This is a genomic window from Cytobacillus sp. NJ13, assembly GCA_030348385.1.
GTDB lineage: Bacteria > Bacillota > Bacilli > Bacillales > Cytobacillaceae > Cytobacillus.
The window spans coordinates 1094956-1152626 of the sequence record JAUCFP010000006.1 but is presented as its reverse complement, the minus strand read 5'-3'; the positions used below and the strand labels follow the sequence as shown (position 1 = coordinate 1152626).

The window sequence follows — 57671 nt, the reverse complement described above, 5'->3', positions numbered from 1 at the left end:
ACGAATCTATTGTCTAACTCCTCGCTGGGGCCAAGGAAAAAGCGGATTTTAGTGGGCATTACCGGGGCAAGCGGATCATTGTATGCTTATACATTGATCCGCGCTCTTCATCAATTAGAGATCGAAACGCATTTAATTGCTACGGAGATGGGAGAAAAAGTAATGCAGTTTGAATGCGGGGTCAAGATGGACGAGCTGAAGGAGTATGCCACTACCCACAGCAACCGGAATCTTTTCGCTGCGGTTGCCAGCGGATCCTTTAAGACAGACGGGATGGTTATCGTGCCATGTTCAATGAATACATTGGGAGCTATTGCGAATGGGGTCGGCGATACGCTATTAAGCAGGGCTGCCAGTGTTGTCTTGAAGGAGAATAGAAAGTTCATTATTGTTCCTCGGGAAGCACCATTTAATTTGATTCATCTGCGCAATATGACTCTTCTTGCTGAGAGTGGAGCATGTATAATGCCTGCATCACCAGGCTTTTATCATAAGCCGACGGAAATATGGGAACTGGCCAACTTTATGGTGGCAAGGATCTTGGACATGCTGGATATTGACCATGAGCTGCTGGATAGATGGGGGGAAAAGGCATGAACCCTGTAACTATGAGGGCATTGCTGGATAGATGGGAAAGCAGGGGACTTCTTCATCGGGTGAAAAAAGAGGTAGATCCGATGCACGAGCTGGGGGCTGTGATTAATGCCAAAAATGGAAGAGAGCCTTTTTTATTTGAAAAAATTAAAGGCTATCATTCTTCCATGGCTGCCGGTTTGGGAGGTGACAGAGAGCTGATGGCTGACAGCATGGGAATCCATTCTGCCGAACTTATTCCTAAAATCATCGACTCAATTGTTAACCCTATTCCCACCACGTTAAGGCAAACGGGCCCTGTTCAGGAGAATCTGGTGACCGGGGAATTCGATCTTGCAGACTTGTTTCCTATCCCAACTTATCACGCGGAAGACTCAGGTGCTTATTATGTTTCAGGAATATTGGTGGTTAAAGATTTATCGGGGAAAAAAAGATATACCTCCATTCGAAGAATGCAATATCTTGGCGGGAATCGAACGAATATTCTCATAACCTCCCCAGAGCTGATGGAGCAATATGCCCATTATGAAAGCATTGGCGAACCGATGGAAGTGGCTGTTATGTTTGGCGTGGTTCCAGCAGTTGTATTAAGTTCTCAGATTAGTACACATTTGTATCATACCGACAAATTGGATGTAGCAGGTGCACTGCTCGGCCAGTCCCTTGATGTTGTTCAATGCAAAACGGTCGATCTGGAAGTACTGGCTGAGGCGGAAATCGTTTTGGAAGGCAGAATGCTGCCATATGAAAGAGAACTGGAAGGGCCGTTTGGCGAACTGGCAGGTTATTATGGCACCAGAACGCCTCAGCCGGTTGTAGAGTTTTCAGCCGTTACTTACCGTGATAATGCTATCTCACAGACTATTTTTCCATCAAGCTATGAAGAAAGGCTGCCAATGGCGCTTGTAAGGGAAGCTACACTTTTAAGCACCGTCCGGCAAGTGGTTCCAAATATAAAAGCTGTACATATCCCAATGGGTGGGGTGGCTCGCTATCATGCAGTAATTCAAATTGAGAAGAAGCATGATGGTGACGGCAAACAGGCAGCACTTGCAGCTTTTGCAAGCGATAAGGATTTAAAGCATGTGGTTGTCGTAAATGATGACGTCGATATTTTTGATTCAGATGATGTTGAATGGGCCATAGCTACAAGAGTCCAGGCAGGTGATGACATATTTATCGTACAAGGTGCAAAGGGATCGCCGCTCGAGTCTTCCCATCATCTAAAAGGAGTCAGTGATAAGATGGGCATCGACGCAACCTATCCTCTTGGAAAAGAAGAATTATTTAAAAGGACTTCAATACCCATTGAAGTAAATCTCGAAGACTATCTTTAAGCTTCTGCAGTAGAGGAGGTCAAAAATGAAGGCAATTGGCTTGATTGAAACAAGGGGTTTGACAGCGGCTATTGAAGCGCTGGACTCAATGGTAAAAGCGGCAAATGTCAGTTTAGTTGATTTAAAGAGAGTGGGATCCGGCCTTGTCACCGTCATTATCGAGGGCGATGTCGCAGCAGTGGCTGCAGCTGTTGAGGTTGGGAAGACTGCATACACCATGACTGGAGGAGAACTGGTTTCGGCTAATGTTATTCCCCGCCCGCATTCAGAACTTCGCAAAATTCTTTAATGGAGGTGCATAATGTGTGTCTGACTTTATTAAAAGTGTTGTAGAAGAAGTGATGAAGCCTTACGGCAAGTCAAAAATAAACCCTATTAATGGAGTTTCCAATCAGTCCCCTCCAGGCAGGCAGCAGGGAACGAAGAAGAGTATACCGGGTATTAGCAGGCCTAACTACCAGAAGGAAAAAATGAATAAAAGAATATCAATTAATCATGCAGACCCGGTCAAGACTGCTGATCCACATCCTAACCTTAGAAGGCAAACAGCTTCTCATTCTTCACCCAAGCCTTCAGCTAAGGAAAAAATTGCACAGCTTCAAACCCTATCCCTGGTACAGGGGAAACAGCCGGTTTCTTCTAAGGCTGACTTTGCTGATATAAAACCTGACCGAAACGCAAGAGAAAGCCAGCTTATCGGACAAACGCCGGATGGTGTGAAAGTCTGGCTGTTCTCAGACCTTCAATCTGCTCTGGAAAGCTCTTTTCAGCGGGAATTAAAAACAGCCTCAATCGGTGTAATCACTTCAGAAAAATGCACTCCCGGGCAGTTATTTCTGCTGAATGACCTTTTAAGGGAGTTTCCTTCTTTAAGATATTGCCTGACATGGGACAAAAACAGCGGGCAATCCTTTTCGCTGGAGCTATATGAAGATGATCATAGAACACTATTAAACGCTTTGAAGAGCTTCTTTAAAAAATTTTCCCAAAAATCCTTTAAAACTACTCAAATCTATAGAGAAAAATCCCCCAGTCCATGGCTTACAAAACAACTGGGGCTGAACACTTCAACCGGCTGTGTCGCTGTCATTGAAGGAATCGATTATTATACGGGTATTTTGATCCTTGACCGTTACATGAAAAAAAGTACTTCTGAACAATTCAATTTTTTAATAGAGAAGAAATATTTGCTGCTTCACGGACACTATGATGAGGTATCACGCATCTCTGATCAGATTCATAAGGAATTTGACAGAATGAAATAGTTGTCAGCCAGCATCGCGGTCACAGATCAGCACTATTCGTCCCGCAAGCATCTTATAGGTACGGAGAGAAGATTTGTCTATTTAACAGGAGGAGGATTCTTCAGTTGCAAGCATTAGGTTTGATTGAAACCGTTGGTTATTCAACAGCAGTTTCTGCTGCAGATGCAGCCGTAAAAGCAGCAGACGTAGAAATTGTAGGAATTGAAAAAGTAATAGGAGTGGAGGGCTATCTTGGCGTTACAATCCATCTCAACGGGGATGTAGCGGCTGTGAAGTCTGCAGTCGATGCTGGTGTGAATGCTGCAGAGAGAATTGGAAAAGTAATTTCTGCTCATGTCATCCCGCGTGCGCACAGTGAAGTAGCGGGGAAGCTGCTTCCACATTTTAAGCTGGAAGAGGTGCATCCTGGTAATGATGCTGAGGGGGATGAAAAACTAGAAGCGGATTCGAAAAGAAAAAAGCAAGCGAAAGAAAGCATTAACCTTAATGATAATGATACAGATAAACCATCAATTTAATAAATTTAAGGAGGAAACACACAATGGGTGAAGCATTGGGATTAATCGAGACAAAAGGTCTTGTAGGCGCAGTAGAGGCAGCGGATGCAATGGTTAAAGCCGCTAATGTGGAGATCTGCGGATATGAAAAAGTGGGATTTGGTCTTGTAACGGTTATGGTCAGGGGAGATGTCGGAGCGGTTAAAGCTGCCACTGATGCAGGAGCGGAAGCGGCCAGCAGAGTTGGAGAACTCATTTCAGTACATGTCATTCCTAGGCCGCACAGCGAAGTTGAAAGAGCTCTATTATCAAAAAATATCGGTGAATAAGCATGAGCATCAAAAAGCAGAGTGTTATGGCAAAAAACACTCTGCAGGAGCTTTACCTGCGAAATGACAGCTGCAAAGACAGAAAACCTCACATCCTGGCTCTATTAACCTCTCATATGATAGGAATGGAAACAGGATTTTCTTACTTGAAAAAGTTATCCAAGGAAGATATTACACTAAGGATGGCTGCTGAGAAAGGAATGCTTAAACAATTTCCGCTGCAGGAGTTAGTTCTTCTGACTGGAAATGACGATTGGATCTCTCCTGCAGCGGTTCATGCCCAGCCAATTGATCATTTCGATGAAATCTTTTTGCCTATTCTATCTTTTTCTTTAATAACAGACATATTGTCCCTTAACGAAAAAAGACCATTGGTGCAGATCATCCTTAAGGGCTTATTAAAAGGAAAACGGGTCACGGCTTTAAAGGCTGGAGGAGATCCTTTCAGCCAATATTGGAAACTGAAAGGTATGGATAAAGGCCCTGACTTGTTAAAAAGAAAGCTCAGTCAGCAGATGGCAGAGCTGAAGATGCTTGGAATCAGATTAATAGATTTCAATGAACAAGCAGACTTTGCTGTTCAGCATGTGAAGAAAACGGTTATTACCGATGAATCAGTACGGTTTGCCCACTTGAGTAAGCTTGATCAACTAGCTGTTCCAAAAGGGGCTATCATTACCCCCCTTGCAAGAGATACAGCAAAGGAACTGAAGATCGAAATCATTTTACATTAAGGAGAAGATCTTTATGCAAATGGGAATAGTGGTTGGCCGTGTAACTGCCACAAGAAAAGATGATAATCTGGTGGGCACCAAATTATTAATTACCCAGCCTATAGGATTGGACGGCACGCTGTTGCCGAACCCCATTATTACCGTTGATACTGTTGGTGCCGGAATAGGAGAGAAGGTCATATATGTGACTGGAAGCATGGCATCAAGAGCCGTCCAAAACAAAGATGCTCCTATAGATGCTGCCATTATCGGAATTATTGACAGTGTAGAAGGGGAGACAGGGGGTTAATAAATGGATGCAAAAGACATAAAAAAGGCAGTGCAATACCGCAAGCTTATTGACGTGCTGCTTGATTCCAGCCATTTTGCTGATGTAGTCCTAAAAGGCGGATACTTCATCAATGTCATCACCCGGGAGATCTATGAAGCAGACATTGCGATGAAAGGCGAATATATTTTAATGGCAGGAGATGCAAAAGACTTAATCGGGCCAAAAACGATAGTGGAAAACATTCAGGGGAAATTCGTATGTCCAGGGTTTATTGATTCTCATATGCATTTTGAAAGTGCCATGCTGACTTGCACGGAATTCTCCAAGCTTTCCATTCCGACTGGAACCACCACGATGATTGGAGATCCGCATGAAATTGGAAATGTTCTGGGTGTTCACGGGATGCAGGCGATGATTGAAGAAGCAAAGACACTTCCAAACCGGATCCTTTTCACGGTTCCCTGTTCGGTGCCTGATGCTCCCGGACTTGAAACCTCCGGATTTGATGTGACTTCCAAGGATATGAAAGAGCTATTGGCTGACCCACATGTGCAGGGAATTGGAGAGATCCAAAGCTTCAGCAATATCAGACCGGTATATGAGCATGCCCCGGAATTAATTGACGACCTTGTTGCCGCGGTTTCGTATGCAAACAGCATAGGAAAAACGGTTGAAGGGAACGCACCAGGATTGTTTGGCAAAGACCTTGCCGCCCATATTATCAGTGGCGGGAACCATGTGTCCTGCCATGAGACTACGACGAAAGAAGAAACAGTCGAAAAGCTGCGCAATGGTGTAAGTGTGTTCATGCGTGAAGGCTCTTCCCAAAGAAATATGACGGACTGTATCCGTGCCATAACAGAGGATGGACTCGATTCCCGCCGTGCAATCCTTGTATCAGACGATATGGTGCCTGCTGATCTGTTAAATTACGGACATATGAATGATATTGTCCGCAGAACTATTGCTGTAGGCATTGATCCTGTGGAAGCCATCCAAATGGCGACCATAAATCCGGCTGCCCATTTTGGCTTTAAAGATGTGGGGGTAATTGCACCAGGCAAACGGGCAGATGTTGTCGTGATCAGCGATTTGAACAATATGACCATTGACCAGGTATATCTTGCAGGGAAAAAATCAGCTGAAAAAGGCGAATTAACCATAGATATTGCTCCTTACATATATCCGGAAAGTGTGAAAAAGTCAGTGAAGAGAAAACCTGTAACACTTAAGGAGCTGGCTATTGAAGCTTCAGGCAGGCGTGCAAAAGTAAGGGCAATTGAAGCTATACCTTTTCAGAACTTAACTGGCGGAAGCGAGTTCACTCTGAATGTCAAAGACGGCATTGTGCAGCCTTGCCTTAAGCAGGATGTTCTGCCGCTTCTGGTTGTTGAACGCCACGGCAGAACAGGAAAAATCGGCAAGACTTTCCTGCATGGCTTTGATTTGAAAAGCGGAGCCATTGCAGAAAGCGTTGCCCATGATACACACAATATCATCGTAACAGGGACAAACTACGAAGATATGGTAACTGCGGTGAACCGTGTAATTGCAATGGATGGCGGAATAGCCATGATAAAGGATAGCAAAGTAGTCGGTGACCTGCCTTTGAGGATTGGCGGTTTAATGACAGACGAATTAACCGGAAAAGAAATGAGTGAAAAGGTAGACGAATTGTCACAGCTAGCCAAAGATGTTCTTGGCTGCGGCATGGAAGTTCCATTTATGCATTTATCATTCTGGTCACTGGTAACAAGCCCTAAGTGGAAAATTACAGATATGGGCCTAATCGATGTAGATAAGTTTGAGGTCATTCCGACCATAATTAATTGACCTTAAAAGCGGCGTTCCCTGCCGCTTTTCATATAGTAAAAGAATTAGCAGGCAAGGAGGAATACCATGGGAGTTAAATTAGTCGATTTAACGCAGGAAATTTATCAGGGAATGCCTGTTTTTCCCCTTCATCAAAAAACAATGATCTTCCCGAATATCTCTCACGAAGAAAGTGAAAAACAAGTTGGATTTATGTTTGCAACCAATAATCTATTAATCAATGAACATGGCCCTACCCATAGCGATGCAACCTATGAATATGATCCAAACGGCAAATACATCGATGAAATGCCGCTTGAATTTTTTTATGGGCCCGCAGTTTGCCTTGATGTGTCCCACATCCAGCCTGATCGATATATTACAGACCGTGATCTCGAGGCGGCATTGCGGAAATCACAGCAATTTATTGAAAAAGGAGATATCGTTTTCCTCTATACCGGCCACTATAATCGGTCTTATGGTACAGACAAATGGCTCACCACCTATACGGGCCTGAATTATCAAGCAGCAAAATGGCTGGCTGAAAAAGGTGCGGTCAATATAGGGATCGATGCCCCGGCCATTGATCATCCGGATGATCCCAAGTATTCCGGGCACCTCATTTGCCGGGAATATGGGATAACCAATACGGAAAATCTCTGTAATCTCGATCAGATCGCAGGAATGCGATTTCTATATTTCGGACTGCCGCTCAGGATTAGAAAAGGAACGGGATCTCCAGTACGTGCTGTAGCCGTTTTCATTGAATAACAAAGGTTGGTGATCAAATGAAAGAGGTTTTTAACAGGGGGAGGATCAGAGACGAAATTATTATCCCCCCTTATGAAGGAAGAAGCGCCCTGATTCACAAAGGAGAAGAGCTCATTATTATTGATATGGAAGGAAAACAGGTGGGGGATTTTGTCTGTTTTAACTATGAAGATCCCAATGAACATGTTTCACCTGTTCATATGCGTGCCTCATTAAGCAGCATTCGGCTTAAAACGGGAGATTGGCTTTACAGCAACCGCCGCCGCCCGCTGATGCAGCTAGTGGAAGACACTGTTGGAAAACATGATTTCTTCTTTCCTGCTTGTGATTATTACCGCTATAAAGTTGATTTTGGCAAGGAGAATCACCCCAATTGCCATGATAATATTGCGGCTGCCTTGAAAAAGTATAATATTCACCCTTCTGTCATTCCAGATCCCATCAATATATTTATGAATAATGTCCTTGATGATGCTGGTGATTATGTCATTAGCGAGCCTATGTCCAAGCCTGGTGATTATATAAGGCTGAAAGCATTGTGCGATGTTGTCATTGCCTGTACAACCTGTTCCCAGGACATGGCACCGGTTAATGGGTTTAAAGTGACCCCTATTAAAATGCAAATTGTGGAGGCGGATTAATGGATGACATTCAGTTTCTTCAGCAGCTGCTTCAAATCGACAGCTCTAATCCGCCCGGAAACGAACATTTAGTGACTGAAGCTTTTATTAACAGATGCAAACAAAATGGTCTGCCGTTTAAAGTGACAATACTTGATGAGACTCGAAGCAATTTTGAAGTTACGCTTCCGGGCAAAGGCGGTAAACAGCTAGTCTTATGCGGCCATATGGATACCGTTTCTCCTGGAATGGGAGAATGGATTTACTCTCCATTTTCAGGAGAAATCGCAGATGGACGCATATATGGCAGAGGAGCTTCTGATATGAAAAGCGGCCTTGCAGCGATGTTCCTGGCTTTGGAAGAGTTGTATCTAACGAGTACTGTACCCCCTGCTGGCGTAACTTTTTTGGCAACAGCCGGGGAGGAAGTCGACAGCTGCGGGGCAAGGGCTTTTTTAAAAGAAAATGACTGCAGAAAAATCGATGCACTTATCATTGCCGAACCGACAAATGAAAAAATTGTGATTGGCCATAAGGGAGCCCTATGGCTTGAAATAACAGCATATGGAAAAACCTCTCACGGTTCGATGCCGGAACAAGGAATAAATGCAGTAGATCACATGCTTAAAATAGTCCGGCTATTGGATGAATTGAAAATTGAATGGAAGACAGATAATAAGCCCCTCGGACAAAGCAGTCTGGCTGTTACCATGATTGAAGGAGGAGTGCAGACCAATGTCATCCCAGATAAATGCAGCATCAGAGCAGATATAAGAACCGTCCCTCCTCAATCCCACACCAGTTTTATAAACATGCTGAAATCCAAACTTGATCTGCTGATGGATCAGGGAGAAATTTATAAATACAGTGTTGAAACCATCCTGGACCGACCATCTATTTTAACGGATCCTGCTGAGGACATTATTCAAATAGCGCAAATTATCAAGGGCGAATCGCCAGCAAACCATTACGGGGTGTCCTACTATACAGATGGTGCCGTTCTTAATCCAAGGAGTGAAATTCCTACATTGATTTACGGGCCGGGAGACGAAAAGCTTGCCCATCAGCCAAATGAGTGGGTTAGTCTGGCGGCTTATCAGCGCTCCATTCAATTTTACAGGCAGCTTATCATGACATATGGAAAACTGGAGCCGTCAGAAGCAAGGCCAATGCGAGGGGGAGGAAGAAATTGAGCAGTATTCTGATAAAAAACGCTGAAATTATTACAATGAATACAGCTGAAGAAATCATTTTCGGTGATTTATATATTGTAGATGACCGCATTGCCGAAATTGGACAGAACTTAACACATAAAGCGGATAAAGTAATCGATGCCAGCGGAAAGACGATCATTCCGGGATTTATTCAGACACATATCCATCTGTGCCAGACATTATTCCGAGGGCAGGCTGATGATTTGGAGCTTCTTGATTGGCTAAAGCAGAAGATCTGGCCGCTGGAGGCTTCGCATGATGAAGAATCCATCTATTATTCTGCCATGCTGGGGATTGGTGAATTGCTGCAAAGCGGAACAACAACTGTGGTGGACATGGAAACGGTCAATCATACCGAATATGCATTTCAGGCCATTGACGAGAGCGGCATCAGGGCACTTGCCGGAAAGGTCATGATGGATAAGGGGGATGAAGTTCCAGTTCTATTAAGGGAAAATACCTTAAAGTCCATTCAGCAAAGTGTAGATCTGCTTGAAAAATGGCATAACCGCGATAATGGACGAATACAATATGCCTTCTGTCCCCGTTTTGTCGTTTCGTGCACAGAGAAATTGCTGACAAGTGTCAGGGACCTTTCTGCACAATACAATGTAAGAGTCCATACGCACGCATCGGAAAATGCCAATGAAATTCTGCTTGTTGAAAGAGAGTTTGGCATGCGGAATGTAGTCTACCTGGACAGTATTGGGCTTGCCAATGAAAGGCTGATTCTTGCGCATTGTGTTTGGCTTGATGAAGAAGAAAGAAGGATCATCAAAAAACGCGGTGTAAAGGTCAGCCATTGTCCGGGATCCAATTTAAAGCTGGCATCAGGTGTAGCAGAAATTCCTTCTTTATTGGATCAGCAGGCTTATGTCAGTCTGGGTGCTGATGGGGCTCCCTGCAATAACAATCTGGATATGTTCAATGAAATGAGACTGGCTGCAATTATTCAGAAGCCGGTGCATGGTCCAACAGCAATGAATGCGAGAAGCGTCTTCAGAATGGCGACGATCGGCGGAGCTAAAGCAGTTGGAATGGAACAGGAAATCGGCAGTCTGGAGCCAGGCAAGAAAGCAGACCTTGCCATCCTGAATCTGAATGACTTTCATGTGTATCCATCCTTTGAAATCGACACAATTAGCAGGATTGTCTATTCAGCGACTCGTGCAGACGTAGAAACAACCATTGTAAACGGGAAAATCGTCATGGAAAATAGGAAGCTGAAAACGGTTGATAAAGAAATGGTTCTAAGAGAAGCGAACATCAGCATAAAGAGGCTGCTTAAAAGATTAGAGACAGCCGTTTATTAATCCTCTAATCCGGCTGAAGGCAAATCAGCCTTTTTTTTTATGGTAAAATATAGTAAAGGGGTGTGGTGATGTGAAAGCCAGCATTTTGGATCATGAAAATCTAGTGCGGGCATCCGAGTTTATTGCAGGAATGAACTCTTTGCCCCAGTGTCATATAGGGTATTTGGGGACCAGTCAAAATGATATTCTTCATAGTCTGGAAGGAATGAATAGTGATGCCGAATCAGCTGCATTTATTGTCTGGAAGGATGGTGCGATTGCAGGTTTTCTGGGAGCAGATGCTGATCTTAATAAAGGGACAGCAGAATTATGGGGTCCTTTTGTTCAGGATTTTGAATTTATGAGACTTTTATGGGAAAAAGCACTTCATTACTTTGAAGGAAAGCTGCATTCTTACTTTCTGTTTGCGGATACAGTCAACCATACTGCTGCCGAGTTTGCTTCAAGAAACGGATTCAAGCTGCAATCTGCTCAGACATACATGGAACTGAAAGGAAATCCCAGTAATGATTTACAAGATGTCAGTTTTTTGCCGCCTCACTGCCATAGCGAGTTTATCCATTTGCATGATACCGTGTTTCCCCATACATATTATTCAGGAAAAGAGATTATCGGAAGATTGGATGATGATCACAAAGTTTATATATCTGGTGATGCGGATGGATTAAATGGCTATTTATATGCAGAATACAATCGTGAAGAAAAAGAAGGAAGCATTGAATTCATTGGTGTGAACTTCAGTAAACGCAAGAAGGAAATTGGACGGAAACTGCTTGACATGGCGGTTCATGACCTTTTTGTGAATGATGGAGCCGAAACCATTAAGCTTTGTGTGGGAACAACAAATGGGAAAGCCCTGTCTCTTTATAAAAAAGCAGGATTTAAAGTGAAAAGGGCATTGAGTTTTTATAAGCTGAATATTTGGGAATAAGAGCAATAAGTTAGTGTGCGATTACGATTTTAGGTAGAATATAATTAATCAGAAAAATTGGAGGGAACAAAATGACTATTGAAAATCCAAGCAGGGACGAAATCGGTGTACTATTAAAAAAGTCAAAGCGGATTGCGGTTGTGGGGTTAAGCGGAAATCCTGAACGCACATCCTATATGGTATCAGAGGCGATGCAAAAAGCCGGCTATGAAATCATCCCGGTTAATCCGGCTGTTGATGAGGTACTTGGTGTCAAGGCTGTAGCAAGTCTTAAAGAGATCGAGGGGCATGTAGATATCGTCAATGTATTCAGGCGCTCTGAGTTTCTTCCGGAAATTGCGCGGGAGTTTGCTGAAATGGATGCTGATATTTTCTGGGCTCAGCTTGGAGTGGCAAACCAGGAAGCATATGATTTTCTAAAAGAAAAAGGCTGCACTGTCATCATGGACCGCTGCATTAAAGTTGAACATGCACTAACGAAGTAAACTCAGCATGAGGTCTGCTTATGATCTCATGTTTTTTATTTTTTATAGAATCCCTATAAATAAAGGGTTTGTGTAAGGGAAATAATCAGGATAAATCTTTTAAATCCCAAGATCTTATTTGCCAAAACGAAATAAATAGATAAAATAAAGCATAGACCATCCTAAATTATATGGTAAAATATGAATACAGAACACCTGTTCTGTATGTGTAATATCAAAGGAAAATGGGCTTAAAAGCCGAATTCTCATACGGGTGTTCTTAGTGCCGAGATTTTGGCGGCAAGTGTTTTTGCAGGAAATGAAAGGGGTATGTTCGTGGCAAGAAATCAGGAAGCTTTTGACTACAATGATGATGCCATACAGGTACTCGAAGGGCTTGAAGCTGTTAGAAAACGCCCTGGGATGTACATTGGAAGTACGGATGCAAGGGGTTTGCACCATCTTGTATATGAGATTGTCGATAACGCTGTCGATGAAGCGCTGGCAGGTTACGGGGATCATATCATTGTCAGAATACATAAAGATAATTCAATTAGTGTTCAAGATAAAGGACGCGGTATGCCTACAGGTATGCACAGAATGGGCAAGCCGACTCCGGAAGTCATTTTGACTGTCCTTCATGCAGGGGGAAAGTTTGGCCAGGGAGGCTATAAGACAAGCGGCGGGCTGCATGGTGTTGGTGCATCCGTAGTCAACGCCCTCTCCGAGTGGCTTGTTGTTAAAATTAAACGTGATGGCTTTGTGTATGAACAGCGTTTCGAGCTGGGCGGAAAGCCGGTTACAACGCTTGAAAAGGTGGGCAAAACAAATCAATCAGGGACTACCATCCACTTTAAGCCAGATCCGTCGATTTTTTCGACTACCACGTATAATTACGAAACACTCTGCGAGCGGCTTCGTGAGTCTGCATTCCTTCTAAAAGGTATGAAAATAGAAATCATAGATGAACGCAATGACTTTCATGACGTTTTTCACTATGAAAATGGCATAGAAGCATTTGTTGAATACTTAAATGAAGAAAAGGATATTCTTCACCCTGTAGTAAGCTTTGAAGGCGAGAGCAATGGTATTGAAGTGGACTTTGCTTTTCAATTCAATGATGGATACTCAGAAAATGTCCTTTCATTCGTCAACAACGTCCGCACAAAAGATGGAGGTACGCATGAAGCTGGATCCAAAACAGCGATGACAAGGGCTTTTAATGAATATGCCCGAAAAGTGAATCTTCTGAAGGAGAAAGATAAAAACCTGGATGGAGCAGATCTGCGGGAAGGATTCACGGCTATCGTCTCTGTTCGTGTCCCGGAAGAGCTTTTACAGTTTGAGGGCCAGACGAAAGGCAAACTGGGGACCAGTGAAGCACGTTCGTCTGTTGATTCTGTTGTTTCCGAGCATTTGTCTTATTTCCTTGAAGAAAACCCTGAGACAAGCTCTCTGTTAATCAAAAAGGCGATTAAAGCTTTCCAGGCAAGGGAAGCTGCCCGCAAAGCACGTGAAGAAGCAAGGAGCGGGAAGAAGCGGAAAAAATCTGAAGCAATGCTTTCTGGAAAACTTACCCCAGCACAATCACGGAACCCGCAAAGAAACGAATTATATCTGGTTGAGGGCGATTCTGCCGGGGGGTCTGCCAAGCAGGGCAGGGACAGGCGCTTCCAGGCTGTACTCCCGCTTAGAGGTAAAGTAATCAACACAGAAAAAGCAAAGCTCCAGGATATCTTTAAAAATGAAGAAATCAATACAATTATCCATGCAGTCGGGGCAGGCGTTGGCGCAGATTTTAATCTGGACGACGTCAACTACGATAAAGTAATCATCATGACAGATGCCGATACGGATGGAGCGCATATCCAAGTGCTTTTGCTCACTTTCTTTTACAGGTATATGAAACCGCTGCTTGAAGCGGGCAAGGTATTTATTGCGCTGCCCCCCTTGTATAAAGTCAGTAAAGGTTCAGGCAAAAAAGAAGTGATTGAGTATGCATGGAGTGATGATGATCTTCAGGATACCATTAAAAAAGTAGGTAAGGGCTATATGCTCCAGCGCTATAAAGGGCTTGGAGAAATGAATGCCGATCAGCTCTGGGAGACGACTATGGATCCAGAGTCGCGCACACTGATCCGCGTAAAGATTGATGATGCAGCAAGAGCTGAACGCCGTGTGACCACATTGATGGGCGATAAGGTTGAACCTCGCCGCAAATGGATTGAATCCAATGTAGCGTTCGGACTTGAAGAAGATGGAAGCATACTTGAAAATGAGAATATTTCAGTACTAGAGGAGGATGGTGTTGAATCATGAGTTCTGCTGAAAAATTCCGGGACCTTCCTCTTGAAGATGTATTAGGCGACCGCTTTGGGCGTTATAGCAAATATATTATTCAGGATCGTGCGCTTCCCGATGCACGTGATGGGTTAAAGCCCGTTCAAAGACGGATCCTTTATGCCATGCATGTAGAAGGCAACACACACGAAAAGGGATTTAGAAAATCTGCTAAAACAGTCGGAAATGTAATCGGCAATTATCATCCGCATGGCGATACTTCTGTATATGACGCCATGGTTCGGATGAGCCAGGACTGGAAGGTTCGAAACCTTCTTGTTGAAATGCACGGTAATAATGGAAGCATCGATGGAGATCCTCCAGCAGCCATGCGTTATACAGAGGCGCGATTATCGGCCCTTTCTTCCGAATTGCTGAGAGATATTGAGAAAAGAACCGTTGAATTCATCCCAAACTTTGACGATACGTCCAATGAGCCAACCGTTTTGCCGGCTGTATATCCGAATTTGCTTGTCAATGGTTCAACAGGTATTTCAGCTGGTTATGCAACTGATATTCCGCCGCATCATTTAAATGAGATTATTGATGGTGTTATTTTACGGATGGATAAGCCCGACTGTTCTATCGATGATCTGATGGAGCATATTAAAGGGCCGGACTTCCCTACTGGAGGCATCATCCAGGGAATCGATGGAATTAAAAAAGCTTATGAAACAGGAAGAGGCAAAATCATTGTCCGCGGAAAGGCCGAATTCGAAGATTTGCGCGGAGGAAAAAAGCAAATTGTCGTTACTGAAATTCCTTATGAAGTGAATAAAGCAAATCTGGTAAAGAAGATTGATGAATTCCGCCTGGACCGAAAAGTCGAAGGAATTGCCGAAGTCCGTGATGAAACGGATCGGACGGGCCTTCGTATTGTGATAGAGTTAAAAAAGGATGCGGATCCTGAAGGCGTCCTTCATTATCTTTATAAAAACAGTGATTTGCAGATCCCTTATAACTTCAATATGGTTGCCATCCACAATCGTCACCCGAAATTAATGGGATTAAGAGAGCTGCTGGATGCTTATATCGGCCATCGTAAAGATGTTGTTACACGCAGATCTCAGTTTGAGCTGCAAAAGGCCGAGGCGCGTCAGCATATCGTTGAAGGCCTGATGAAGGCCCTTTCCATCCTGGATGAAGTGATTGCTGCGATCCGGGCTTCTAAAGATAAACGGGATGCAAAAGATAATCTGATTGCGAAGTTTGAGTTCACTGAACCTCAGGCTGAAGCAATTGTTTCCCTCCAGCTATATCGCTTAACCAATACAGACATTACTGCCTTAAGAGCAGAAGCTGAGGAGCTTGCTAAGCTGATCGGCGAGCTTAAAGCTATTTTAGAAAGTGAGAAGAAGCTATTCTCTGTTATAAAAAAAGAGCTAAGAGATGTCAAAAAACGTTTTGCCGATGAACGCCGGACCAGAATTGAAGCGGAGATCGAGGAAATCAAGATCAATCTTGAAGTTCTGGTAGCCAGTGAAGATGTTATTGTAACGGTAACAAAGGAAGGCTATGTCAAGCGCACAAGCCAAAGATCGTTTGCCGCCTCAAACGGACAGGATTTTGGCATGAAGGATTCAGACAGGCTGATTGCAAAGCTTGATATGAATACGACCGATGTTCTCCTTGTATTTACGAATAAAGGAAACTATTTATACTGTCCAGTACATCAGCTGCCGGATATCCGCTGGAAAGACCTTGGACAGCATATTGCCAATATCATACCGATCGACCGGAATGAATCAATAGTCCGGGCTATTCCAGTTAAAGATTTTGAAACAGAAGAATACCTGCTCTTTATGACGAAAAATGGAATGGTAAAGAAAACGGAGCTAAAAGCTTATAAGGCCCAAAGGTATTCTAAGCCGCTTGTTGCAGTTAATGTAAAAGGCGATGATGAAGTTGTCGACGTTTATTTAACAGATGGCACCAAGGAAATATTCCTTGCCACCCATCAGGGATTCGGCCTCTGGTTCCATGAAGAGGAAGTAAGTATTGTTGGTGCCCGGGCTGCCGGTGTTAAAGGCATTAACCTGAAAGACGGCGATTTTGTTGCAGGTGCTCAGCTTATTGAGGATCAGAAAGAGCAGGCTGTCGTGATTGTTACACAGCGAGGTTCCATTAAAAAAATGAAGCTGAGCGAATTTGAACGGACTTCCCGTGCCAAGCGCGGTGTAGTGATGCTTCGTGAATTGAAATCAAACCCTCATCGTATTGTTGGGTGTGTGATTGTTCGCTGCAAAGATGATTTATACATTGAAAGTGAAAAAGGCCATATAGAAGCAGTTAATGCTTCATCCATCCGCTTTAATGACAGATATTCCAATGGATCTTTCATCATTGACGAATCCGAAAGCGGCAAAGCAAAATGCATCTGGAAGGCTGAAGTCCAGGAAGAAGATGACAGCCAGGTGACTGAATAAGATTATAAAACCCCTGTGAATGCAGGGGTTTTTTGTCTGCTTAGAATTATGTTTAAGGGATAGCAGATCATGCTTTTAATGGCTCTCGATTTTTTTTAGAGGGACTGGATCGAAAAAGGTCTCACAAATAATAATTCGGAAAAATATTATTCTTTTGAAAGTTAAAGTGTATAAAAAATTTATTCAAACCACAATGAAAACGATTAAAAGTATTTGGCTGCGATTGGAACAACCGATTATTTTTCGCTTAATATCAAGGTTTTTAATGATTATTATCGAGAGGGAATGAATATTCGACTTGTCTATTAAAAATTCTTTTGATAGATTATAAGGAGTGTGTTGTTTTTGTGAAATAACAATAGAATGGATTAGGGGGAATAGTATGGGTTTATTGGAATCAATCGTAGGCTTTCTGAATGATCTTTTATGGACTTACATTTTGATTGCCGCATTAATCATTTTAGGATTATATTTCAGCTTTAAAAGCCGGTTTGTCCAATTAAGATATTTTGGTGAAATGTTCAGAATATTAGGCGATAAAGCGATGATATCTGCAGAAGGAAAGAGAGGGATATCATCATTTCAGGCTTTTACTATTAGTGCAGCTTCCCGTGTAGGTACTGGTAACATAGCCGGTGTAGCAACTGCCATAGCTGCAGGTGGACCTGGTGCAGTTTTCTGGATGTGGCTTATTGCATTCATTGGCGGGGCTTCCAGCTTCATTGAAAGTACTCTGGCTCAGATTTATAAAGTGAAAGATAAGGATGGTTTCCGCGGAGGCCCGGCCTACTATATGGAAAAAGGGCTAAATAAACGCTGGATGGGAATAATTTTTGCAATCATTATTACATTCTGTTTTGGTCTGGTTTTTAACTCTGTTCAATCAAACACCATCTCTTTAGCTTTTAATGAAGCGTTTGGTGCGAGCCGTCTAACCATCGGACTTGTGCTTGCGGCATTAACAGCGATCATCATTTTCGGCGGTGTTAAACGAATTGCATATGTATCTCAAGTCGTTGTGCCGATTATGGCGGTTATATACTTGGGTGTTGCCATTGTAATTGTCATGATGAACATTACAGAAATCCCTAATCTGATTGGCAGTATAATTAAAGGAGCTTTCGGGCTGGATCAGGCTGCTGGCGGAGCAATGGGTGCTGCAGTGATGATGGGGATTAAAAGGGGTCTCTTCTCAAACGAAGCAGGAATGGGAAGCGTGCCAAATGCGGCTGCTACAGCTTCAGTATCCCATCCTGTAAAACAAGGATTGATTCAAACCCTTGGGGTATTTGTAGATACGATATTAATCTGTTCTGCTACAGCCTTTATTATTCTGCTATCAGGTGAATATGCTAATTCTGACCTTACTGGCATTGAATTGACACAGGCAGCTCTTAGCACACATGTTGGGTCATGGGCACCAATATTTATAGCTGTTGCTATTTTCTTATTTGCGTTCACATCTGTTATCGGAAATTATTATTATGGTGAAACAAATATTGAATTTATTAAAGAAAGCAGCACTGCGTTATTTATTTATCGCATTGCCGTACTGGGAATGGTTATTTTCGGATCTGTAGTTGATTTAGCGATTGTTTGGAGCCTCGCCGATTTATTCATGGGCATAATGGCCATCATTAACTTTATTGCAATTGTATTGCTCGCTAAAATTGCCTTTGCAGCTCTGAAGGACTATAAGGCACAGAGAAAAGAAGGAAAAGATCCTGTGTTTTATGCTGACTCTATTCCAGGCCTAAAAGGGATTGAATCATGGGAAACCAAGGAAAATGCATTAAAGAAGAAGGCAGTTAAATAATTTATTTCTGCAAAACCTCTTATCCTTAGGGTAGGAGGTTTTTTTATGTATTTTTACATGTTATTTCCATATACGGGCAAGCTAGTAAAAAAGCAGGGAGGATACGTAAATGAAAAAAGAATTGCTTTTTGCGTTTGCGGCTTTCTTTTTTATGTCTCTATCCGCCATAACAGGTGTATATGCTGGTGAGGAAGAACAAAAAGCTGTAGCGGTGTCAAAAGATAAAGTGGATGTAACCGGTGATAATAAGCCGGATACCGTCTATCTTAAAGGTGTTTATTATGAGGAAGGCGCATCATTTTTAAAGGAAATATCACTCGAAATCAAGGCTTCAGACGGTAATACATATAAAGCGGAGCTTGCAGGAGGCTATGAACCTCAAATACAGTTTGAGGATTTAAATCATGATTCCATTAAAGATATGTTTATAAGTATTCCAACAGGGGGAAGCGGCGGCCTGTCGAATTTTTATTTATATACCTTAAAGGACTTTACGTTGACAGACCTGACTGTTCCAGATCCTTTAGTGATCAATAGCCAATTTGAAAATGGCTACAAAGCCAATATTAGCATTCAGGACACCAAACAATCATATACATTTGATTTAAGGGACCGGAGCGAGGAATATGAACGGCTTGGTCTGTATTTAAACGGAAAACTAAGTGAACCCTCCGAACTAATGGTAAATCCTTATAGCACGCTGAAGATTGTCCCTGTTGAAGGGCGAAATGGATTATTGGGAGTTCAGAGAATAAGCGGTGCTTATAATGCAGATACAATCGCATTTGTAGAATCTTTCTGGCTGTATGAAGAAGGGAAATGGATGTTAAAAGACACCAAAGTAATGAAAATGAATTCCCGCAAGCGATAAAGAAATGGGCATTTGTCACGTTTCTTTCAGCGCCCCATATACTGGACATAAGGAAATTTGTATATGGGGGCGCTTATTATGAGTAATTTTAATCCATCTAAGCTGTCGGTTAAATATTTGCCTCCTGCGACGGAATTCAGACCCGTAGACAGCAGGAAATATACGCTTACACACTCAGATGCAACAGGAGAATTATTTTTGGCGATAGGCGGATGCTATGATTTTAAAGCAGTCAATCCTAAGTTCCGTGATGAAGTATTTGCTGAATGGATTCCCCAAATGGGGCAGTATGTACTGAGCGGAAGGGTGTATATCAGCGGCGGAGAATTCGATCAGCAATACGCAAAAATAAGGTTTCTTATCTTCCAAAAAGAATTGGATTTGGCGCTGACAGCGATGGTTTATGGAGACAGATCTTTTTATACCAATTATCCCTGGCTGCTTGATTCGCCAATCTTTATATATTTTGAATCCGTTTACCCGGAGTTCAGCAAACTGCTTTATTACGGGACTCCGAGAAAATATTTAAGTGCAGCATTGCAGCCGGTATGAAATCGACATCCAGGAACGTATGTTCGTTTTATGAAAAATGGCTCAAAACACAGCAATGAATCTTAAAAGAAGCTGTATATAATCATATAAGCAAAGGAGCGATTATAATGAAGAAAGAACAGGAGAAAGCAATTGGATTAAGCTATGAATCGGATGGAAAGATGGGAGAAAAAACCAAAAACAATAATAAGGATAATAAAGAACAAGATGATATGTTTTTTAATACTACACAAGATAGTGAATAAATTAATGGATTTTGAACAAATGGTTGTATATAAAGATGTTATGTAAACTAGGTACAAAAAGTTTCAGGTAAGAGGGATTGTGGAATATCTGCGAAATATCGATTTATTTAAGCATTAACAGGACCATCGGAATATTTAACCATAGCTTAAGCAGAATCGAATTAGTCAATAATAATTAAACTGAAAATGATTCGTACAAAATTTCTTGGTTTGCAGATTAAATCATTTGCGTGATATTAGACTGTAAATTTTCTTGTTGTCTCAATATCTTAAGTATACTTTGATAATGAGACAACAATTTCTTTATATCTTATTACTTCCTATAATATATATTATGTTAACTAGAAAAAATCTTTAATGTACGTTACCTCCCTGTTGTCCAATGGGCCCAGTATGTAATAGAGCAGCGTCAAAAAAGAACCTGCTCTATATTCTTTTTGTATTGTACATTCGTACTGCAGAAGTATCATTAATATCATTGCCGTAGTAGCTGCCCATTTTTTCTTTTGTTAACTCTTCCAGTTTTTTGGTTGCTTTTCGAAATTCCAAATCTGACAATTGCCCCGTAGCGTATAGCGAGCATAATATAGCAAATCCTATTGCAGTTGTATCAACTTTCACTTCTATATTCATATCAACATCCGAATTTCCGCTATGACCAACAGAATTTCTGATTTCATTGTCAGTTTTTATTATACTTTTATCATTAATAAATCCGTACTTTTCCAGCCTGTCTTTTCTTGTATTCTTCATTTTTATCACCTTCCTATTAATAGGTGGGATATAGAATATCCCACCACTCCTTAAAAGTCTACTTCAACATCAGTATTCTGATCTTGATCTTGATCATTTTCCTGATCCTGGTCAGCTCTTACACGCGCATTACTCCTGCTGTTCAAGCGAATATCTACCCTGGAATTTCCGGAGTTCATGATTTTTGCACGTGCTATATTAGTATTCTTATCAGTATTTCGAACATCTGCTTCTGCATCTGCATCTGCATCAGCTCTATTATTTACATCGTTCTCGATGTCGTTATCTACATTGACATCACTGTTACCGTTGTTCCTGCAAGAACCTCTATAGTAACTTTGGTTTCCAAATCTGTCTTGCTTTCTTCTGCTCATTTCGTTCCCTCCCTTCGGTTTCATAATTTCAATTTATTCATTATTGTACATGGTGTATAGACTTTTTGCCGAGTGTAATCGCCCTTTTTAGACTGAGGTACTGTTTCATTAATTATAATTTCCAAGACTGTGCCAGCATTATTATTAGGCACGGTGATTTAACTGTAAGGTAAGAGCGAATTTAATTGTACTCCGTTTAAGGAATTGGCTTAAACAGGGTCAAGTTTTATCGAGTGTATGGATATGATAATAAACATGGCTGTCAGTATTCTGTTGGTGGATACAGACAGCCAATGTGGATGGCTATGTTCAATATGAGACTCTAATAAGCCCCTTTCAATGAGAGGGGCTTATATGCTTTCTTCAGTTATTTCTTTTACTGCAGCATCATTTAAATAGGCACTATTACCAATATTTCTAGCAATAAATTTTTCTTTTAGCCTTTTAATAATCTTGTACCCTATAACAAAAAGACACACTATTTTATATGCATGTCTCATTTTCACTCATAACTGAGCATATATAACTCTTTTTTCTTGCAAAATACAGGCAACATAAGTTTGTTACTTGAGGTTATTAAATCTTCATATTTAATGAGTATTAATCATAAATAATATTCGCTGTTATTTTATGATGCATTTCATAAAGTATATTTTTGTCCATAATCAATACATTAATTACAAAAAAATAAGCATACTGATAGTAAAGTTTCTGCTGGTATAATAAGCAAAAATTTGGAGTTAAGTTAGGGAATGATGAAAAAGAGGATTTGATAAATATCACTATTATGATTATCTGCTAAAAGATTATATTTCTAATTGGCTGCAGCGTTAAGCAGTAACTTTTCCTGGCTTCAAAATTTCTATCTAATTGCACCAATTTGCTCTTTTGATTGATTTATGGGAATGAAATATGGTGTGATGGCTGGTCTAAAAATTAATTAACCTTGCGGCCCTCTCCTCTATTACTTCCTTTTTTGACTCATTATAACTTCAAGCATTATTTCACTGCCTTTTGAAAAGGAATAAAGAAAATAATAGATAATAAAATCCTATTTAAAAATACACTTATTAAAAGTGTATTAGGACAATTGATCACTAATAATTCTCTTTAGTTGATCTAAATTCATTGCAGGTCATCATAAATCCCCTTTTTTTGTATAGCAATCGGGAATTCGAATGATGCCGCCATATTTTTTTACTTGCATAAAGTTAATATAAACTATATTTCAAAGCGTAGGTGAAAGTTGTTGTTTCGTTTGCTTCCTTGTATAGTTATTTCTATTCTTTTAATTGGTTGCGCCAGCACTAGTAATAATTCAAATGAACAGGATAAGAAAGCAACTGCTATTCAAACAGAGAGTCAGTCTTCACCTAAAGTTATACTTCTTGTTATTGATTCGATGATGGATGAGCCGTTAAAAAAAGCTATCCAAGAGAAGAAAGCTCCTGCTTTGGCCTTCTTTTTAAAACACGGACAATATAGTAAAGATTTAGTAAGTTCCTATCCAACCATGTCGGTTACAATCGACAGTTCTTTAATAACTGGTGCATACCCGGATAAGAGTAAGATTCCAGGACTTGTTTGGTTTAACAATGATAAGAAGCGAATCATCACTTATGGAAATGGTTTTTTTGAAATCATGAAGATTGGGGTTTCCCAATTTGCTGAAAGTATCATGCATCAATATAATAATGTAGACCTCAGTCCAAATGTAAGCACCATCCATGAGGATCTCGACACGATTAAAAAGGAATCAGCATCCATTAACGCATTTATTTATCGGGGAAATTATCATCATACCCTTAATGTACCAAAGGTAATAACAAAAGTGAGTAATTTACCTGAGAAATATGAAACCGCTGGGCCAAAAATGCTGTCTTTAGGTACATTTATTCACCAGGACAAAAAGAATAATCATATTGTGAATCGTTTAGGACTTAATGATGCCTTCGCGGTTCAAGAATTAAAATATCTTTTGGAAAAAAATATTATTCCTGATTTTACAATCCTGTATATTTCAGGAAATGACTTCACTGTACACAGGAAAGGGCCAAATACTATAAAAGGAATTGAAAAACTTGATAAGTATCTTCAGGAGGTCTTGAATATTTTTCCGAAATGGGAAGATGCCCTTAACAATTATATTTGGGTTATCATTGGAGACAGTAATCAGTCACCTGTCATTGAACCGAAAAAAGAAGCTTTAATCGATTTAAAAGAAATCCTTTCTAAAAATAGAATTTTAAAGCTTGGTAAACCTCCTGCAAAAAACGATGAAATTGTCATTACTGCAAATGAACGTATGGCATATGTCTATAAAATTAACGAACGTGTTACATTAGAAAATATTGCCAAAAAATTGAAAACAGATCACCGGATTGCCTGGATTGCCTGGAAGGAAAAAGAAATAATCCATGTGATATCCGGAGATCATGAGGAATCCTTTAATTTTAATTCAGGCGGAACCTATCGTGATATTTATAATCAAGCCTGGTCTATAAAAGGAAATACCTCCATTCTCGATTTAACCTTAAAGAACAAGAATATTCATTATGGGGATTATCCTGATGGATTAGCAAGGTTATATGGAGCTATACATTCTCAGGAAGGTGAATTTCTTGTTGTTGACGCAAAACCCGGATATGAATTCATTGGAGAAAGTTCACCTGAACATTCCGGCGGCGGCGCCCATGGCTCCATGCATAAAGATGATTCACTAGTCCCCATCATTGTTACAGGAGCCGATAAAAGTATCGATCAGCTGCGGATTGTGGATTTGAAAAAATGGATACTGGATTTTTGGAATTATTGAAAAAACATAAACCTTCGCTCAGCAAATACCTGAGCGAAGGTTTATGTTTTGTTATAAATCACCAGCTATTATAGTCCTAGGTTTTTCCAATAATTCAGCATGGTTTTAGGATTGCATTTTTGCTGACATATTCTTATAAAAATGATTCATTAACCTCCAAGAATTCCGCCGTTTTATAAGCTGTTTGCGGATCAGCCCTTTCCAAGCAAGTACGCAATTGCCGCAGCTTCCGTCATAGCATGGGAAAATGAAGTGAATTTTACTGATTTAACATTATCTTTGAATATAGATTCTTCCAAAAAGGGCTTAATTTACCGGTATGTCCAAGCAATTTTTTTAAACCGACATATTTTAGAATTAGATAAATGGAAAGGAGGATGATAGATATGTTAAAAAATAAAAAAGACTGGTGTGACAGCTGCCCAGATAACCAAGAGGAAACATTAACTTTCAAAAATTGTTCCCCAGTAACAGGTTCAGATAATCCTGCTAATCCGAACACAATTTTATTCATAGATGATGAGATTACTGCTGTAGTTGCTTTTTCCCTTGAAAATAATGGGGATAATAACATCCTATTAACTGTAAACTTCAGTGATGGCAGTATGGCTTTCCAAACTACTGTAGAAGATGGTTCTTCGTTTTTTGGCGCTTTCCCTAATGTTGCATCAATCACAATTCAAAATAATGCCGGATTACCAATAAGTGGTTGTTTCAAATACGAAGTCACTTATACTTTCGACATATAAGTAAGAAAATGCCCGGCTGTTGGACAATCGTCCTTCAGCCGGGTTTTCTTTATTTTAAATCAAATCTATCTGACCTCGGCTTTGTTCCTTTTCTTGTCAAAACTTTTCATTGACCTCCCAAGATTCCACCGTTTTATAAGCCGTTTGCGGATCATAACCTTTTCCAAGCAAGTAGGCAATTGCTGCAACTTCCGTCATAGCATGGGAAACTGAAGTAAATTTTGCTTCTGATAAGCCATAATTAACAAATGGTTTTACCATCATTAAGGTCTCGTTTTTTATATCTCTGTACGGAATATAATACCCATAATTCATATTTTGATAATAGTGCATTTGTTTAACTGCCTCCCCATTTTTTACTTGATGTTATTTTATGATTGGTTTCAAAAAATGTTTTTGTCCAGGTGAATACATTTCTTTACAAAAAATAAGCATACTGAAATTAAGACAGACGGGAATGGATAAATTAGGGATATAATTAAGGAGCAAATTTGATGCGCAGATGGTGGATTGTAATAGCCTATGTTATTTTATTGATAATTGGAATTACCAATAAAGAATATTTATTAGAATGGCTGCGAACCAGTGACCCATCATGGCTTCCTGCGATGTTTTTATTTTCTGTTCTGATTGCATCTATACCATTCTTGCCATTTACTCTATTTGCAGGATTAATGGGAGTGAAATTTGGTGCTATGGTTGGTCTGCTGATAAATTGGTTTGGCATTCTTTTTACTTCGTTACTTTACTTTTTTTTATCAAGATACTATTTCAGGAATTATTTTACTGCCTACTTGGGAAAGTATAAAGCAATTAATAAATTTCAGTACCTGTTTGAAAAAAATGCATTTATGGCTATTTTGTTTGGGCGAATGATTGTTATTATCCCTCCACAGGTGTTTAATATCTATTGTGGAATAGCAGATATTCCATTTAGGCATTTTTTTATAGCTACTGCAATAGGAATGCTGCCTCCTATGTTTATGCTTGCATACAGCGGGGAGCAATTGTTTTTATCACTTCATAATTTATTGCTGGGAGTGTTCTGGTACCTTCTATTTCTACTCTGTCTGTTTTTATGTTATAAATTATGGTCCAATAACAAGCTAGAGCAATCAAAAAAATGATCTGCTCCAATGCTTTTTCGACATCTGAACATGTTATTGAAATGGGATGACAGCATAAAAAAGCCCACAAAATACGTGGGCTGCTATCCGTTATTTGTTGTTTGTCTGGTTCTTATTCGATGTTAATTCCTCCGCAAACTCAGTTAACCCCGCCGTATTTGGCTTCTGGAAATTTGTCATTTGGGCTGAATTATTGAATTTGTTGTTTATCTGGTTCTTATTCGATGTTAATTCCTCTGCAAACTCAGTTAACCCCGCCATATTTGGCTTCTGGAAATTTGTTATTTGGGCTGTATTATTCATTAAGTTTTGCAGCGGGCGAGCCATATTTCTGCCGCGATTTCTAGAAAAGCCATATGCAGCTGCACTTAAACCCAGGCTAATTAAAGACCCCCATAACATTCCTCTATTTCTTTTTCTCTTTCTGCCAAACATATTTAAAAATGGCTGCATTCTGCCTGCATTAAAAATCGCATTTATCCAGTTATTCAAGTTAAAGCACTCCCCTTTAAGTAATAAGAAGGAAACATACTTCCCTTCCATATATAATTTTTACTTTTAGGGTTTCGAATATGCTGGCAAAATGTTTGAAGGCATTGTAAATCATATTTGCGAATATCCTTTTATTTTATTGTGATAAAAAAGAATGTTCTTCCATTCATAAATAGTCCTGGTTAATTAACTCGTAAAAAACCTTGCCTATTGCTATGGCAAGGTTAAAAAGCTCCATTAGGATATTTCATGAAAAGTGATTTCAGGGCGGCTGCCAATACGGATATTGACCCCTGTCTGGCCTAGTCCTTCACTTATATAAAACGGTTTCCCGCCATGATAATGAAGACCTTTAACCATTTTCATTCTGACAAGCTTACCCATTTTTATCAGATGATATGGCTTTGGCCAATGAATCTGTCCACCGTGAAAATGCCCCGATAATAAATAATCAAAAGGTACGTTTTCCATTTCTAAAACAACATTGGGATCATGTGTCAAAACTAAATTGTAACCTTCAGGAATTCCATTATAGGCCTTGTTAACATCACTGTGTTTGGTGCTGAAATTATCAATTCCAATGATGTTAAGGTTTTCCCCATTAACCTGAATCGTTACATGCTCATTTTGAAGTGTTTTACAGCCATTTTCTTCTAGAATGTTTTTCAATGTTTCAAAGTTATGGCCTTTTAAAACATAATCATGATTACCAAAGACGGCATACATGCCATGCTTTGGATTTGTCTTGTTCAGTGCATGGAGATAGCCCGCTAGTTTAGGAATACTTCGTTTGCGGTCAAGAAAATCGCCTGTAAGAGCAATTAGGTCCACTGGCTGTTTTGAGATCATCGCAAATAATTCATCAGGACTGACAGATATATTTTCGAGGTGCATATCAGATATATGAAGAATTTTTATGTTATCTCCCGAAACTGAGATATTAGGACGGGAAACAGAAATTGAATTTATAGTTACGTTCTTTGTGTTCTTATTGGCTTTGTAGATAATATTACAGAAAACGGCGAACAAGATTAAGGTGAAAAATAATGCCATATTCATATCCCCTCCCTCTTTCAAAGTATAAGGGGATTGAGGGGACAGTCCTAGTGGGAGTTAGAGGAAACAGTCTGCATCTTTTATTTATATTTATTAATCAGGTTTTCCTTAGACATCAATAAGTAAACAGTGCGATGCTTTTTTATATTTGCAGCCGAAATTTTTGAACACGATAAAAAATATATAGGCAATTGAAATGTTTTTTTAAACCAGCAGTACAGTTTATTTTTTGGAAGTATACATTCAAATCCAAGCGTGCTAAATCCCTTGTTTATAAGGGTGATGCCTATAACCCCTTTTATTTTCGTTCCTTCCGGATGGTTGAGGATAAATGCGGTTAAAAGCGGCATAGAATCTTTTACACGTTTATAAATAGCTCTTCCTTTTAATAATTCATTTTTCATGTAGTTAAATTCATTTAACAGCCTAACATTGTGGAGATGAATTTTAAGTAAAAGATCATTTTTCCTAATGATAACACCGTCAGATAATTCAATGTCATTTCCTTTATATTTTGTTAGCCTTACACGAAAAACTCCTCCTTTTTCCGGATCTGCAGTGAGATGCTGTAACCGGGTAAAAGGATAATAAAGAGGATCCATGAATACCCATATTGATAATAAAATATTACGAAACATGATTTTTTAGGTCTTCTCCTTTCCTAAGCTCTAATAAATAGGATGTTAATCTAATGGTAATTTTAATTATGGAAATGAACGGATGTATTCCCTTTTTTAATATGGCAGCTTGCAGTCGGGTCATGCCAAGATGAAATCCGGACCGCCCTGTATTTAACCTTACTGAAATTGGTATGAAGTTTATTACATAAGCTTTAAATAAAAAGTAATAATACATTGTGTAGTTACATTCTCATTTGAAAGAAGGAATTAAAGATGACAGTTGGAACTCAAGTAAAGCAAGCTCTTGTTGGCTTGAAAAGCGCACAGGCCAGCTTTGAAACGTTTGCACTCGCTACAGAAAACCAAAATGCTAAACAGCTGTATCAGAATGCTGCACAGCAAACACAATCAATTATAGACAGCCTTGAACCAAGACTTCAGGAGATTCAGCAAGAGGAACCTCAATATAATCAGTAGACATTAAGGCTGGCATATGCCAGCCCTATTATAATTTAAATTTTATCTTGAATGGTGTGATCCCTATGACAATTGCTTCGAATGTAAACCAATGTCTTGCAGCAATTCGTTCTATAGAAGCACAGTTATCAAACCTGGCCTTAACCTCAATGGATGAAGAAGCAAAGCGCCTTTTTCATGAATCCATGCTCGAGATTAGCGAGATAAAAACGGATCTTGAAAACCGGAAAAAGGTTATAGAGTTTGAGGAACCCCAATATAAACCAAATTAAATGAACTTGGAGATGAAAATATGCCTGAATGGCTTCTTATTGGTGCGCGTTCTATTTTATTCGCAGGTGTTTTATTTGCTATAACCAAACTGATAGGAAAAAAACAAATATCAGAGCTTTCCTTTTTTGAATATGTATCAGGTATTACAATCGGAAGTATAGCCGGTGAAATTATAATGGGGCTGGATAACCACTGGGCCAGCGGAATCTTTTCTATTTTGATCTTTGGTCTTGTTACATTATTTGCCGATATTCTTTCGCTTAAGAGTAAAAGCTTCCGTGATTTCTTTGAAGGAAAAGGAACAATCTTTATTAAAGATGGGAAAATATTAGAAGATAATTTAAAAAAAGAAAGATACTCAATTGATGATTTATCCTCCCTGCTTCGCCAAAAAAATGTCTTTAAAACAGCAGATGTGGAGTTTGCTGTTTTAGAGCCGCGCGGAGATCTAAGCATCATGCTTAAGAAAGAAAACCAGCCGCTTACCCCAAAGGATCTTCAATTGAATTTACCTCAGGAAAAAGAGCCGCAGACGGTTATTATGGATGGGAAAATTCTAAACGATCCCCTTGCTGAGTCAGGGAAAACAAGAAAATGGCTTGACATGGAGATAGAAAAACTGGGTTTGACAATTGATAACATTTTTTTGGGTCAAATTGATTCTTATGGAGAATTAACTGTAGATATTTTTGATGATTCACTTAAGGTTCCTGCACCACAGCAGCGTCCTCTGCTTTTGGCAATGATAAAAAAGTGTGCAGCTGACCTTGAAGTGTTTTCCCTGCAGACTGATTCCAAAAAGGCACAGGAAATGTATGAAAGAAATAATCAAAAGCTGAATCAAATCATTCAGAAATTATCCCCATATTTAAAGTAAGTGCTTGTCCATCATCTGCAGGACTTGAAAAGATAAAAAGTATCTGTACGCCCCCTTTCCCATTCTTTCAAATGCTTTAAAGGAATTTTAAATAAAGGAAAGAGATTATTTGCAATGATTAATAATTTTATTTGTACAGTCTGCCTATGGACTGCTTAAAAGTGAATAAGATACAGCGTATAAAATTGAACAAACACCAGAAATGAAGGACTGGTGTTTGTTTTTTATTGTTAACAGCTGCTCCCGCCTTCTTTTTTCCATACTTTTTTTTGCATAATTAAGGCCACGATCGCTATTAATGCTACAAATATTAAACTGACAAAAAATCCAAGCCTTATTGACTTTTCAAGTATTGTGCCGCTTATCGCAGCCAGGATCAGAAGCAATCCCGCAGCAGCTATTATCTTTCCTAACAGCTTAATTTCCAGAATCCGCAGAGCTGAAATGATGATGAATGACCAATTGAATAAAATTAATATACCAGCAGCAGTAGTTATATACTCATATATTTTGCCCGGCAGCAGTAAGGCGGTTACGATTGATGCAATTAAACCGGCTGTAGCAAGCCCCAGCGACGGCAAAGGCAGGTCCTTCCACTTCTTTATCTTTCTTGAGAATACCGCAGGGGCATCGCCATCATTAGCCAAAGTAACCAATAAGGCTGTTACTCCAAACAGCGAAGCGGTCATTGTAGAGAATCCGGCAATAATGATGGCTGCATTAAAAACGTGCGGGAAGAAGTTCAGATTATAGTTATCCATTGCAGTTACAAAAGGACTCTCTTTTTCATTAAAAGCTCCATGTGATGCCATATATACGGTTAAGCCAAGGGAAATGACATAGATAATGACAAGAACAATAAGCATGATAATGCCGGCTTTGGGTGCATCCTCTTTCTTCTTTAACCTTGTGGCCATTAGCCCGATAACTTCAATCCCTCCATATGCATAAAAAGCATAAATCAAGGAGGACCAAAAGCCTTTAAAGCCTTCCGGAAACCAATCGCGAGCAGTACCAGGGTATCCTGGATGCTTTGCATCTCCATCTATTACTCCTGCCAATGCAGCAGCTGCCAGGATAATAAACATAATAATCGCTGCTGTCTTAATTACGGCAAAGAGGTCTTCTACCTTATCAAAGCCTTTGTTTCCTGTTAAAACTACTATAATGGAAAGAATGGCATAACCCGCTGCAAAAACCCAAAGTGGCACATGAGGAAGCCAGAATCTTGTTAAGATAGACAGCGCGGTTAATTGACTCCCCATTATTAGTATATTTGAGCACCAGTAGTTCCACCCGCAGCTGAAGCCAGCCCACTTGCCATAAGCTTTATTGGCATAATAGCAAAAAGATCCTTCCTGGGGGTCTTCTGCTGTCATTTTAGCTAAAAGATTATAGACGATATAGGTTCCAATTGCTGCTAATATAAATGAAAATACAATGGACGGTCCTGTAATCTTGATTCCGATGGCAGATCCGAGAAAGAAACCGGTCCCGATCGTACAGCCTACTCCAATTAGAGATAGTTGCCACCATTTTAAATCACCGGATTCACTTTCCTTTGAGGAATTGCCGCTGGGAAGAAAAAAATCCATGGTGTACCTCCCTCTTTATATCTTTTGTTCTGTTGCTTTTTTGCAAAAAAACAAGCCGATTCAGGTAATGATCGGCCTCCGTTTAATTTCATGGACTTTGCCATTAGTACTTATTTCTTCTTCTCAGAACTGTCGTTTTTTAATCCTGTTACAGATCTGAATAACTGAGTATGCATGCTCCCTTGGACAATATCCTCAAGGAAGAATTGCTCGATCAGTTTTTTGTATTCCTCATCTTCAAACATCTTTTTGTTTTGCAGTTCCATCTCAGCAAGACCTTCATATGTGGAAAGAAAAGCATATGTATGATCATCTCCTGAAATTGGCGATAATAGCTCAACCTTGTGCTGGTAATTTTCGTTCCGATAGCCTTGGATCATCCTCAGATTTTTTAAAGCCTCAACAAAATTATCCTGCTTCACTTCAAATGTTTGGTAAACGAAAACAGACATGTTAATCTCCTTCTCAAAAATTTTAGAATGGATTAATGACCTTCACTGCTTCGCCCATCTGGTTTTAGGGGAGTTAGGTCATTGGAATTTTCAATATTATATCGAAGGTTCCCATGGCTTATAGAGCCATTTTCTGCTCTTGTTTCAGCCAAATTTCTTACGAGATATAAATGGAATGCATACTCAAATATGGCTGATCCGAAAGCTGCAGAATGACATGCTAATGGTTCATCTTGAAGTGTTAAAATAGAGCTCAAAAACCATATGAGCAAAAAAGCCCAGCCGAAATCAGCAATGACTGCCACTGCATTATTTGTCCGGCGAAGTATCAGCATATCACCCAATATATATGAGGTGATCACAAGCAAGGCTGTAATAATAAATATATTTTCAAAGCTCATGCCGAACCTTTTGCCAAGAATAATATAGAAAAGGACAAGACAGGCCATAAATTTCAGCAATATTCCCTTGCTATGCAGCATAACACTCCTCCTTTACTGCTTAGTGTGTTTATTAGCACATAAAATATTCCTTTGGCAGTGCTAAACAAATAACAAAAAAAAACAGCCCATTTATATTGGACTGTTGAAATGTATATATTAGACCATTACTTTGCAGATATCATTCGTAAATTCCACAGGATCACTAATTGGAAGGCCTTCTATCAGCAGCGCCTGGTTATATAGGATGTTTGTATATAAATATAATTTTTCTCTATCATTTTCCAAAGCATTTTTTAAGGCTTGGAAGACTTCATGGTTTGAATTGATTTCCAAAACCTTGTTCGCTTTTACGTCTTGATTGTCAGGCATGCTGCTTAGGACTTTCTCCATTTCAATGGTAACTTCTCCATCAGCTGTCAGGCAAACCGGGTGGCTTTTAAGCCTTTTGGAAATTCGGACATCAGTCACTTTTCCTGATAAAATTTCCTTCATGCTGCTGAACAATTCCTTATGTTCTTTTTCTTCTGATTCTGATAACTTTTCATCCTCATTCTCTATGCCGAGATCGCCGCTTGAGACAGACTTAAATTCCTTTTCTTTATAGTTCATAAGCATCTTAATGGCAAACTCGTCAATATCTTCTGTAAAGTACAGGATTTCATAACCCTTATCAGCCACAAGTTCAGTTTGTGGAAGCTTTTCTATTCTTTCATGTGACTCTCCAGCTGCGTAATAAATATATTTCTGGTCATCCTTCATCCTTGATATATATTCATCAAGTGATGCCAATTTCTTTTCTTTTGAAGAATAGAACATCAGTAAATCCTGGAGCATTTCTTTATGGGTTCCAAACTCGCTGTATACACCATATTTTAATTGTCTTCCAAAAGAATTATAAAATTGTTCATATTTTTCCCGCTCATTTTTCATCAGACTTTGAAGTTCGTTTTTAATCTTTTTGCTGATGTTTTTCGCAATGAGCTTCAGCTGCCGATCGTGCTGAAGCATTTCCCTTGAAATGTTAAGCGATAAATCTTCAGAGTCCACCATCCCTTTTACAAAGCTGAAAAAATCAGGCAGAAGGTCTCCACACTTATTCATAATTAATACGCCATTTGAATAAAGCTCGAGCCCTTTTTCATATTCCTTTGAATAATAATCAAATGGAATATTCTCAGGAATATATAAAATCGCATTATAGCGGATTGTGCCATCCACATTAATATGGATATGCTTTACCGGCTTGTCAAAGCCATAATGCTTCTCCTGATAAAATTTTTCATAATCTTCGTCTGTCAGTTCACTCTTATTTTTCCGCCAAATCGGAACCATGCTATTGATGATCTGCTCTTCGGTGATTTCTTCATACTCATTCTCAGCGTCTTCTTTTGGTTCTTTGATTGCTGCATCCATTTTAATTGGATAGCGGATGAAGTCTGAGTATTTTTTTATAATGGACTTTAAGCGGTACTCTTCGAGGTATTCATCAAAGCTTTCATCTTCCGTATTTTCTTTAATTTTAAGAATAATATCAGTACCGACTGCCTCTTTTTCACATGGCGTAATCGTATATCCTTCCGCCCCATGGGATTCCCATTTGTACGCCTGCTCACTGCCAAGGGCTTTGCTGATTACTGTTACAACATCAGCGACCATGAATGCCGCATAAAATCCTACTCCAAATTGGCCAATAATATCATGGCCCTCTTTAATCTCATTTTCCTTCTTAAAAGCCAGAGAACCGCTTTTGGCAATGACACCAAGATTGTTTTCCAGCTCTTCTTTTGACATTCCAATACCGGTATCTTTGATTGTTAATGTTCTGTTTCCTTTATCAGGAACGACCTTTATGTAGTAACTATCTTTGTCAAACGTTAAGGAATCATCTGTAAGTGCTTTGTAGTAGATCTTATCGATAGCATCACTGCTGTTGGAAATAAGCTCCCTCAGGAACACTTCTCTTTGAGAGTAAATGGAATTGATCATCATTTCCAATAATCTTTTGGATTCTGCCTGAAACTGTTTTGTTTCCAAGTTAATCTCTCCCCTTTCAAATTTTCATTACATTAGCACTTAAACCTTAAGAGTGCTAAACAATAATTAAATATCATATTAGTTAATTTGTGTCAATCAGGATGAACTGACTTTCGTTCTAAATTATTTCTTCGGCACATTCAACAAGATTGCGTATGGTCTCTTTTAATTGCCTCGACAGCTGTTCTGGAGTCCACTTCGCTTTCTCATTGTCCAAATCAGATTGTATTAACAACATCATCCAAACTGAAAAAACAGCTGAAAACAAATAATATTCCTGTTTGAATTTTTCCCTTTCAGGTGGAGAAATTTGAAATTCTTCACTATAACAGTCCAGAATCAGATTTCGCAGAGTATGGGTATTAGGCTTAGAGAAATCCGGATGTGAAATATCAATTAAATGGAACAAATCCCAAAGAGGTGTGTTCAAGTGGCAATGTTCCCAGTCCAGAACCACTGTCTTATCGCCAGCATAACCAAAATTCCCCTGGTGCAAATCCCCATGGCAAAGAACCTTCAAAGCGGAAAAGGGTTTACTGGTAAATGTGCTGAAGATGATATTGCTTAAACGCTCTGAAACATTATGTAACTTAAAAATAGTAAAAACTTTCTCTTTGTTCTGCAGAATATGGGCTGCCATTTCCTCAATAGGCGGTTTAGGACCTTTCAGCGGTGTATTGGAAAACCGCTCAGCGGGCAGAGAGTGCCATTTGGCCATTAATGCAGTTAGTTCCAGTGCAATAGTAGGATCAAAAGTATGTGTGATGGTGCCAAGGTCCTCTAAAATAATCCAATTATTGCTTAGATTGTTTTGAACGGAGTACGACAGGATTTTTGGAAAATTTAGCGGGAGTCCCACCAGTACATTTTCGAAAATCCATACTTCTTTTCCAAGCTGAGAATTGTTTGTCAGCGGTTTGAAAATATAGCTTTTTGACGCATCAATAAAAAAGCGCTCGACAAACCGGCCGTTCGCTCCCTGATATAAATTCTCTCTTCTTAAAATGTAACGGTCATTTAGAGTACCGTTTGCAGTCACAATATTAGTAAACAAGCTGGCGCTCCTCCTTAATAGACATCCTACCTCACAATATATATCAATCTGCTTTTAAAAAAATACTGCTTTTTTCACTGCACAAAAAAAGTATCCTGCACAAGGATACTTTTAGAGCAAACTGAATTCATAGCCTTTATTTCGGATCTCAGCAATTAAACCAGGAAGAGCTTCAACAGTCTGGGCTAATTCATGCAAAAGAATGATCGCTCCGTCTTCCAGGTTCTCTACAACGTTTGCGATTATTTGTTCAGGCTGTTCTTTAAGCTCCCAGTCCATTGACGAGATTCTCCACATGATGGTTGTTAGACCAAGCTGTTTGGCTGCAGTTATAGTGTGTTCATTGTACTGCCCAAATGGGGGCCGGAAAAGCTTTACTCCCTGGCCGATGATCGACTCAATCTTAGTTTTGCTGTTGAGGAGGTCCTGGATTTGTTCATTTGGAGTTAATTTAACATAGTTGGAATGCTTTGAAGAGTGAGTGCCTATCTGATGACCTTCTTCCATGACTCTTTTCCACGGACGCTGAGGGTATAAAAGCCTGGATTGCCAGAAGAATACAGCTGGAACATTCTCTTTCTTCAAGATATCCAATATTTCCGGAAGAACTCTTCCTGGTCCATCATCAAAGGTCAACACCACTGTTTTCTTCGATATATGGCCCTCATTAAATAGTTTGATATCAGGGTCATTCGAAACGTACACGACGTTCGAGCTATCCACTACTCATGGACAATTGGCCATTTCCTCTGCCTCCTTATCTAAGTTGAACGGATATATGACTTTTCGCCATAACTTTCTGCATCATATGTAAATACATACATATCGTCTGTAAACTGCTCTGGTTTATCATCAAAAACGACTTCCCCATCTTTTAAAGCGATAATGCGGGTTGCATAACGTTTAGCTAACTGAACATCATGGACATTTATAATGGTTTGAAGCTTATGCCTCTCATGCATCTCCTGAAGAAGGCTGAATATCCGGTCTGAAGTTCCCGGATCCAGGCTCGCAACAGGCTCGTCGCCTAGAAGGAACCTTGGTTTTTGAAGGATTGCCCTTGCAATGCCGACTCTCTGTTTCTGCCCTCCGCTAAGATGCTCGACCCTTCGATCGGCAAAATCGGCTAAGCCCACCTCTGCAATGACTTGTTTAGCCTGAGCCTTTTCTTCATCTGTGAACCATCCAATAAGGTTTTTGAAGCTGCTCCTGTATCCGAACATACCTGTCAGAACATTTTGCAGGACAGTTAATCGGGGAATTAAATTAAAATGCTGAAAGATCATTCCCATCTCCCTGCGGATTTTTCGTAGCTGTTCATCACTCAGTGCAGAAAAGGATAGGCCATCCCAGATGATTTCCCCAGATGATGGTGTCTGCAAGCCATTTAAACAGCGGATCAAAGTGGATTTTCCAGCACCGCTTTTACCTAACACACAAACAAAATCACCAGGATGGATCTTCAGGTTTATGGAATTCAGGGCATTATGCTTCATGCCGGGATAACGGACTGTTATATTTCGAATCTCAAGCATTTCAGGCCTCCTTTATATCACTCGGTTCCTAACATAGCTTCCGAAAAGATCCACTAGAATAACGATGATCATAATAACCAGTACATCGAGCGAAACTGAACTGTATTGGAAGGTTTTAAAATCATTAAAAAGTCTTTGGCCAATTCCTCCACCGCCAATAAAACCCAATATAAGAGAAGTTCGAATGGCAACCTCAAACCGGTAGAAGTAATTCGATAATACATTTGGCCATATTTGGGGCAGGATGCTGAAGAGGGAAGCAAACCAGCTTTTTGCACCAACTGCTTTCATGGCCTCCTGCGGGCCGGGATCGGATGCTTCAATGAGTTCTGAGATCAGTTTTCCCAGAACCCCAATGTTATGAAACATAATGGCCAGGACAGCAGGAAAAGGACCAAGTCCAAGAGCCGTAAGAAGAATCAGACCGAAAACAATTTCAGGGATGGAACGGACAAAACTAAGGCCGACTCTGGTTAAATGGTAAATAAGTTTAGAGCCGGACGTGTTTTTGGCGGCCATAAAGCTTAAGGGAAGTCCGATAATAAGCCCGAAAAAGCTTCCCAGAAAAGCCATGGCCAATGTTTCCAGACTGTCTTCAAGTATCTTTGGAAGAAGAGAAAAATCCATCGGGAACCAATGGGACAGAAAGTCTATCATATTGCGGAAGTCTTTGAATTTCGATAAATCGAATTCCGTTAGCCTCATGCTTAGATAAACAAATAAAGCCAATAGGAAATATGTTAATATGCTGCGTTTTTTAAACCACAATCTTATCAGCCCTATTCTTTAATGAGTCCCTCTTTTAGGGCAGCCTGGCGAATGCTTTCATAATCTTCATTGCTTGCCTCTGTAAATCCGCTTGCCCCGAAAGCATCTAAAATTTCCGGATCTTCAATCGCTAGAAATGCTTCTTTTAATGCTTTAATCGTTTCTTCATCGGTGTTTTCATGTACAGCCCATGGGTACTGAAATAGCTTTTCTGATTTCCAGATGGTTTTAATCTGATTTCCATCCACTTTTCCTGAATCCACTAGTTGATTGTAAATGGCGCTGTCAATCGCACCTGCATCAACCTGCTTATTTTGAACTGCCAATGCAGTAGCATCATGCGAGCCGGTAAATCTGACGGACTTAAAGCTGTGTTCATCCTCTGATTTGTAAACTTCGCGGTCCTTCAATTCAATGGACGGGATTAGAGATCCTGAAGTTGAATTGATATCACCGAAGGCAAAGTCTGCTTCACTGCTGTTTTTCAGGAAATCTTCAAGTGAATTCCATGGATTGTCTTTATGGGTGATGATATATGAATAATAGAATGGCTCTCCATCGATCAGCTGTGTAATGATGGCTTTTGCGCCGCTCTTCTCATGTGCAACAACATATGTTAACGGGCCGAAATAAGCCATATCAATTTTATCGTAGTTCATGGCTTCCACTACCCCGTTATAATCCGGATATACTTCTACAGCTACATCCCTATCGAGTTTTTCCGATAAAGTGGACTGCAGTTTGTCCATGGCAGCTTCCATGGATCCCTCTGTTTGAACTGGAATGACCCCAATGGTGAACGTTTCTTTCGATTGTTCTTTTCCGTTTCCGTCTGTGTTATCTGCTTCATTGCCGCTGCATGCTGACAGGAGCATCAGTGAAAAGATAGTCATGAGCATTAAGAATTTTTTCATGTTTGCACTTCCTTGTTTTGTTTTTTAGTAAAGGTAAAAAAGGACTCTTTTCGAGTCCTTTTTTCAGATAACAGTAATCTTTCCAGGATTCTGATCTGTTACAGTCCCAATGATGGAAGCCCATTCTACTCCTTTTTCCTTAAGGTCTTTTAGGAGCAATTCAGTTTCAGTTTCAGGAACGGTTATTAAAAGTCCCCCAGAAGTGATGGCATCACATAGTATCACTTGGTCCACATCATCAATATTTTCATACTGAATCCGGCCGGACAGCCATTTATGATTCTTTTTGGAGCCTCCAGGAATAATATTCTGTTCAGCAAGCTCTCTTGTTTTTGGAAGGATTGGAACGGCCTTGCTTTCAATGGTAATGCCTGTGCCGCTTCCTTCCGCAATCTCCATTGCGTGTCCGAGAAGGCCAAAACCAGTAATGTCTGTGCAGGCATTGACCTGGTAGTTATCCATAGCTTCAGCTGCGTCTTTATTTAAGGCAGCCATGACTTCCATTACACGGTCGATTCCTTCCTGATCCAGCATATCCCTTTTTATCGCTTGAGTAAGTATCCCCACGCCAATCGGCTTGGTTAAAATCAGTTTGTCACCAGGTTTGGCTCCTGCATTTGTTCTAACTCGTTCAGGGTGTACTGTTCCAGTCACAGATAAACCGAATTTTGGCTCCTGGTCGTCAATGGAGTGCCCTCCAACTAAAACAGCACCGGATTCTCTAACTTTATCGGATGCGCCAGCCAGAATGTCTGCAAGGATGCCTTTATCCAATTTACTGATTGGAAAACCTACAATATTCATAACGGTTATTGGCTTTCCGCCCATAGCGTAAATATCGCTAAGTGAATTGGCTGCGGCAATCTGCCCGAACATATATGGGTCATCCACGATAGGAGTAAAGAAATCAAGTGTCTGCACCAGGGCAGTTTCATCATTTATTTTATATACGCCTGCATCATCAGATGTATCCAGTCCTACTAAAAGGTTGGGGTCAGGTACAGACTTTGGCAAATGACGCAGAACCTGCGCCAGGTCTTCAGGACCAATTTTGCATCCTCAGCCGCCTTTTGTAGATAAAGAAGTTAGTTTTATGATTTCTTCTCTCGACATATTTTCTCTCTCCTTGCCTATTCATTATTTACTTGGGGACTTTTCTAAAATTGTTTTGTAAATTTTTTGAAGTGTTTTAGCTTCATATTCCGAAGAATGGCTGCACTCAACATAGAATTTGGCAGCCCGCCCCAATTTTATCCTCAACTCGTAATTATTCACTAGTTTGTCTGCATAATCAAGAAATTCGACCGGATTAGTATAGATTAATCCGGTTTCCTGATGGTCAATGATATTTCGGTTGCCCAGGTTATTGGCTGCAAGTACTGGAAGGCGATATTCCATAGCTTCTAAAAGAGCTGCAGGCTGGCCTTCAGAATGGGATGTATTCAATACGGCATCAGCTTGCCTGTATAGCTCTCCCATATGATGATGGGGGATTTGCCCAAGATATTGAATCCACTCTTTATTCTCTTCTGCAAGGGACTTTACAATATATCCTTCTTCTTCTTCAATAATAGGGCCCGCCACCCAAAGGCGGATCTCGGGATTTTTTTCGTAAATCATTTTAAGCTTTTCTATGGCAAAAGGGATATTTTTTACCTTGCGGATCCCTGCCGGCAGCAAAAATAAAAAAGTGCCAGGTTCCTTTTTATAATCGCCTCCAGGTTCAGGAAATATTACAGTGCCCTGATGGATAACACTGATTTTATCTCTTGCCTCGGGAAATTCTTTTGCCAGTACCAGCTTGGCTTCTTCATCAAATACGTGTATAGCTTCGGCATGGAGGATGGTTTCAAAAACAACGGCTTTTTTTACCGGATCATAAAGATCGATATTTAAGTCTGTGCCAGTCATGGTTACAACATATCTTTCAGGCCTTTTACCAAGCCCTTTAATAAATTCGCCAAACCTGTAAGCGTTAAAGCCATGCACGATATCAGCTTTTGGCAGGCAAGTTAATTCGCGATCGTCTGTGATATTAATGATTTTAGTCTCGATGCCCAGTTTATTAAGTCCATCAGCAATACGCTGAACGGTAACCGTATTTCCTCTTGCCTGGTGAAAATTTGGGCTTGCCAGAAGTACTTTCATCCTTTCATCCTTCACAATTATATTTGCACTATCTTCGTTTTAAATTAAGTTTGCATCAATTATTGCAGGAATATTTCATCCTGTCCATTAATTGTATTCAGCAAGCTGTTCTTTTAATTATGCAGGAAAAAAGCCTGTTCCCTAAGTCAAGAAACAGGCCAGGTCCTTCTATTGGTTACCGAATTCTTCTACAAGATCTCTGAATTTCCGAAGGGAGTTTTCAATTGGATATGGGGAAGTCAGATCCACTCCGGTTTTCTTTAACAGCTCAAGCGGGTAATCGGAACTTCCGCTTTTTAAGAACTCAAGATAGCTATTCAGCGTTTCTTTGTCCCCTTCAAGAATTTTCGCTGCCAGATGAATGGCAGACGCAAATCCGGTAGCGTACTTATAAACATAAAATGGACGGTAAAAATGAGGGATCCTTGCCCAGCCGAATTTCACCTCTTCATCAAAGACTATTTCATCCCCATTATATTCGCGGAATAAGCGTTCATAGATTCCGCTGAAAACTTCAGCGTTAAGCGGCTCTCCCTTTTCTGCTAATTCATGCGTTTTCATCTCAAACTCAGCAAACATGACTTGGGTGAAGAAGGTTCCTTTAAACTGATCAATAAAATGATTAAGGAGATGTCTGCGGACTTGTTTATCCTTTTCCCTGTTCAGCAAATAATGAATCAACAGCACTTCGTTCACTGTTGAAGCCACTTCCGCTACAAAGATGCTATAACGGGCGGTAATCTGCGGCTGGTGCTGTGAGCTCAGCTTGCTGTGGACCCCATGTCCGCATTCATGAGCAAGTGTAAAAAGGCTGTCCAGATCATCACGGTGATTCAGCAGGATATAAGGATGAACGCCATAGATGCCCAGGTTATACGCCCCTGACCGCTTCCCTGGAGTTTCCCGCACATCAATATAACGCCCTGACTTAAACTCCTTGAGAATATTAATATAATCCTCTCCAAGAGGCTCCAATGCTTTACACATCGTTTCATAAGCTTCTTCGTACGATATATCAGGTTTTACACCCTCTGCTAATGGAACACTCAAATCATATTGCCGCAGCTCGTCAAGGCCTAACTGTTTCTTGCGGATCCTGGTATATTGATGCATTGCCCCAATATTTTTTTTAGTTGTCTCAATAAGATTTACATATACTTCCTTTGGTACCTTATCTCCAAATAATCCTTTTTCAAGGGCTGAAGGATAATTCCGGATGTTGGCCATGCTCACATTGTTTTTTATCGCAGCAGAAAGGGTGGAAGCAATGGAATTCTTTAGCTGCACATACGGCTGGTAATAGGCCTTATACGCTTCTTTTCTCTTTTCCCGGTCTTCCTCTTCCATAATTTTGGCATACATGCCGCGTGTCAGTTCAACCTTTTCGCCATCGTCTTTTGTTACATCGCCAAACTTTATATCAGCATTATTCATCATTCCAAATGTATGACTGGGAACCGAAAGTGCTTCGCCAAGGCGGGACAAAATTTCTTCCTTGTCTTTATTAAGGACATGCGGCTTATAGCGGAAGGATTCGAGCAGGTCTTCCTCAAAATATTTCAAGCCCTTTTCCTCAGCAATATAGCTTTTTAGGGCTTCTTCATCCAGACTTAAAAGAAAAGGCATAAAAAAAGAAGTGGATGAACTGATTTTAACGCTTAATTGCTTTGCCCTGTCCACAAATGCCTGCGAATCAGTGACCCGTGTGTCTTCATCTGTTTTCAGCATCGCATATGCATAGAGCTTATTAAATATGTAAGAAAGTTTTTCTTTTTGCTCGAGATATTGATAAAGGGAATAACCATCATGAATCTGTCCATCATAGGTCTTCAGTTTATCAGCTAATTGTTCAATCCTCTGGTAATCTTCGTCCCATTTTTCCAAACTTGAATAAATGTCTTCAAGATTCCATTTTTCATTTAACGGAACATCATTTCTGTTTTTGAATGTCTTCATCATATAGACTCCTTTACCGCAAAACTGTCATTCATTTATTAACTATATTCAAAAGTTTTCGGAAAAACCCTTCCACATTTTTGATTTTATCACGAACGGCCATTAAAATAATCTTGAAAGGATGTGGACGGATTGGCAATAACTCTGCCTCATATTGAAGACCCAAACAATACGGCCTATTTTCCTCCAGTGGGGAATTTTGAAACTTTTCAGGATGATGCCCATTATGAAGAAAAAGTCAGGGAATGGGGATTATCAACTACAAGGGAAGTTAAGAAGGAATTCTGGTATAAAGAAAAATCACAGCAGCGCCTTGTAACCGTGAAAGGTTATCAGGCATACGGTGAGTCTGGTGATTATTATACAATCATAATCGAATTTCAGGACGGAAATCTGAGCTGCATACACCCGGCTTATCTTAAAGAGATGCAGTCCCCAAGCTTTGGAAAAGCACTTTCTGCTGATTTTGCGGACACCTCCTCTGCTCCTTCTGAAAAGGATGCTCCCAAAAAAGCCAGTGAGAAGTCTGAAGACGTTACTAAGAGTCCGTCTGAAAACAGCAATAAGACAATGCCTTCTGCAAAAAAAGCCAAGAAGGAAAAACAGCCAGCATTGGAACCGCCTGCAGAAAAGGTCCACTTTACTGCTAAAGTAAAACAATTTGCCTTGAGCTGGAACCATTTCAATGAAGATAATGATGAAGTAATCGTCCTGGAAGATGTTGTTATCCAAGAGAATGAACCGGTAGAAGTGGGACTTGGCTGGTGCTCCCACTCAAAAACTCTGAAGAAATTTGAACTTCAGCCAGGGGAAGGCCTTGAATTTGATGGAAAAATTGTTAAAAAGAAATTGCCTAAAGGCAAAGACTGTGACGAGGAATTCATTATAGAAGAACCCGTGTTATATAAGATTAATAATCCTTCAAAAATCAAAAAAAGCTAAGAGCCCGGACGCTCTTAGCTTTTTTATGATTATGAAAGGATTCTTTTTTCACCCTCGATTTCCTGGATTGGACTGATATTTTGTGTGAATTCAAGGGTTCCTGCATAGCTTCCGTTTTCATCCCTTACAGCAAAATAACGGATATAAACATATTTATCTCTGAATTTTATCCAGAAATCTTCAGAGTCTTTTCGGCCTGCCTTGAAATCCTTCAGCAATTCTTCCACAGCATGGACACTCCGGGGCGGATGGCAATTCTGCACAGTTCGCCCGATCACAGCTTTGGTTCTGGCAAAGATTCTTTCCTTTCCGTGAGAGAAATAGCGGACTGTGTCTTCATGATCAATGAATGTGATATCGACAGGCAAATGATTGAATAATAGTTCCAGCTGTTTTAAGGATAAAATGCCAGTTTCCATTTTGATATAGCCTTCTGATATTGCTTTCCCGTCAATCCCTTTGCGTTCGGGCCTCCATACTTCTTCAGGGCCGGTCAGACAGAAGCCAATTTCGTCGCTTTCACGGGCAATCTTAACCCATTCATCTTCTGTAAGATTCTTTAAAGCCATGGGGAAAAGGATATTTTCCTCCCTGTAAATCATGGCGCTAATTTCATTGAAAATGAAACGCACGGCATTGATGACCTTTTGCTTGTCCCCATTGTAATGGCTGAGCAGGTTCTTGGCATCCTTGATGCCATCCCTAATAAAGTCATCGATGCTCCACATATTATTTGTTGGACCATAGATTCCGTACTTCTCCAGGTATGGGAAAAGCAGATTTTCCTTCCGGCTGTAATGCTTATCAAGATCAAGCAGCAGGATACAGTCTTCTAATAGTTTATAAGCATTTTCCACGTTATCCTCCTGGATGAACGCCTCGAGATGGACTTTTACCTTTTCCCTCAGATGCTTATCAATTGCCCTATTCTCCCGGATAAATGTATGTATGGGGTGTCCGGGCTGTTCTTCAGGCTTCAGATGAACAGTTTTGCCTTCATAGTTCTGAACAGGACTGTTGTGATGGCCCTGATGTTCACGGTTATTAATCAATTCGCTCACTGTACATTTCCTCCTATATCAATCTTTTTCAAGGCTGTTTATATTGCTTATAAGGAATGTACCATGGGGGAAAAGTTTGGGATGTGATGAGAATCATATTTTTATTGAAAGTTTATTGTATGATTTAAGAATGGAATGCATGCAATAAATTACCACCCCCTCCTTGTTCTCTTTTTTGATACACTTTTAAAGGATTGAATGATGGAGGTTTACTATTTGTGAAAAGAATACACCAAATGCTGATATTGATTGTTCTTATTTTTTCCAGCGGATTCGCTGCAGGCATTTACTATACAAACAACACGGATCAGACCCCGTCTTTAAAACAGCCTGTGCCGGTTTCACAATCCAGCAAACTTCCGGTCAAAAAAGAAATCCCGGAGCTTTCGGAGGTTCCCGAAAAAGTGCTGATGGGTTATGTCCAGGACTACCGTGATCCAAAATCGATCGATTATTCAAATCTGTCTCATATCCTATTTTCTTTCGCACATCCTGAGAAGGACGGAAGCATTTCTTTAAATGGTGATTCAGCCCTGAATAATCTGAGAAGTGTGGTAAGAAATGCACACGAGCAAGATGTAAAGGCCATACTTGCTGTAGGGGGATGGTTTCATATCAATGGCGGGGAATCTTATGATTATTTTAAACAAGCCATAGCTGATGACTCCTCGAGAGATAGGCTGGTAAAAGAACTGGCGGGGCTGGCTCAAAACGAAAACCTTGATGGCATTGACATTGATTTTGAGCATCCGCGCTCCAAAGAGGATGCAAAATACCTGGCTGTCTTTATCAATAAGCTTAGCGAAGTGCTTCATGCAAACGGGAAAGTGCTGTCTGTTGCGGTTCATGCCAAAATTCATAGTGTAACCGGGACAGAGACGGGATATGTCGTATATGAGCCTGCAATGTTCATGAAGGTTGATTATGTAAATATTATGGCTTACGATGGCCAGTGGGATGGCGGTTACAATGCTGCTAATCTTTCTCCCTACTCCTTTACAGAGAATATCGTAAACTATTGGGGACAGCTATTTGATTCACAGGGTATTCCAAAAGATAAGCTGGTTCTGGGGGTTCCGCTTTATGCTCAGCCAGCAGATCCTGCCATTAAGCCCGTATCATATAATGCAGTCATAAATGATAATCCTGAAAACGCAGCAAAAGATAGGATCAGCTTAAATGGCACCGACTACTACTACAATGGTGCGAATACGATGAAAAAGAAAACAGCCCTGGCTCTCAATCACGGATTCGGCGGAATGATGATCTGGGAAGTTGGCCATGACGCCAAAGGGCCATACAGCCTTATGGGAACGATTGCTGAAGCTCTCCAAAATACAGAAGAACCCGTGAAGTATTATTCCTTGAAAAATATTAAATGAGAAAAAGAGCATGGGTTTCACCCTTGCTCTTTTTTACGGATTTCAAGTCACGATAGTATAAATTGCATTATCTCTTCCCGCCGGTCCTGATAGACCTTCTCTCCAAGCATAACCAATTCCTCCACAAACTTTATTTCATCAAATGGCATTTCTTCACCCAGTTCTTCATTTATGCGCAAGTAATTTTCTCCGAGCAGATGCTTGCAATGGTAGGTAACAGATTCGGAAGATAAATGAAGGGCCAGGTCCAAAAGCTTTGGCGTCACTTTCATGGACGGGAGCTGGAAAGGCAGCCAATGTTTTACACCCCAGTATTTATTATGGTCAATCGTAAAGTCAATTTTTTGAAGACCGGTTCCAAGGGAAAGTATTTTAATATTTTGCAGTTCCTCCTTGAAGTGATGCATCGCCTCCGTAATGCAAACGAGTGATGGATTATTCGCCCAAAGCCCTCCGTCTATCGATAAATAACTGTTGCTGATGTTATTCGGAGGGAAATACACAGGTGCTGAACAGGAGGATAGGACTGCGTCCCAAAGCTTCATTGATAAACTATCATTTCCAGTACTGCCGTAATTGGAACGGTGGATAAATGGCTTGCCATGGGTCACATCAACAGCAGGAATTAAAAGCGGCTTTTTGATATCGGAAAGCTCCGTTTCGCCAAAAGCTTTTCGGATAAAACGCCGCAGGTACTTATCACTGTATACACTTTTAAAGAGGCCAACCTTTGCCTGTTTTACAAAAATCTTTTTACCGAATGACTCGTATCCTTTCAAGACCTCGCTCATCTCTTTCTTCAGAATCACTGAAGAGGCAATTATCGATCCGGTGCTTGTGCCTGCAATCATATCAAAATAGTCGCCTGCTTGCAGATTCAGTTCCTCTTCAAGAGCTTTTAAAATACTGACAGCAAAGACACCGCGTATTCCACCGCCATCGATGCATAATATTTTCATTGTATCACCTGCTGTTTCAGTCCTTTTTTAAGATTTGCCCCTTTAATATTTGAGAAATTCCGTTCTCTGAAGAATGGAAGCTTAAGCATTTTCCTATGTAAAAAAAGAGAAGGAATCATTCCTTCTCTTCTATTCCTCGTTTATCATTTCCTCGAAAACGGCTGAGACTTTGTTAAATTCTTCGTCGCTTTCAATGGGTGTAAAGTCGCCGTCTTCATCAAGTTTTAAGAAGAACACGTCGATATCTTCTTCTGTGTCTTCCTCAAGATCATCTACGAAGCTGACAGCAGCATATTGATTGCCATCAACCTCTGCAGATGCGAGGACCTCCACTTCCATTTCCTGATCATTTTCATCACTGATTGTAAAAACTTCTCCAACTTCTATCTTGTCCATTTTATATCTCCTCTCCATAGTAGGTTCTTTCTATATTTTCCCGTTTTATCAGATTTTCATGCCTAAAATAGAAAAAGGATCGGCTTTATTATGCCGATCCTTGCCCGCATTAAGGATTACTTAATACCTGCTGCCTCTTTCTTTTCCACTTTTACACTCCATCCAAACGGGTCTGGCGCGGTTCCTTTTTGGATGCCTGTCAAAGTATCATAGATTTTCTTAGATAATTCTCCGGTGATGCCTCCGCCGATTTCAATTTTCTTGTTGTCCCAGAAAAATTCGCCAATTGGAGAGATAACTGCAGCGGTGCCTGTTCCAAATGCTTCTTCAAGCTGGCCATCCGCATGTGCCTGGTAGATTTCTTCAATGGAGATTCTGCGCTCTGACACTGGAATATTCCAGTATTTCAGTAACTCGAGTACAGAGTTTCTGGTGATTCCTTCTAAGATGCTTCCATTAAGCTCAGGTGTTACAACTTCACCGTTGATTTTGAAGAAAATGTTCATGCTTCCCACTTCTTCAATATATTTATTTTCTTTTCCGTCAAGCCATAGAACTTGCGAATATCCTGTTAAGCTGGCAAGCTCCTGTGCTTTCAGACTCGCTGCATAGTTTCCTCCGGTTTTAGCAGTGCCTGTTCCCCCTTTTACTGCACGGACATATTCGTTTTGAACAGCAATTTTAACAGGGTTGATGCCTTCCTTATAGTAGGCGCCTACTGGAGAAAGGATAATGATGAATTTGTATCTCTTTGATGGGGCCACTCCAAGGTATGGCTCAGTTGAAATGACAAATGGGCGGATGTACAGTGAAGTGCCTTCTACATTGGGAATCCAGTCCCGATCGATTGAAATTAATTCTTTTAAGGCATACAGAGCAAGCTCTTCATCAACTTCAGGAATGCATAACCTGGAGTTGGATTGATTCAGTCTCTCCATATTCTTTTCCGGCCTGAACAGCAATACCTCATTATCGATTGTAAGATAAGCTTTTAACCCTTCGAAGACACTCTGCCCATAATGGAAAATCATTGCAGCGGGATCAAGTGAAAGCGGCTGGTAAGGTACAATCCTCGGATCATGCCATCCTCTGCCCGCAGTAAAATCCATTTCAAACATATGATCCGTAAAATTCTTTCCGAACACCAGGTTATCAAATGCAGGTTTTTGTTTTTTCTCAGGTGTGCGATTGATTTCAATTTTAAATTCAGTCATTGTCAAAACTCCCTATCTGTAGATGATTTAAAAACCTAATGCCTGCTTTTCCTGCTGCTCTTAATAGAGGATAAATAAAAACGCCCAGTCATCCTCCGAGCGTGGACGAAAGGGCTTGCTTCCCGGCAACAACCAATATGGATGTTAAACAGCTGCTTACAGTCATTGTAATAAGACTCATATGCTGTTTTTGTAAAGGTTGCCTTTCGCTCTTTTCTACTTCAAGGCAGTAGTGCAGTTATCTGCTAAAGTTTTTATAAGTTTTTCTAATATTATGATATTCTCCTATTTAATTGTCAATATGAATTAACGATAAATTTAGAATTAATTCGAATTACTGAAAATTCTATTTGCAAAAGAAATGTCAACCAGATGAAAAATCTTGGATTTAAATCTATAATCAATATATAAATACATAAGGAGATTTATGATGATGAACAGCAAAGAGCTCGAAGAAAGAATTATTCAAAACTATCAGGGCGAAGAAAAAATGATGATCCTCGTTTTTGCCCAGTGGTGCATTAATCACAATTTAGATCCTGAGGAAATCTATTTAAAGGCATATCCGGATCAAAGGAAAAATATTTCACTGCAGGAAGCGCTGGAGCTGACAGTTCCAAAAGAAGAAGCGGGCGATGTGCCTGATGAGACATTGCTTGGTGTTCTATCATTGTTCGGGAATGATGATTTGGCCTTTGTCGTTATGGAAGAATTAAAGAAAATGAAAAAGGACAGCTAAGCCTGGATTTGGCTGCTGTCCTTTTATGCTGGAAACACTTTTATTTAAACCAGCCCTTCTCCTTGGACTGGGTAATAGCTTCAATTCTGTTCGTAACTTCCAGCTTGTCAAGGATAGCAGATATATAGTTACGGACGGTTCCTGTTTTAATGCTGAGCTGGTCGGCAATTTCCCTGGTGTTCTTGCCGTCAGCAATCAGCTCAAGCACCTCTTTTTCACGGTCTGTCAGCGGATTTTCTTCTCCATATACATCATCCATCAATTCAGGTGCATAGATGCGCTTTCCTTCGATGACGTTTCTGATTGAGCTGGCCAGCTCCTCACTTGGGCTGTCTTTTAATAAGTATCCTCTTACACCAGCCTTAAGGGCACGCTGAAAATAGCCTGACCTTGCAAAGGTTGTAAGAATAATAACTTTGCATCCCATGCCTTTCAATTCTTCTGCCGCTTCCAAGCCGCTTTTTTCCGGCATTTCAATATCCATGATGCAAACATCCGGTTTGAGCGTTTGGACAAGAGATATGGCTTCCTTGCCATTCGATGCTTTGCCAATGACCTCCATATCGTCTTCGAGATTTAGCAGGGATCCTAAAGCACCAAGCACCATCCGCTGGTCTTCAGCTATGACGATTTTAATCATGCCTTTTCCTCCTTATTTGTTTCCTTCACGACTGTTGGCACCTTCATTGTAATCGTTGTTCCATTTTTAGATTCAATATCCAGGCTTCCATTGACAAAGTCGAGCCGCTCTCCTAATCCAAGCAGTCCTGACCCCCTGCCGATATCTGTTGAGGGATTAATGCCCACTCCGTTATCCTGGACAGTAATGCTAACTTCATTCCAGGTTTGTTCAATGCTGATGCGGCATTCTGTTGCATTACTGTGTTTTACCACATTTGTCACAGCTTCTTTCATGCACATGCTTAGAATATTCTCAAGGAAGAGTGACACATTCTTTAATTTAATATCTTCTTCCCCGATGAATTCGATAGAGGCGGCCTTTAAGATTTGCTTAACAAGAATAATTTCTTCCTTCAGCCTGATTCCCCTCATCTGAGAGACCATTTTTCTTACTTCGTTTAATGCTGTTCTGGCCGTTTGCTGAACGTCTACAAGCTCTTCCTTTGCCTGGTCAGGATCCTTGCTGATGAGTTTCCTGGCCAGATCGCTTTTTAACCCGATAAGAGACAATTTTTGGCCGAGTGTATCATGAAGATCACGGGCAATCCGCTGCCTTTCTTCCTGTTTGACAAGCTCTGCGATCCTTTTATTGGCATCTTCGAGCTGTTCCTCAAGCTTTTCCTGCTTTTTCCTATTGTGAATGTTAAAAGGAAGCAAAATAACACTGATCCAGATGATAATGATAAAAGGTATCTGCTCGAGAAATAATGGCTCTTGTGTGACAAAATTAATGTTTATTGAGATGGTGGTTGCAACCAGATGGATAACATATAACGTTAAAAATGCAATCCTGTTTTTGATATGGCCATTGTAATAAGCAATATAAAAAGCAAAATAAATAAACGAAAACAGAATGGTCATCGTAATCGATATGCTGATTAAGATGCCAGTCCATAGATAGACAGGCCACTTCCGCGATATAAAGGCAAAACGCAAAGATATAAAAAATAAAATGGTCAGGATAATTCCTACGGCTATGGCGATTTTAGAGGTGGATCTAAAGATGAAATAAAACGGCAAAATGCTGAATACACTCCATATATAAGGAGAAGTGCCTGAACTTTTCAATGTGGTGAAATACTTTTTAAACATGTGAGGTACCCTCTTTTTGTTCGTGAAATATTGAAACAGCTCCTTTGCTATCATATCACAAAGGAGCTGTTCTTCAGTAGATTATAGGATTAGTTTATGGCTTCACAGATGCCGTTTTCGCTCTGCTCTGTTTTTTGCTGAGGGAAGACTGCTTGGCTGCTCCATATCCAGTAAAGTCCTGAGCATCTTCATCCCATAAGCGGAATCGAAGTGACTTCAGGCTGGTCGAAAGAGTAATCGTCGGTACATTCTGAAGCTCAGCTGTATTATAATGTGCGCTTTCGAGATTATAGTTAGGCACTCGCGGGCTTAAGTGATGAATATGATGGAACCCGATGTTCCCGGTCAGCCACTGAAGTACTTTTGGAAGCTTGTAAAAAGAGCTTCCTTCTACTGCCGCTTTTACATACTCCCACTTATCATCTTCTTCAAAATATGAGTCTTCGAATGTATGCTGTACATAGAAAAGCCAAATCCCGGCTGCTCCGGAAATCAAAAAGATAGGTCCCTGCACCATCAGGAATGCTTCCCATCCGATGGCCCAGCACATGAACGCATACAAACCAGCGATGGCCGCGTTTGTAAGATAAGTATTGATGCGTTCATTCTTTCTTGCCCCTTTTCTGTTAAATCGGTTTTTTAACAAAAATACATAAATCGGGCCAAGCCCTAACATGACGAACGGATTGCGGTAGATGCGATAGGCTGCACGTGTCGACCAAGACGCATCCTGGTATTCCTTCACTGTCAGTGTCCAGATATCTCCTGTACCACGCTTGTCCAGATTACCGCTTGTTGCATGGTGAACATTGTGGTCATGCTGCCACTGGTGATAAGGGAAAATGGTAAGTATCCCTGTGATTGTGCCGATGACTTTGTTTGCTTTGCGATTTTTGAAAAAGGAATGGTGGCAGCAATCATGGAAAATGATGAAGATCCTGACCAGAAAGCCTGCTGCAATGACAGATATGCCAAGTGTCAGCAGGTAAGAAAAGCTCAGGCTCTTATAAGCAAGGAACCACAGCAGGAAAAAAGGTCCCAGAGTATTGACCAGCTGCATGATGCTGCGTGTTAAATCGGATTTTTCATAGGGTGACATTTGTTTTTTTAAGTTGAGTTGTTTTTGTTTAGAAGTCATTTTTTAATTCCCTTCTTCATGACGTTAACCTTATGATAAAGGGTTTTCAGAAGGTTTTGTAGACATGAGTGTCATGTCCAAACCATGATAAATGTCATGGTTTGGACAAAAATTAGGATGAGATCCTATAAACAGACTATAATTCTTATGTTTTCCCCGAAAAAAATTTTTATTTTATAGGATTATTTTGCCTCACACATGACTTCTATTTTCGTAGGACATAATGAAATTGATATTAATTAAAAAGGAGAGTTTTGTATGCGCAGCCATAATCAACTCGGCAAAACAGATATCGATTCACCCATACAAGCTTCAATTGAGCAGATTTGGCAGAATATGTGTGGAGGCTGGGATCAATTCAATCAATCAGCCGTACTGGATTTTTTAAGCCAATGTGAGGAAAAAGGCATTGATTCCCAATTTGCAATGAGCTGGATTGAGAAAAATAAAGATAAGATTCCGGATTGGCAGACTGTTTCCAGAGTATCTCTTGATTGGATGAATCAGCATACAGCTGCTGGCTCTCCATTATCGGATGAGACCTTTAAATAACCGCATATGAAAAAGAATGTAAGAGCCCCTTGGCATATTACCAAGGGGCTCTCTTTTAATGTGGAATATTAGGGTTTGGCATTTGCCCTTGAGCTGGCATTTGCCCCTGTGCAGGTGCATATGCATATGCATTTAACATTTGCTGCATATCCTGCTGTGTAAACTGAGGTACCTGGTAATAATGATGTTTGTTTTGATAAATCGAAAGTTCATAAGCCATCTCAATGCAATTTGGGACTGAATCAGCCAGTACTCTCCGAACAACTGGATTTGTTGTTTCGAGTGCAGCCATTGTTTTCATGGAAGCGGCCGATTTTAATGCTCCCAGAAGGCAGCCGGAAACTGTTTCTTCATTCATTTCGGAGACAGATTGAATTGGTTTTTTTGGCTGAGAAGACTTTAAACCATAAATAAAATCATTATTCTGGTTCATTTTATAGCTCTGTGTTGGCTTAGAAGGATCTTTGCCTGTCTGGAAGCATTCCAGTGTAGTATTGTATTCCTCTTGCACAAATTGATATTGGCGGTCCATTATACTTGCCAGTTCCTGATCTTGTACGTGCTGACGCAATAGTGAGTATGTGTTTAAGGTGCCGACTGCACCTGATAAAACCTCATGAACATCAAGAACTTCATGTGCTCCATGATTGAGCTGCTGAGGTATATTTCCAGTATGCATATTTTGATGCATTTGGTTAGGCTGATTTTCCATTTCGATTCCTCCTTTTTTATTAACCATCTTTATCATGCAGAATTTTAAATAGAAATATCCATAAAAAAATAAATAAAAAAAGCAGTTCGATTGAACCGCTTTTTTAGTTCACTTCCTCAATTGTTTCTGCCAGCAGGAATAGATATCTGTATATTAAATTGTAAGCATCGTTTATGGTCATATCCTCTTTAAAGCCCTCTAAGTCATCCAAAGCAAAGTTGAGCTCCCATAACCCATCTTGCTGGTTAAACATTAAATCAAATGTTGCTGAATCACCTTGTAAGGTACTTTTCAAATAAGACCTAATTGCTTCTGCTTTCTTTTTAGGCAGTTTTAGTCCAAGCATGACATCATAGGTTCGGAACAGGTCATCGAATTCAAATGAGATGGCGTCAGCACCAATAATCCCAAACCATTCAGACTCAAGGTACATAAACTCTTTAATATTTTTCACAAAATAATCGATAGGCTGTTTTAAAAAATCGGGCGTCTCCTGTGAGAGCACTTCTTCTGTTTCTTTGTTTCCTCTCTCTATATAAGCAGTTGTAAAGCGGGTTTCAGGATTTTTGATTATTAAAGATTCAGCATTTGATAAGAGCTGATGCTTTTCAGCAAATTCTTTTTCTTCTTTGTATATTTCGTTTCCTGGTTCCTTGAGATGATTTTCAATCCGTTCTTTTAACATTTCGCTCCTCCTTTTAATTATGGTTACCTTCCGCGTCTTTTTGACTTGTTGCTAACAGATTTAGGCGCTGAAGCCTTCTTTTTTGATTGTGACTTGCTCCGGTTTACATTACCAGCTGAATTCAATGGTTTTGATTTTTTACTTTTCCCTTTTCTGCTCTTTGTTGGGGAAGTTTTGTCTTCATTCTTTTTTCTGTCTGCATCTTTCCGATTAACATCTTTCTTTCTTCCAGGTGAAACTGGTTTTTTTTGCAATTGAGAGTTTTTTTCTGATGACCTGGAAGGCTTTTGCCTTTCCTGGCTATTGCCAAGGTTCTGCTTGGAAATTGTAATGTTCAGCCCTTTTTCAATTGCTTCAAGGAGCGGTTTGTCTGCAGATGAATAAAAAGTGATTGCCATCCCCTTCATGCCGGCCCTTCCCGTTCTTCCGATGCGGTGAACATAGCTTTCAGGATCCAGTGGAATATCATAATTAAATACATGTGTGACACCTTCTACATCAAGTCCCCTTGCTGCTACATCTGTAGCAACCAATAGCTGTATTTCTGCATCCCTGAAACGTTTCATTACTTGTTCCCTTTTGGACTGGGATAAATCTCCGTGAAGCTGATCACAATGAAAACCATTTGATTTTAATGCTTCATAAAGCTTGCTTACTCTGCGTTTGGTCCGGCAAAAGATAACGGCTAAAAAGGGTCTGTGAGTTTGAATCATTTGCATGAGTGTTGCCTGCTTAGCCCGATCGATCGTATGTATCGCGATTTGCTTAACTGAATCTGCCGGCCCCTGAGTTTTTTCGACTTGAATATACTGTGGTTCTTTCAGGTGTTTTCTTGCCAGTTTTTTTATTTCTGCTGGAATAGTGGCTGAGAAAAGCATGGTCTGCCTGCTGCCTGGAGTCTCTTTAATAATATCCTCCACTTCATCCAAAAAACCTATATGAAGCATTTGATCGGCTTCATCCAAAACTAAAAAATCAGTTTTTGATAAATCAATTGTTTTTCTTTTAATATGGTCGAGCAGCCGTCCGGGTGTTCCAACAACAATTTGGACATTTTTCTTAAGTTTGTTCAGCTGCTTGTCTACATCCTGGCCGCCATACACAGCTAAAACCTCTATATTATCAGCAGCAGTCAGTTTTTGAACTTCCCCTGTGATCTGCAGGGCTAATTCTCTTGTGGGTGTTACAATCAGCGTTTGTATATGGGATGAGGCTGGCTCCAGCTTTTCAAGAATCGGCAGGATAAATGCAAATGTCTTTCCTGTTCCGGTCTGAGCCTGGGCAATGATATCCCTGCCCTCCATTAAAGCGGGAATGGCTTTCTCCTGGATGGGGGTAGGATGCCCGATGCCAGCCTTAAGCAAAAGCTCGGTTCGTTTTTTTGAAATGCCAAGTGTTAAAAAATCCTGCAAGTAAAACCCTACTTTCATTCTTTATCTTTTTAAAAAATTCACCTTATTAATATTGGGTGTTTGATGGCAAAATAGCAAGAGTATTCTTATGAAAGAATCAGAAAAACCCAAGCAGGCCGGTGAGCCCGCATTGGGTTTTTCTGTTTTGTGATTTTTAATCCCAATCCCGTGTCGGCTCTTTCTCCTCCGCCATTTCCATTCCATAAGCTAGGCGGGGGTTCAAGGCGGCTTCCTTGCGGTTATTCTGGTGATTGGATGCTGCGGTTTTGAGTATATAGCGGTGGACAAACACCTCGGAAAGGGTGATAATTCCTGCAGCTATGATGCTTCCCCATGCGATTTGCAGGTAACTGTTAAGCAGCACACTCCCAAACACCCATACAGATGCATAAACCAGGAAGAAATCAGCAATAAGGGCATTCCGGTTCCCCAGCCTCGGAAGTATGATGCGGTCACCGAGCAAATAGGACATCACTGTTACCAGAAGACTGAAAGAAACAATATCTGCAAAAGCGGCATCGAAGAATAAATCAAGTGCTATGGCAAAAGCAATCAAGCTTGATGCTAATTTAAGAATAAAAATGAGTGTTTTGTTCATAAGAGCTCCTCCTTTTACCATAGCTTTTATCAATCTGCCGAATCCCATTCATTTTCCTTTCACCCGCGGCAAAAGCAATTTTTTCAAAAAAATAAACAACTTGTTCAGGGCCACTCAATATAATGGTAGTAAAAAGGATTACATTTTAAGTTAAAGGTTGTGGAAGAGTGATACTCCGAGACAAAATACTTAATGTGGTGATAATAGGTGAGTGCTGAATATAAATTTCAAAATCTCCAGGAAAGGAATTTGACTTTTGAACAGGTATTCAACCGTATCTTACTCTTTATGAAGCGAAATCCCGATGGGAATTTCAGACTGATGATCGGAACAGACTCACAGGTCCATTGCAATCGCACAGTTTTTATTACCGGAATTGTTATTCAAAACGAGCGAAAAGGCGCCTGGGCATGTATTCGAAAAACAGTAATCCCCAGGAAAATGCTGCATCTTCATGAGAGAATTTCCTATGAAACCTCGCTGACAGAAGAAGTGGTCTCTCTGTTTACAGAGGAGTACAAAGACAAAATGTTTGATATCGTTCTTCCATTCATTTACAAAGGCGGCTCGTTCTCCATGGAAGGACATATGGACATAGGATCAGGCAAGAGAAATAAAACGAGAGAATTTGTGAAGGAAATGGTCTCCAGAATCGAATCAATCGGCCTCGAGCCAAAAATAAAGCCGGAAGCATTCGTAGCCTCCAGCTATGCTAATCGATATACGAAATAAAAAGAACTCAAGTTGATGAGTTCTTTTCATTGAGATGCAAACTAAACGCCTGCATGTTCCCTATATTCCTGTTCGGCTTTTGATGCGACAGCCTCTGTCAGTTCAGCAGTAATTTCCGGAAGAGCAGTATTAAGTAATGAATTGGCCACTTTAGCCATCATTCCCTCTGCTGATATTTCAAGTGACCCAGTCATGATGTTTATATTATTCCTTCCTTTTTCCGCAAGAAAATATCCATGTCCTGTAAACTTCTCATTAAGTCCTGTTAAATGAAACGTAACCTTTGTCGGCTCCTGCCAGCTCGTAATATCCACTTTTAATTCAATTTTTTTCTTAATAATCCCCATATCGCTTTTAAAGCTCCAGGTTGATTCTCTGTCACTTAGTACCTCATGTGCAATATAACCGGGCACTAAGGGTGCCCAATTTCCAATATCACTGACAAAGTTCCATATTGCCTTA

Annotated in this window: 63 protein-coding genes (2 of these 63 only partly in view); 33 read left to right on the top strand and 30 right to left on the bottom strand. The window is 40.3% G+C overall.

All coding sequences use genetic code 11. From position 1 onward, the window contains the following. The 22 genes from QUF73_05645 to QUF73_05540 all read left to right on the top strand — a co-directional run. On the top strand, positions 1-17 hold the final stretch of the coding sequence (locus tag QUF73_05645) for a cysteine hydrolase (protein MDM5225690.1). The gene continues 574 nt to the left of window position 1, outside the view; only the last 17 of its 591 coding nucleotides appear in the window; its start codon lies off the left edge, out of view; the stop codon is at positions 15-17. Beyond that, entirely contained in the window at positions 10-597 is a 588-nt protein-coding gene (locus QUF73_05640) for a flavin prenyltransferase UbiX (protein MDM5225689.1), read from the top strand. The genes QUF73_05645 and QUF73_05640 overlap by 8 nt, the downstream gene beginning before the upstream one ends. Continuing rightward, positions 594-1931: a UbiD family decarboxylase gene (locus tag QUF73_05635; GenBank protein ID MDM5225688.1), complete on the top strand. Its 1338-nt coding sequence runs from the start codon at positions 594-596 to the stop codon at positions 1929-1931. The genes QUF73_05640 and QUF73_05635 overlap by 4 nt, the downstream gene beginning before the upstream one ends. Before the next feature lie 25 nt (positions 1932-1956). Next, positions 1957-2220 carry a BMC domain-containing protein gene (locus QUF73_05630; protein ID MDM5225687.1) on the top strand — a complete coding sequence of 88 codons (264 nt, stop codon included), beginning with the start codon at positions 1957-1959 and terminating at the stop codon, positions 2218-2220. Positions 2221-2236: 16 nt separating this feature from the next. Continuing rightward, a complete protein-coding gene (locus tag QUF73_05625; GenBank protein ID MDM5225686.1) occupies positions 2237-3196 on the top strand; it encodes a hypothetical protein in 960 nt (319 codons plus the stop codon). Positions 3197-3300: 104 nt separating this feature from the next. Continuing rightward, the gene (locus tag QUF73_05620) at positions 3301-3714 is read left to right on the top strand and encodes a BMC domain-containing protein (protein ID MDM5225685.1); all 414 of its coding nucleotides are present in this window, start codon (positions 3301-3303) and stop codon (positions 3712-3714) included. A gap of 23 nt (positions 3715-3737) precedes the next feature. Continuing rightward, positions 3738-4022 carry a BMC domain-containing protein gene (locus QUF73_05615; protein MDM5225684.1) on the top strand — a complete coding sequence of 95 codons (285 nt, stop codon included), beginning with the start codon at positions 3738-3740 and terminating at the stop codon, positions 4020-4022. Positions 4023-4048: 26 nt separating this feature from the next. Continuing rightward, positions 4049-4756 (top strand): hypothetical protein, encoded by a 708-nt coding sequence (locus QUF73_05610; protein ID MDM5225683.1) that lies wholly within the window; start codon positions 4049-4051, stop codon positions 4754-4756. A 13-nt stretch (positions 4757-4769) separates the two neighbouring features. After that, the gene (locus QUF73_05605) at positions 4770-5045 is read left to right on the top strand and encodes a EutN/CcmL family microcompartment protein (GenBank protein MDM5225682.1); all 276 of its coding nucleotides are present in this window, start codon (positions 4770-4772) and stop codon (positions 5043-5045) included. A gap of 3 nt (positions 5046-5048) precedes the next feature. Continuing rightward, entirely contained in the window at positions 5049-6860 is a 1812-nt protein-coding gene (locus QUF73_05600; protein MDM5225681.1) for an adenine deaminase C-terminal domain-containing protein, read from the top strand. A 66-nt stretch (positions 6861-6926) separates the two neighbouring features. Beyond that, positions 6927-7610: a cyclase family protein gene (locus QUF73_05595; protein MDM5225680.1), complete on the top strand. Its 684-nt coding sequence runs from the start codon at positions 6927-6929 to the stop codon at positions 7608-7610. A 17-nt stretch (positions 7611-7627) separates the two neighbouring features. After that, complete coding sequence (locus QUF73_05590) at positions 7628-8251, top strand: urea carboxylase-associated family protein (GenBank protein ID MDM5225679.1); 624 nt, start codon at positions 7628-7630, stop codon at positions 8249-8251. Beyond that, a complete protein-coding gene (locus tag QUF73_05585) occupies positions 8251-9423 on the top strand; it encodes a M20 family metallopeptidase (GenBank protein MDM5225678.1) in 1173 nt (390 codons plus the stop codon). The genes QUF73_05590 and QUF73_05585 overlap by 1 nt, the downstream gene beginning before the upstream one ends. Continuing rightward, positions 9420-10757, top strand: a complete 1338-nt coding sequence (locus QUF73_05580; GenBank protein MDM5225677.1) for a 5'-deoxyadenosine deaminase — start codon at positions 9420-9422, stop codon at positions 10755-10757. Before QUF73_05585 ends, QUF73_05580 begins: the two co-directional genes overlap by 4 nt. A gap of 70 nt (positions 10758-10827) precedes the next feature. Next, on the top strand, positions 10828-11688 hold the full coding sequence (locus QUF73_05575; protein ID MDM5225676.1) for an N-acetyltransferase: 861 nt from the start codon (positions 10828-10830) through the stop codon (positions 11686-11688). Positions 11689-11759: 71 nt separating this feature from the next. After that, on the top strand, positions 11760-12173 hold the full coding sequence (locus QUF73_05570; protein MDM5225675.1) for a CoA-binding protein: 414 nt from the start codon (positions 11760-11762) through the stop codon (positions 12171-12173). A gap of 315 nt (positions 12174-12488) precedes the next feature. After that, the gene (gene parE / locus QUF73_05565) at positions 12489-14471 is read left to right on the top strand and encodes a DNA topoisomerase IV subunit B (protein ID MDM5225674.1); all 1983 of its coding nucleotides are present in this window, start codon (positions 12489-12491) and stop codon (positions 14469-14471) included. Continuing rightward, on the top strand, positions 14468-16918 hold the full coding sequence (gene parC / locus QUF73_05560; GenBank protein ID MDM5225673.1) for a DNA topoisomerase IV subunit A: 2451 nt from the start codon (positions 14468-14470) through the stop codon (positions 16916-16918). The genes parE and parC overlap by 4 nt, the downstream gene beginning before the upstream one ends. A 382-nt stretch (positions 16919-17300) precedes the next feature. Beyond that, positions 17301-18734, top strand: a complete 1434-nt coding sequence (locus QUF73_05555; GenBank protein ID MDM5225672.1) for an alanine/glycine:cation symporter family protein — start codon at positions 17301-17303, stop codon at positions 18732-18734. Positions 18735-18843: 109 nt separating this feature from the next. Then, a complete protein-coding gene (locus QUF73_05550) occupies positions 18844-19605 on the top strand; it encodes a hypothetical protein (GenBank protein ID MDM5225671.1) in 762 nt (253 codons plus the stop codon). Positions 19606-19683: 78 nt separating this feature from the next. Next, positions 19684-20157 carry a staygreen family protein gene (locus QUF73_05545; protein MDM5225670.1) on the top strand — a complete coding sequence of 158 codons (474 nt, stop codon included), beginning with the start codon at positions 19684-19686 and terminating at the stop codon, positions 20155-20157. 107 nt (positions 20158-20264) lie between these two features. Further along, a complete protein-coding gene (locus QUF73_05540; GenBank protein MDM5225669.1) occupies positions 20265-20402 on the top strand; it encodes a hypothetical protein in 138 nt (45 codons plus the stop codon). Between the two features lie 426 nt (positions 20403-20828). Here the strand turns inward: QUF73_05540 and QUF73_05535 are convergent, their stop codons facing one another. Continuing rightward, the gene (locus QUF73_05535; protein MDM5225668.1) at positions 20829-21155 is read right to left on the bottom strand and encodes a hypothetical protein; all 327 of its coding nucleotides are present in this window, start codon (positions 21153-21155) and stop codon (positions 20829-20831) included. A gap of 50 nt (positions 21156-21205) precedes the next feature. Next, positions 21206-21529, bottom strand: coding sequence for a hypothetical protein (locus tag QUF73_05530; GenBank protein ID MDM5225667.1), 324 nt, complete (start codon positions 21527-21529; stop codon positions 21206-21208). Between the two features lie 1249 nt (positions 21530-22778). Between QUF73_05530 and QUF73_05525 the strand changes: the two genes are divergently transcribed. Together QUF73_05525 and QUF73_05520 are read left to right on the top strand one after the other, a co-directional pair. Next, the gene (locus QUF73_05525) at positions 22779-24344 is read left to right on the top strand and encodes an alkaline phosphatase family protein (protein ID MDM5225666.1); all 1566 of its coding nucleotides are present in this window, start codon (positions 22779-22781) and stop codon (positions 24342-24344) included. A 386-nt stretch (positions 24345-24730) separates the two neighbouring features. After that, positions 24731-25093 (top strand): hypothetical protein, encoded by a 363-nt coding sequence (locus tag QUF73_05520; GenBank protein ID MDM5225665.1) that lies wholly within the window; start codon positions 24731-24733, stop codon positions 25091-25093. A 96-nt stretch (positions 25094-25189) separates the two neighbouring features. On the opposite strand, the gene QUF73_05515 is transcribed toward QUF73_05520, so the two are convergent. Continuing rightward, positions 25190-25426: a hypothetical protein gene (locus tag QUF73_05515; protein ID MDM5225664.1), complete on the bottom strand. Its 237-nt coding sequence runs from the start codon at positions 25424-25426 to the stop codon at positions 25190-25192. Positions 25427-25587: 161 nt separating this feature from the next. On the opposite strand from QUF73_05515, the gene QUF73_05510 reads away from it, so the two are divergent. Next, positions 25588-26220: a VTT domain-containing protein gene (locus QUF73_05510; GenBank protein MDM5225663.1), complete on the top strand. Its 633-nt coding sequence runs from the start codon at positions 25588-25590 to the stop codon at positions 26218-26220. A gap of 90 nt (positions 26221-26310) precedes the next feature. On the opposite strand, the gene QUF73_05505 is transcribed toward QUF73_05510, so the two are convergent. The 3 genes from QUF73_05505 to QUF73_05495 form a co-directional block, all read right to left on the bottom strand. Further along, complete coding sequence (locus QUF73_05505; GenBank protein MDM5225662.1) at positions 26311-26712, bottom strand: hypothetical protein; 402 nt, start codon at positions 26710-26712, stop codon at positions 26311-26313. A gap of 237 nt (positions 26713-26949) precedes the next feature. Next, on the bottom strand, positions 26950-27765 hold the full coding sequence (locus tag QUF73_05500; GenBank protein ID MDM5225661.1) for a metallophosphoesterase: 816 nt from the start codon (positions 27763-27765) through the stop codon (positions 26950-26952). A gap of 83 nt (positions 27766-27848) precedes the next feature. Further along, positions 27849-28406 carry a hypothetical protein gene (locus QUF73_05495; protein MDM5225660.1) on the bottom strand — a complete coding sequence of 186 codons (558 nt, stop codon included), beginning with the start codon at positions 28404-28406 and terminating at the stop codon, positions 27849-27851. Positions 28407-28661: 255 nt separating this feature from the next. On the opposite strand from QUF73_05495, the gene QUF73_05490 reads away from it, so the two are divergent. From QUF73_05490 to QUF73_05480, 3 genes are all read left to right on the top strand, one after another. Next, entirely contained in the window at positions 28662-28865 is a 204-nt protein-coding gene (locus QUF73_05490; GenBank protein ID MDM5225659.1) for a DUF1657 domain-containing protein, read from the top strand. A 65-nt stretch (positions 28866-28930) separates the two neighbouring features. After that, the gene (locus tag QUF73_05485; GenBank protein MDM5225658.1) at positions 28931-29137 is read left to right on the top strand and encodes a DUF1657 domain-containing protein; all 207 of its coding nucleotides are present in this window, start codon (positions 28931-28933) and stop codon (positions 29135-29137) included. A gap of 20 nt (positions 29138-29157) precedes the next feature. Beyond that, entirely contained in the window at positions 29158-30015 is an 858-nt protein-coding gene (locus tag QUF73_05480) for a DUF421 domain-containing protein (GenBank protein ID MDM5225657.1), read from the top strand. 230 nt (positions 30016-30245) lie between these two features. On the opposite strand, the gene QUF73_05475 is transcribed toward QUF73_05480, so the two are convergent. The 12 genes from QUF73_05475 to pepF form a co-directional block, all read right to left on the bottom strand. Continuing rightward, positions 30246-31610, bottom strand: coding sequence for an amino acid permease (locus tag QUF73_05475; GenBank protein MDM5225656.1), 1365 nt, complete (start codon positions 31608-31610; stop codon positions 30246-30248). A gap of 110 nt (positions 31611-31720) precedes the next feature. Next, complete coding sequence (locus QUF73_05470; GenBank protein ID MDM5225655.1) at positions 31721-32062, bottom strand: hypothetical protein; 342 nt, start codon at positions 32060-32062, stop codon at positions 31721-31723. Between the two features lie 32 nt (positions 32063-32094). Continuing rightward, positions 32095-32544 carry a YndM family protein gene (locus QUF73_05465; GenBank protein ID MDM5225654.1) on the bottom strand — a complete coding sequence of 150 codons (450 nt, stop codon included), beginning with the start codon at positions 32542-32544 and terminating at the stop codon, positions 32095-32097. Positions 32545-32661: 117 nt separating this feature from the next. Further along, positions 32662-34539, bottom strand: a complete 1878-nt coding sequence (gene htpG / locus QUF73_05460) for a molecular chaperone HtpG (protein MDM5225653.1) — start codon at positions 34537-34539, stop codon at positions 32662-32664. 118 nt (positions 34540-34657) lie between these two features. After that, entirely contained in the window at positions 34658-35593 is a 936-nt protein-coding gene (locus QUF73_05455) for a phosphotransferase (GenBank protein ID MDM5225652.1), read from the bottom strand. A 111-nt stretch (positions 35594-35704) separates the two neighbouring features. Further along, positions 35705-36298, bottom strand: coding sequence for a polysaccharide deacetylase family protein (locus QUF73_05450; protein ID MDM5225651.1), 594 nt, complete (start codon positions 36296-36298; stop codon positions 35705-35707). Positions 36299-36354: 56 nt separating this feature from the next. Continuing rightward, entirely contained in the window at positions 36355-37128 is a 774-nt protein-coding gene (phnC, locus tag QUF73_05445) for a phosphonate ABC transporter ATP-binding protein (GenBank protein ID MDM5225650.1), read from the bottom strand. Positions 37129-37140: 12 nt separating this feature from the next. Next, a complete protein-coding gene (gene phnE / locus QUF73_05440; protein MDM5225649.1) occupies positions 37141-37896 on the bottom strand; it encodes a phosphonate ABC transporter, permease protein PhnE in 756 nt (251 codons plus the stop codon). Between the two features lie 11 nt (positions 37897-37907). Continuing rightward, on the bottom strand, positions 37908-38810 hold the full coding sequence (gene phnD, locus QUF73_05435; GenBank protein MDM5225648.1) for a phosphate/phosphite/phosphonate ABC transporter substrate-binding protein: 903 nt from the start codon (positions 38808-38810) through the stop codon (positions 37908-37910). 63 nt (positions 38811-38873) lie between these two features. Then, positions 38874-39923 (bottom strand): selenide, water dikinase SelD, encoded by a 1050-nt coding sequence (gene selD, locus QUF73_05430; GenBank protein MDM5225647.1) that lies wholly within the window; start codon positions 39921-39923, stop codon positions 38874-38876. A gap of 24 nt (positions 39924-39947) precedes the next feature. Beyond that, the gene (locus QUF73_05425) at positions 39948-40958 is read right to left on the bottom strand and encodes a glycosyltransferase (GenBank protein ID MDM5225646.1); all 1011 of its coding nucleotides are present in this window, start codon (positions 40956-40958) and stop codon (positions 39948-39950) included. Between the two features lie 168 nt (positions 40959-41126). Next, positions 41127-42914 carry an oligoendopeptidase F gene (gene pepF / locus QUF73_05420; protein ID MDM5225645.1) on the bottom strand — a complete coding sequence of 596 codons (1788 nt, stop codon included), beginning with the start codon at positions 42912-42914 and terminating at the stop codon, positions 41127-41129. Between the two features lie 132 nt (positions 42915-43046). On the opposite strand from pepF, the gene QUF73_05415 reads away from it, so the two are divergent. Then, positions 43047-43856: a hypothetical protein gene (locus QUF73_05415; protein MDM5225644.1), complete on the top strand. Its 810-nt coding sequence runs from the start codon at positions 43047-43049 to the stop codon at positions 43854-43856. 29 nt (positions 43857-43885) lie between these two features. Here QUF73_05415 and QUF73_05410 read toward each other — a convergent pair whose 3' ends face one another. Continuing rightward, positions 43886-44917 (bottom strand): DUF438 domain-containing protein, encoded by a 1032-nt coding sequence (locus tag QUF73_05410; protein MDM5225643.1) that lies wholly within the window; start codon positions 44915-44917, stop codon positions 43886-43888. A gap of 218 nt (positions 44918-45135) precedes the next feature. Here QUF73_05410 and QUF73_05405 point away from each other — a divergent pair, with 218 nt between their 5' ends. Then, positions 45136-46299: a glycosyl hydrolase family 18 protein gene (locus QUF73_05405; GenBank protein MDM5225642.1), complete on the top strand. Its 1164-nt coding sequence runs from the start codon at positions 45136-45138 to the stop codon at positions 46297-46299. Between the two features lie 47 nt (positions 46300-46346). Here QUF73_05405 and QUF73_05400 read toward each other — a convergent pair whose 3' ends face one another. The 3 genes from QUF73_05400 to QUF73_05390 all read right to left on the bottom strand — a co-directional run bounded on the left by QUF73_05400 (position 46347) and on the right by QUF73_05390 (position 48868). After that, a complete protein-coding gene (locus QUF73_05400; GenBank protein MDM5225641.1) occupies positions 46347-47258 on the bottom strand; it encodes a CBASS cGAMP-activated phospholipase in 912 nt (303 codons plus the stop codon). 129 nt (positions 47259-47387) lie between these two features. Then, positions 47388-47654, bottom strand: a complete 267-nt coding sequence (locus QUF73_05395) for a DUF1292 domain-containing protein (GenBank protein ID MDM5225640.1) — start codon at positions 47652-47654, stop codon at positions 47388-47390. A gap of 116 nt (positions 47655-47770) precedes the next feature. Beyond that, positions 47771-48868 (bottom strand): branched-chain amino acid aminotransferase, encoded by a 1098-nt coding sequence (locus QUF73_05390; protein MDM5225639.1) that lies wholly within the window; start codon positions 48866-48868, stop codon positions 47771-47773. Between the two features lie 433 nt (positions 48869-49301). On the opposite strand from QUF73_05390, the gene QUF73_05385 reads away from it, so the two are divergent. Continuing rightward, positions 49302-49607 carry a hypothetical protein gene (locus QUF73_05385; protein ID MDM5225638.1) on the top strand — a complete coding sequence of 102 codons (306 nt, stop codon included), beginning with the start codon at positions 49302-49304 and terminating at the stop codon, positions 49605-49607. A 40-nt stretch (positions 49608-49647) separates the two neighbouring features. On the opposite strand, the gene QUF73_05380 is transcribed toward QUF73_05385, so the two are convergent. From QUF73_05380 to QUF73_05370, 3 genes are all read right to left on the bottom strand, one after another. Beyond that, positions 49648-50247 carry a response regulator transcription factor gene (locus QUF73_05380; GenBank protein ID MDM5225637.1) on the bottom strand — a complete coding sequence of 200 codons (600 nt, stop codon included), beginning with the start codon at positions 50245-50247 and terminating at the stop codon, positions 49648-49650. Next, entirely contained in the window at positions 50244-51380 is a 1137-nt protein-coding gene (locus tag QUF73_05375) for a sensor histidine kinase (GenBank protein MDM5225636.1), read from the bottom strand. Before QUF73_05375 ends, QUF73_05380 begins: the two co-directional genes overlap by 4 nt. Positions 51381-51474: 94 nt before the next feature. Further along, complete coding sequence (locus tag QUF73_05370; protein MDM5225635.1) at positions 51475-52518, bottom strand: fatty acid desaturase; 1044 nt, start codon at positions 52516-52518, stop codon at positions 51475-51477. A gap of 258 nt (positions 52519-52776) precedes the next feature. Between QUF73_05370 and QUF73_05365 the strand changes: the two genes are divergently transcribed. After that, positions 52777-53070, top strand: coding sequence for a hypothetical protein (locus tag QUF73_05365; protein ID MDM5225634.1), 294 nt, complete (start codon positions 52777-52779; stop codon positions 53068-53070). Between the two features lie 55 nt (positions 53071-53125). On the opposite strand, the gene QUF73_05360 is transcribed toward QUF73_05365, so the two are convergent. The 4 genes from QUF73_05360 to QUF73_05345 form a co-directional block, all read right to left on the bottom strand. Then, complete coding sequence (locus QUF73_05360; GenBank protein ID MDM5225633.1) at positions 53126-53782, bottom strand: spore coat protein; 657 nt, start codon at positions 53780-53782, stop codon at positions 53126-53128. A gap of 103 nt (positions 53783-53885) precedes the next feature. Continuing rightward, positions 53886-54467: a branched-chain amino acid aminotransferase gene (locus QUF73_05355; GenBank protein ID MDM5225632.1), complete on the bottom strand. Its 582-nt coding sequence runs from the start codon at positions 54465-54467 to the stop codon at positions 53886-53888. A gap of 23 nt (positions 54468-54490) precedes the next feature. Continuing rightward, on the bottom strand, positions 54491-55897 hold the full coding sequence (locus tag QUF73_05350) for a DEAD/DEAH box helicase (protein ID MDM5225631.1): 1407 nt from the start codon (positions 55895-55897) through the stop codon (positions 54491-54493). 136 nt (positions 55898-56033) lie between these two features. Continuing rightward, positions 56034-56477: a YndM family protein gene (locus tag QUF73_05345; GenBank protein MDM5225630.1), complete on the bottom strand. Its 444-nt coding sequence runs from the start codon at positions 56475-56477 to the stop codon at positions 56034-56036. A gap of 207 nt (positions 56478-56684) precedes the next feature. Here QUF73_05345 and QUF73_05340 point away from each other — a divergent pair, with 207 nt between their 5' ends. Beyond that, complete coding sequence (locus QUF73_05340) at positions 56685-57209, top strand: ribonuclease H-like YkuK family protein (GenBank protein ID MDM5225629.1); 525 nt, start codon at positions 56685-56687, stop codon at positions 57207-57209. Positions 57210-57250: 41 nt separating this feature from the next. Here the strand turns inward: QUF73_05340 and QUF73_05335 are convergent, their stop codons facing one another. Further along, positions 57251-57671 carry the 3' portion of an SRPBCC family protein gene (locus QUF73_05335; protein ID MDM5225628.1) on the bottom strand. It continues 41 nt past the right edge of the window, so only the last 421 of its 462 coding nucleotides appear in the window; its start codon lies beyond the right edge, outside the window; its stop codon occupies positions 57251-57253.

Coding starts and splice junctions, on each gene's coding strand:
- QUF73_05635 (MDM5225688.1), top strand. CDS start 594: ATGAACCCTGTAACTATGAGGGCATTGCTGGATAGATGGGAAAGCAGG.
- QUF73_05630 (MDM5225687.1), top strand. CDS start 1,957: ATGAAGGCAATTGGCTTGATTGAAACAAGGGGTTTGACAGCGGCTATT.
- QUF73_05615 (MDM5225684.1), top strand. CDS start 3,738: ATGGGTGAAGCATTGGGATTAATCGAGACAAAAGGTCTTGTAGGCGCA.
- QUF73_05610 (MDM5225683.1), top strand. CDS start 4,049: ATGGCAAAAAACACTCTGCAGGAGCTTTACCTGCGAAATGACAGCTGC.
- QUF73_05605 (MDM5225682.1), top strand. CDS start 4,770: ATGCAAATGGGAATAGTGGTTGGCCGTGTAACTGCCACAAGAAAAGAT.
- QUF73_05600 (MDM5225681.1), top strand. CDS start 5,049: ATGGATGCAAAAGACATAAAAAAGGCAGTGCAATACCGCAAGCTTATT.
- QUF73_05595 (MDM5225680.1), top strand. CDS start 6,927: ATGGGAGTTAAATTAGTCGATTTAACGCAGGAAATTTATCAGGGAATG.
- QUF73_05590 (MDM5225679.1), top strand. CDS start 7,628: ATGAAAGAGGTTTTTAACAGGGGGAGGATCAGAGACGAAATTATTATC.
- QUF73_05585 (MDM5225678.1), top strand. CDS start 8,251: ATGGATGACATTCAGTTTCTTCAGCAGCTGCTTCAAATCGACAGCTCT.
- QUF73_05570 (MDM5225675.1), top strand. CDS start 11,760: ATGACTATTGAAAATCCAAGCAGGGACGAAATCGGTGTACTATTAAAA.
- parC (MDM5225673.1), top strand. CDS start 14,468: ATGAGTTCTGCTGAAAAATTCCGGGACCTTCCTCTTGAAGATGTATTA.
- QUF73_05555 (MDM5225672.1), top strand. CDS start 17,301: ATGGGTTTATTGGAATCAATCGTAGGCTTTCTGAATGATCTTTTATGG.
- QUF73_05550 (MDM5225671.1), top strand. CDS start 18,844: ATGAAAAAAGAATTGCTTTTTGCGTTTGCGGCTTTCTTTTTTATGTCT.
- QUF73_05545 (MDM5225670.1), top strand. CDS start 19,684: ATGAGTAATTTTAATCCATCTAAGCTGTCGGTTAAATATTTGCCTCCT.
- QUF73_05540 (MDM5225669.1), top strand. CDS start 20,265: ATGAAGAAAGAACAGGAGAAAGCAATTGGATTAAGCTATGAATCGGAT.
- QUF73_05535 (MDM5225668.1), bottom strand. CDS start 21,155: ATGAAGAATACAAGAAAAGACAGGCTGGAAAAGTACGGATTTATTAAT.
- QUF73_05530 (MDM5225667.1), bottom strand. CDS start 21,529: ATGAGCAGAAGAAAGCAAGACAGATTTGGAAACCAAAGTTACTATAGA.
- QUF73_05520 (MDM5225665.1), top strand. CDS start 24,731: ATGTTAAAAAATAAAAAAGACTGGTGTGACAGCTGCCCAGATAACCAA.
- QUF73_05515 (MDM5225664.1), bottom strand. CDS start 25,426: ATGCACTATTATCAAAATATGAATTATGGGTATTATATTCCGTACAGA.
- QUF73_05510 (MDM5225663.1), top strand. CDS start 25,588: ATGCGCAGATGGTGGATTGTAATAGCCTATGTTATTTTATTGATAATT.
- QUF73_05500 (MDM5225661.1), bottom strand. CDS start 27,765: ATGGCATTATTTTTCACCTTAATCTTGTTCGCCGTTTTCTGTAATATT.
- QUF73_05495 (MDM5225660.1), bottom strand. CDS start 28,406: ATGTTTCGTAATATTTTATTATCAATATGGGTATTCATGGATCCTCTT.
- QUF73_05490 (MDM5225659.1), top strand. CDS start 28,662: ATGACAGTTGGAACTCAAGTAAAGCAAGCTCTTGTTGGCTTGAAAAGC.
- QUF73_05485 (MDM5225658.1), top strand. CDS start 28,931: ATGACAATTGCTTCGAATGTAAACCAATGTCTTGCAGCAATTCGTTCT.
- QUF73_05480 (MDM5225657.1), top strand. CDS start 29,158: ATGCCTGAATGGCTTCTTATTGGTGCGCGTTCTATTTTATTCGCAGGT.
- QUF73_05475 (MDM5225656.1), bottom strand. CDS start 31,610: ATGGATTTTTTTCTTCCCAGCGGCAATTCCTCAAAGGAAAGTGAATCC.
- QUF73_05470 (MDM5225655.1), bottom strand. CDS start 32,062: ATGTCTGTTTTCGTTTACCAAACATTTGAAGTGAAGCAGGATAATTTT.
- QUF73_05465 (MDM5225654.1), bottom strand. CDS start 32,544: ATGCTGCATAGCAAGGGAATATTGCTGAAATTTATGGCCTGTCTTGTC.
- phnC (MDM5225650.1), bottom strand. CDS start 37,128: ATGCTTGAGATTCGAAATATAACAGTCCGTTATCCCGGCATGAAGCAT.
- phnD (MDM5225648.1), bottom strand. CDS start 38,810: ATGAAAAAATTCTTAATGCTCATGACTATCTTTTCACTGATGCTCCTG.
- QUF73_05425 (MDM5225646.1), bottom strand. CDS start 40,958: ATGAAAGTACTTCTGGCAAGCCCAAATTTTCACCAGGCAAGAGGAAAT.
- pepF (MDM5225645.1), bottom strand. CDS start 42,914: ATGAAGACATTCAAAAACAGAAATGATGTTCCGTTAAATGAAAAATGG.
- QUF73_05400 (MDM5225641.1), bottom strand. CDS start 47,258: ATGAAAATATTATGCATCGATGGCGGTGGAATACGCGGTGTCTTTGCT.
- QUF73_05395 (MDM5225640.1), bottom strand. CDS start 47,654: ATGGACAAGATAGAAGTTGGAGAAGTTTTTACAATCAGTGATGAAAAT.
- QUF73_05390 (MDM5225639.1), bottom strand. CDS start 48,868: ATGACTGAATTTAAAATTGAAATCAATCGCACACCTGAGAAAAAACAA.
- QUF73_05385 (MDM5225638.1), top strand. CDS start 49,302: ATGAACAGCAAAGAGCTCGAAGAAAGAATTATTCAAAACTATCAGGGC.
- QUF73_05380 (MDM5225637.1), bottom strand. CDS start 50,247: ATGATTAAAATCGTCATAGCTGAAGACCAGCGGATGGTGCTTGGTGCT.
- QUF73_05375 (MDM5225636.1), bottom strand. CDS start 51,380: ATGTTTAAAAAGTATTTCACCACATTGAAAAGTTCAGGCACTTCTCCT.
- QUF73_05370 (MDM5225635.1), bottom strand. CDS start 52,518: ATGACTTCTAAACAAAAACAACTCAACTTAAAAAAACAAATGTCACCC.
- QUF73_05365 (MDM5225634.1), top strand. CDS start 52,777: ATGCGCAGCCATAATCAACTCGGCAAAACAGATATCGATTCACCCATA.
- QUF73_05360 (MDM5225633.1), bottom strand. CDS start 53,782: ATGGAAAATCAGCCTAACCAAATGCATCAAAATATGCATACTGGAAAT.
- QUF73_05355 (MDM5225632.1), bottom strand. CDS start 54,467: ATGTTAAAAGAACGGATTGAAAATCATCTCAAGGAACCAGGAAACGAA.
- QUF73_05350 (MDM5225631.1), bottom strand. CDS start 55,897: ATGAAAGTAGGGTTTTACTTGCAGGATTTTTTAACACTTGGCATTTCA.
- QUF73_05345 (MDM5225630.1), bottom strand. CDS start 56,477: ATGAACAAAACACTCATTTTTATTCTTAAATTAGCATCAAGCTTGATT.